This window comes from Nocardia sp. NPDC059691, from assembly GCF_042733915.1.
Lineage (GTDB): Bacteria > Actinomycetota > Actinomycetes > Mycobacteriales > Mycobacteriaceae > Nocardia > Nocardia sichangensis.
The window spans coordinates 57672-115342 of record NZ_JBHWFB010000021.1 but is presented as its reverse complement, the minus strand read 5'-3'; the positions used below and the strand labels follow the sequence as shown (position 1 = coordinate 115342).

Below are 57671 nucleotides of genomic sequence, written 5' to 3'. Positions count from 1 at the left end.
ATCGACTGTGCGCCCGGCCACCAGCTGGTGGGTGCTCGCGATGGACAGCCGCAGGTCGAACGTGCAGGGAGTGTCCGCCGCCGCGTCGACGGGCCCGATCGTGCCCACCAGGGTCTCCGCGAACCACAGATACGGTGGGTCCTCCGGCTGTGGCAGCCGTGCCAGGCCGGTGCCCGCGAGCATCTCCAGCGTCTTGTGTTGCGACCGGGCGCCGTAACGGACCGGTTGGGGCAGGTTGTGCGCGCGCAGGAAGGCGCGGGTGCGTTCGTCGGTCGCGGCCGGAACGGACGCCATCGTCTCCAGCGGATGACGCGCGGTAGGGCTGCCCAGCACCTGCGCCAGCGATTCCAGCTCCGGGACCGGCTCGGTGCGGATCCGCTCGACCACCTCGTCACACCAGGCGGCCCAGTGCCGCACCCGCATGTCCATGCCGATCGCCGCCGATTCACCCAGCATCTGCTCCAGCGTGGTCGGCGTGCCGGTGAGATGGTAGTTGTGGCCCCACGCCGTCGGTGCGCACACGATCGCCGCCGCGACCTTGCTCACCCAATCGACCGGGGCCACATGGAGATTGCGCAGCGCGGGGACGGTGCCGAACCGCGACAGCGCCGCGATGATGCCGCTGTTGAGGTCGCGCGGATTGTGCGCGCCGGTCTCGCGGTGCCCGCCGATTCCACCAGGGCGCAGCACCGTGACGACCAGTCCGTGTTCGCGGGCGCGCCGCAGGACGGCCTCGGCCGCCCATTTCGTCCGGTCGTAGCCGATCACGAGTTTGCCGATGTTCGCCACCGGATCGTCCTCGCCCATCGAGGCGATGCCGAGCTCGTTGAACACCGCGATGGAGGAGACGTGGTGCAACGGTTTCGGTCGTCCGGTTGCCGCCAGCCGGGCCAGGGTCAGCGGGCCGAGCACGTTGCCGCGGCGCAGCGACCGGTAGCCACGCAGGAAGTCGACCGCCGCGCCGACGTTGACGATCGCGTCGATCTCCTCCGCCAGCGCGGCCCACGCTTTCTCGGAGAGGCCGAGATTCGGTTCACGCAGGTCGCCCGGCAGCACTGTCACCCGCCTGCGCACCTCCGGCGACCACGGCAGCAGGAAACGCGTCAACGCGGCGGCCAGCCGGTCCACGGCTTCGGCGTCGTCGCGCGCGCGAACGAGGCAGACGACGTGGGCGTCGCTGCCGCGCAACAGGTCCAGCAGCAGGTGGCTGCCGAGGAAGCCGGTGGCGCCGGTGAGCAGAACACGGCGCGGCGCGACCCGCTCCGGCGGGTCGGTGAAGGGCAGCCGGTCGGCTCCGGCGACGTCGGCCATGAGCTGCGCGAGTTCGTCGTCCACGGTATCGGCCACCGGCGACGGCGTTTCGCGTTCGGTGGCTTCCGCTCGCGCGCCCAGCCAGCGCCGCGCCAGCCTGCGCGGCCGCGCGTCGGCGAACACGTCGTCCAACTCGAGGTGGACGTCGAGTTCCCTGGCGAGCGCCGCCACGAATTGCACCGCGGCGACGGATGTTCCGCCGCCGTCGAAGAAATCGGTGTCCGGCCCGAGAGGCTCGACGGTGAAGCGGTCGGCCACCTGGATGACCGCCGCCGTGAGCGACTCGGTGTCCCACGCGCCGGGACGCGCGATCGCCGCCGTCGCGGTGGCCACGTCGCCGCCCGCGCGGGCCAGCAACGCGGACACGTCCAGACCGCCGCCGCGTTCGATCGCCTCGGCGAGGTCGCGCCGATCGGCTCGCTCGGCGGGCGGCGGGTACGCGCCGTTCGGACTGCGCACAGGAAACTCCTTGTCGGCCATGGTCATCGCGCCCAGGATCGGAACGTGCGCAGACGCTCCAGCGGCACGTCGACCTCGATTCGTTCGCTGTCGATGTCGCCGCCGCCGAGCGCGGCGGCCAACCGGCGGGCGGGCACGTTGCGCGCGGTGCGGTGCACGGTCATACGCACCGTCGCGCGATCCAGCGACGCCGCGCGGTCGGCCAGCCAGCCGAGCAGGCGTTCCTCGACGCCGCGGCCGAGGGCGCGGCAGCTGAGATGCCATCCGCGCACACACAGCGCGGTCGCGTCGGTGTGCACCGCCAGCACGGCGATCGTCCCGTAGTCGCCGAACCGGTCGCGCGCCGCGGCGGTCCACACCTCGCCGTCCTCCCGCCAGCGGTCGACATCCTGGTCGGTGCTCGAGCCCAGCGCGAATTGGCTGGTGCGCCGGACCAGTTGGACCGCACGCGTCAAGCCGTGGTCCGACAGCGGCTCGACGGTCACCTCCAGATCCAGTTGGTCCAGGAACTGCGCGAAATCGACGTGCTCCCTGGCCAGGTCGCGTTCGCGCTCGTGCCGGTAGAACTCCGCACGGTCGGCGTCCTCCGCGGTCACCGCCACCGGTGTCACCGGCCACAACCGGGTCAGGAACGCGGTCAGCTCCTCGATCGGGGGACAGGTCACCGCGAGCACTTCCGGCAGGCGGGAACGCATCTTCGCGATCTCGACCGGGTTGTCGTCCAGATAGACCACCTCCTCCAGCGCGAGGCCCAACGTTCGCGCCGCCGCCTCGAGCCGGTCGGTCTTGCTGTCCCACCCGGTGCAGACGAGGGTGAAATCGGTGGCGCGCAGCGGACTGTCCGGGCGGTCCAGCACCGCTTGGACCGAGTCCTCGTCGTTGTTGCTGATCAGCACCAGCAGCGTGCCCGCGGCGCGCCATTGCCGCAACCGCCGCGCCAGCGTGCGCCGCGGCGGATCGAAAGTGACCGCCGCGGGGCCGATCTCACCCACCACGCCACTCCACAGTGTGTCGTCGCCGTCCACGGCGATGACCTTCGGCGCGGGCAACAGGGCCGTGCGGGCGACGGCGGCGAGCGTCAGCGCCACCGCCGCCTGGAACTCCTCGGTGAACGGCAGGTGTGCCAGCGCGTCGGTCTGCGCGTCGAAGCGATGCGCCACCCGGTGGTCGCGAGTCCAGTCGGTTTCGGTGAGAACCGCGACGCCAGGGATCTCCCGTAGCCGCTCGGCGGTCAGCCGGTCCCACCGCGTCAGTCGCCCATCGGGTTCGGGCGACGGGAGGACGCCGACGATGATCGGAACGCGCGCGCGTTCGGCGGCTTCCCGGACGGCGGCGGGATACCGCGCGGCAAGTTCGTCGAGATCGTCGTCGGTGAGCGGTCCGAATCGCTCCAGGTCCGCCGCGCGCAACAGCACGATGCCCAGGGCGGTCGACGGTTGGGCGAAGACCCCGGACGGGTCGCGCAGCCCGGCCAGCACGTGGTGGTACGGCGCCTCGAACACGGTCGGACCGTGGATGCCGTGAGCGTGTGCCGCCGCGCGATACAGATCCGGCAGCTTGCCCAGCGCGAACGTGGCCGCGAACGCGACGCCGCGCGGCGCCTCCGGACGCGCGGGGCGCACCGGCAGCCCGGGACGCTCCACCACCTCCTCGAGCAGCGCGAGGTAGTCGCGCCCGAGCCGGGTGCAGCTCGCGTCATCGATGATGTCGGCGTTGTAGGTGAACCAGATGCGGTCCGCTCCGGCGAGCACCGCCACCATGAGGTCGAGATCGGAGTATCCGGTGCCCACCGGAATCAGGTCGGCGCGGTGCACCGGCGCATCGGCCCGCAGATAGTTGAAGTACACCTCGACCAGCGGCGCGTTGTCCCGATACAGGCCCTCCGCGGCGAGCGTGGCGAGCACGTCGGAGAAACCCGCACCCGGCACCAGCAGGCGCCGCAGCCGGTCGCCGGACCTGCGCAGTAGGTCGTCGATCGACTCGCCGGGCTCGACGGTCGCCGGATACGGCACGGGCACACCGAAGTAGCCGACCGCGGTCGGCGCGTCGGCGTGGATGCGGGTGTCCACCGGCACGGCGAGCGCGAAACGATCGGTGTCCTGCCGCCGGGCGAGCAGCACTGTCAGCGTGCCGAGGAACAGCGCCGCGGGCGTGATGCCCAGCTCCCGAGCGCGTCGCGCCGCCCGCTCGCGCAGCCCCGCGGGCAGCTCCAGCAGCACCTCGCCGGCACGGTGGGTGCGCTGAGCAGGCCTGGGCCGGGCGAGGGTGAGTTCGAGGCGGCGGCATCCGGCGAATTCCGCGCGCCACTCGGCGTCGGGCTCGGCCTGCGGCGCCTGGGCGGCGAGCAGATCGTGCATGTCCTTGTTGGACAGCGTGTCCGGGAACTGGGCGCCGGACAACTCGGCGCCGATCTCTCCGGCGATCAGCACCATCGACTGGACATCGCACATACCGTGGTGGGCTCCGAAGACGAGCTCCTGCTCGCCGGAATCGGAACTCAGCAGTTCGAACCGCCACAGCGGCCCCTCCGCCAAGTCGAACGGCTCGCGCATCAGCTCGCGGAACCGGACGCGCGTGACGGCGTGATCGAGCCGGTCGACGGCCGACGAGCGCAACAGCGGCCCGCCCGGTCGGGACCGCACCTGCAACCGGGTGCCGTGCTCGTCGCTGGGCACGATCACCGTGCGCAACGCCGCGTGCCGCGCGGCGAGGCGGTCGAGAATCGCGTCCAGTTCGGCGTGTTCCACCGTCCTGGGCAAGCGCATGGCCAGCCCGCCGGTCTGGGCGACGCTCGGAATGCCTTGCTGGGCCGTGCGCAGCAGCCGCATCAGATCGCGGGTGACGGGCAGCGTGACGACCTCGGGGACGTCCTGGTCGTCCGGGCGCGCGGCGGGCTCGCCCGTCTGCGTGCGCGCCGCCTCGCCGACGAGATATTCCGCCAGCGCGGCGGGACTGCGCCCGGCGAAGATCTCGCTCAGCGGCACCAGGATGCCGGTGTCGTCGCGCAACCGGTTGCGCAGTTCCACCGCCATCAGCGAGTCCATGCCCAGCCCCTGGAACGACCGGTCCGCCGCGATGGCCTCCGCACCGGAGTGCCCGAGCACGTCGGCGGCCCGGCGCGCCACCACGTCGATCGCGATCGCGGTCGCCTCGGCGGGCGGCAATCCACGCAGCCGCTCGGCGAACCGGGACCGCACCGACGGGTCGGCGGCGTCGCGGTGCACGACCGTTCGGCGTGAAGGCGGACGGATCGTCCCGCGCAGCAGCAGCGGAGCATATGGTGCGCGCCGCATCGCGTCGGCATCGATCCGCAGCGGCGCCAGCACCGGCTCGTTCCGGCGCAACGCCGCGTCGAAGGCGGCCAAGCCGTCGCGCGCGCCGAGCGGGCGCACGCCGGAGCGTTCCATGCGCCGGATGTCGGCCGCCGCCATCACCTCGTGCATGTCCAGGCTCCACGGACCCCACGCCAGCGACTGCGCGGGCAGGCCTCGGGCGACGCGATGGGTGGCGAGGGCATCGAGGTAGGCGTTGGCGGCGGCGTAGTTCGCCTGCCCGGGATTGCCGAGAAGGCCCGCGACCGAGGAGAACAGCACGAAGCACGACAGGTCCATGCCCGAGGTCAGCTCGTGCAGGTGATACGCCGCGTCGACCTTCGGCCGCAGCACCGCTTCGAGCCGTTCGGGCGTCAGCGAGCCCAGCGTGCCGTCGTCGAGCACCATCGCGGCGTGCACGACGCCGCTGAGTGCACGTCCGCGCAGCATTTCGGCCAGCGCGGCACGGTCGGCCACATCGCAGCGGGCGAAGACCACGTCCGCGCCGAGACCGGTGAGCTCGGCGCGCAGGTCCTCCGCGCCGGGGCCGTCGGCGCCGCGGCGGCTGGCGAGCAACAGCTTCGTGACCCCGTGCGCCCGCACCAGATGCCGCGCCAGCAGCGAGCCGAGCCGCCCCGGCGCTCCGGTGACGAGTACGAAACCGTCGCCGAAATCGGGGGCGGCACCACCGGACACCGGAGGACGCACCAGACGCGGCGCGAACAGGACGCCGTCACGCACCAGCGCCTGTGCCGCACCGGAGGCGAGCACCGTCGCGACGTCGACCTCGGCGTCAGCACTGTCGACCAGCACGATGCGGTCGGGGTTCTCCGACTGCGCTGTGCGGGCCAAGCCCCAGACCGCCGCTCCCGCGGTGTTTTCGATGTCCTCGCCGGGCAGCGCCATCGCCCCGCGGGTGCGTACCACGATGGTCGCCGCCGCGAGTCGCGGATCGTCCAGTGCCGCCTGCAGGCCTGCGAGCGCGTGCCGCACCGCCGTGTGCACCGTATCGATCGAATCGCCTCGAGCGGCTTCGATGATCACCGCGTCCGGCGCGGGCTCGTGCGGACCGAGCCGCGACCAGGCGACGGCGGTGACCGGCCGCGGCGTCATCGGTGTCGGAAGCGCCGACCACTCCGGCCGGAACAAAGTGCGGTGCGCGGCGGACAACGCGCTGTCGAGCAGCTTCGCCTCGGGTGCGGGCCGAAGGAGCAGCGACCGTATCGACACGACCGGTTGTCCGGTGTGATCCTCGGCCATGACCCGCACCCCGCCGGAGTCGTCGAGCGAGATCCGGACCCGCAACGCCGTCGCGCCGGAGGCATGCAAGCGCACGCCGGTCCAGGCGAACGGCAGCAGCGCCGAACCACTCTCGTCCGCGCCCAGCAGCAGCGCCGCGTGCAGCGCGGAGTCGAGCAACGCGGGATGGAGTTCGAAGCGTGCGGCATCGCCGTGGGCGTGCTCCGGGAGCGCCACGTCGGCGAAGACGTCCCCGCCGCGCCGCCACGCCGCGCGCACCGACCGGAACAGCGGCCCGTAGCGATGCCCGCGATCGGACAGTCGCGTGTACATGTCCTCGACGTCGACGGCCGTCGCTCCCGCCGGAGGCCACCGGTCGGCATCGAGGCCGCCGGAATCGGTCTCGTCCGTCGCCGCCAGGATCCCGCGGGCGTGCAATGTCCACGAGGTGTCGAGATCGCGTTCGAGTCGCGAGTGGATCGAGACGGGTCGGCAACCGTCGGCGTCGGCGTCGGCGACCACCACCTGGATCTGCACCGCGGCCTCCTCGGTGAGCACCACCGGGGCGTGCAGCACGAGTTCGCGCACGTTTCCGGTGTCCACTTCGTCACCGGCGCGGATGGCGAGTTCGACCAGAGCGGTGCCGGGCAGGACGACCGCCGCGGGCGCGGCATGCTCGGCCAGCCACGGATGGGTCCGCAGGGAGATCCGGCCGGTCAGCGTCACGCCACCGGAATCCGGTTGCGGCACAACGGCGCCCACGAAAGGATGGCTCGCGGACCGCAATCCCAGCGCCGCGGCGTCCTCGGACACCGATTCGGTCCAGAACCGCCGCCGGTCGAAAGCGTAGGTCGGCAGGTCGACGCGGCCGTGCGCGGGCGTGAGGCGGGTCCAGTCGAGGTCGTGGCCGGCCACCCACAGCGCGGCCTGGGCGCGGGCCAGGCTGCGCGGACCGTCCTGGTCACGCACCAGCGAGCCGACCGCGACGACCTCGTGACCGGTGTCCTCCGCGACGGCTCGCACCGCCGTGGTCAGCAGTGGATGCACGCCGAGTTCGACGAAATACCGGTATCCGTCGCCGATCATCCGCTCGATCGTGCTCGCGAACCGGACCGGTTCCCGCGCATTGCGGTACCAGTAGTCGGTGTCGGCGGGGTCGGTCATCCGCCCGCCCAGCACCGTCGAGTACCAGGGAACGACCGGCGCGGCGGCGGCCGCCCCGGCGAGTTCGTCGAGCAGTTGCCGCCGGATGGGCTCCAGCAGAGCGGAATGCCCGGCCAGCGCGGGTCCCGCGGCCAGCATCCGCACGTCGACCTGTTCGTCCTCCAGTTCGCGCACGAGCGCCTCGACCGCCTCGCGCGCTCCCGCCACGACCGTGGAGCGGGGGATGTTGATCGCCGCGATCGATACCGCTGTGTCCGATGCCAAGCGTTCTTCGAGTCGCTGTGCGGGCAGGCCGATCATCGCCATCGCGCCCTGCTCGGTGATGCCGGCCATCAGGCGGCTGCGTGTCACGACGACGTGGGCGGCTTCGTCGAGGCTCAGCGCACCGGAGACGTAGGCCGCGGCGATCTCGCCCTGGCTGTGGCCGATCACGGCATCCGGTATGACGCCCGCGTCCCGCCAGGTGGCCGCCAGCGCCGCCATCGTGGCGAACAGCAGCGGTTGCACGAGGGTGAAGTCGCCCAGTTGCGCCGCGGTGAGACCGAACAGCGCGGTCGCCAGCGACCATCCGGTGCGGTGCCGGAACGCTTCGTCGCAGCGCGCGAACTCGGCGCGGAACACTTCGGAGCGAGCCAGCATGTCACGTGCCATCCCGGCCCACTGCACGCCCTGCCCGGGGAAGACGAATGCCGTCTTGCCCGCGGTGAGCGCCGCGTCCGCGCCCACGACCACATCGGGCGCCGCTCGGTGCTCGACCAGATCGCCGAGTGCGGAGAGCATTTCGCCCCGCTCGCCCGCCACGACGACGGCCCGCCATTCGAACGGCGTGCGGTGCAGAGCCAGCGAGCGGGACACGGGTGCGGGATCGAGTGTGGGATCTTCGGTGAGGTGATCGAGCAGGCGTCGGGCTTGACCGTGCAGCGAGACCCGATTGCGTGCCGAGATCGGCAGCAGCGCGATCCCGCGACCGCCCGGTTCGTCGTCGAACGGGCCGGACTCGTCGTCTACGGCGGGCGCTTCTTCGAGAACGAGGTGGGCGTTGGTGCCGCTGAGCCCGAACGCGCTCACTCCGGCGCGGCGGGGCCGATCGCCTCTCGGCCACGGCGCCGAATCGGTCCGCACGGCCAAACCGCTGCCGTCCCAATCGATCTGCGGCGTCGGCGGCCCGTCATGGGCCATCCCCGGTATCCGCTCGTGTTGCAGCCCGAGTACCAGCTTGACGACGCCGCCGATGCCGGCCGCCGCTTGGGTATGGCCCACATTGGATTTCAGCGAACCCACGCCGAGCGGGCGTTCGGGCTCCCGGTCGGGACCGAAGACGCGCGCCAAGGCGCGTGCTTCGATCGGATCGCCGAGGGCGGTGCCGGTGCCGTGCGCCTCCACGTAGTCCAGGTCCGCGGGCCTCAGCCCGGCGGCGCGCAACGCCGCCTTGATGACCTGCTCCTGCGCGAATCCGTTGGGCGCGCTGATACCTTGGCTGCGCCCGTCCTGGTTGACCGCGGAGCCGCGGACCACGGCCAGCACCCGGTCGCCGTCGCGCCGGGCGTCGTCGAGCCGCTTCAGCAGCACCAGACCGGCGCCCTCGGCCCACACCGTGCCGTCCGCGCCCGCCGAGAACGGCGCGCACCGTCCCGACGGCGACAGCACACCGAGTTTGCACAGCTCCACGTGCGCGGTCGGTCCCATCAGCAGCGTCGCGCCGCCGGCCAGGGCCAGATCGCATTCGCCCGCGCGCAGCGCCTGCGCGGCCAGATGCATGGCGACGATCGATGAGGAACAGGCCGTGTCGAGGGTGACGGCGGGTCCGTGGAAACCCAGCGTGTACGCGACCCGCCCGGAGGCCACACTCGGGGAGAGCCCGGTGCCGACCTGCCCGTTCAACTGGCTCGGAGCGGGGTCGGCGAGATAACCGGTGCTGTACACCCCGAAGTACACCCCGGTCGTGCTGCCCTGCAGCTGTCTGGGGTCGCGGCCGGACCGTTCGATCGCCTCCCAGCTCAGCTCCAGCATGAGCCGCTGCTGCGGGTCCATCACCGCCGCCTCGCGCGGGCCGATGCCGAAGAACGCGGCGTCGAACTGGTCGACCTGGGTGAGGTAGCCGCCGCGGAAGGTGTAGGCCTTGCCTTCCGCCGCCGGATCCGGGTCGTAGAGCCCGTCGACGCTCCAGCGTCCTGGCGGCACCTCCGACAGGCCGTCGCGTCCGTCGTCCAGCAGGCGCCACAACGCTTCCGGATCGTCGGCGCCGCCGGGAAACCGGCAGGCCATCGCGATGATCGCGATGGCGTCGTCGCTGCGCTCCTGCTGCAGACCGGGCGCGTCCTCGGTTGCGGTATGGTGCAGCGCCGCCACGACTTGCGCGATGGTCGGGTGCTCGAAGAACAGGTTGGTGTCCAGACTCCGCCCGACCCGGTCGGAGAGCTCCACGACCAGTTCCACCAGATCCGCCGAGCCGAGACCGAATTCGACCAGCGGCCGGTGCACGTCGATGCGCGCCGGATCGAGGTAGGCCAGCCGGGCAATGATCTCCACCAGCCAGCTCCGCATTTCCTCGGCGCCGAGCGCCTCGCCTCGCGGTGCGCCCGACGGTGCACCGACCTCGTCGAGTTCTCCGCGGACAGGCGACACCGGCGCGAACTCGTCGTCGAGATACGCCGCGCGGCAGGCTTGTCGCTGAACTTTGCCGCTGCTGGTCTTGAGGAGGGCGCCGGGCCGGATCAGGACCACCGATCGCAGCGTCAGCGCGTGTTCCGCGCCGATCGCCGCACGGATCGCTGCTTCGGCGTCGGCGAGCTCGGCGGGATCCTCGGTGCGCACTTCGGCGACCACCACGGGCAGCTCTCCGTCGATGCCCCCGTCCACCGAGAACGCCGCGACGCACCCCGGGCGGACGGCCTCGTGCGCGGACTCGACCGTCGACTCCAAGTCCTGCGGGTAGTGGTTCTTGCCGTCGATGATCAGCACATCTTTGCGCCGGCCCGTGACGAACAGCTCACCGCCGGAGAAGAATCCGAGATCGCCGGTGCGCAGGAAAGCGCGATCGTCATCGTCCAACCCGGCATGGAAGGTCTCGGCGGTAGCCGTCTCGTTGCCCAGATACCCTGCGGCGACGCTGGTTCCGGTCACCCAGATCTCGCCCTCGACGCCGTCGGCGCACGCGGTGTGCCGGTCGGGATCCACGATGACGATCGACAGCCCTTCGGCCGGGCTCCCCACACCGACCAGCTCGGACCGGCCGGGCGGCAGGATCACCGTCGGCGGCGCGCCGAGCTGCGCGGCGCTGACGATGAGCGTGGCCTCGGCCAAGCCGTAGACCGGCTGGAACGACTCCGCCCGGAATCCCGTACTCGCGAAGGTGTCGGCGAACCGGCGCACCGTGGCCGGACGCACCGTCTCCGCACCGTTGAACGCCACTCTCCAGCAGCTCAAGTCGAGGCGGTCGATCTGTTCGGAAGTCATGCGGCGCAGGCACAGCTCGTAGCCGAAATTGGGGCCGCCGCTGGTGTGCGCGCCGAACGCGGAGACCGCTTGCGGCCAGCGCTCGGGGCGCTGCAGAAAATCCTTGGGCGACAACAGCACCGCGTTCGCGCCGACGAACATCGTCTGCAACACGGGGGCGATGAGCCCCATATCGTGATACATCGGCAGCCAACTGACGAACAGCGCGTCGGTGAGCGAAGCCAGCAGATCCGGCGTATGGCCCAGTGCCGTGGCGATGGCGCGTTCATTGTGCAGCAGGTTCGCGTGGGTGACCACGACGCCGCGCGGCGCGCTCGTCGAACCCGAGGTGTACTGCAGGAAGGCGACCGAGTCCGGCCCGACGGCGGGCCTGCGCCACGAGTCCGCCGCGTCGTCGGGGATCTCGTCGGTCGCCAGCCAGGCCGGCTCGCCCAGTTCGGGCAGGTGCTCGATCGGCGCGGTGGCGTCGGCGCGGACCTGGGCGGTGGTGAGCACCGCGTCCACGCCGGCATCGGCGACCAGGTGCCGCAACCGCCGCAGGGACCGGGAGTCCAGCTGCGGTAGCGGGGCGGGCACGGCGACGACGTCCGCGGCCAGACAGCCGAAAAAGCTTGTGATGAAATCCAATCCGGACGGGTACAGCAGCAGAGCCCGGCGGATGCCGCGATCCTGCAACGCGGCGGCGATCGCCCGCGCCCGGGCAGACACCCCGGCATAGGTGATGTCGTCGATGGGGCCGTCGGCGTCGCCGGTCCGCAAGAAGCGGTACGCGGTCGCGGCGGGCACGGTCTCGCCGCGGGTGAGCAGGATATCGAGGAACGAACGGTAATCGGTCATGCGGTACAACCTTCGGAACTCGACGGTCACGGTTGTCGTGCGCTCGCCGGTCGCCGCCGCGATCGGTCCGCGACGGCCGACCGGCAGCTCATGGTCGGGGGGTCGCGGCGGCGAGTTTCTCGACGGCGTCGACCGCTGCGGGCACGCCGTTCTCCTTCGCGGCCGTGTGGCCGACCTCTGCCGCTCGCTGCCGCACCTGGGGCGTCAAGACCTGCGCCAACGCGCGATGCAGACGATCGGTGGTGATCGTGCGATACGGGAAGGTCGCTCCGATGCCGAGCGCGGCGATGCGCCAGCCGTAGAAGAATTGATCGCTGTGCACCGGGATCACCACGGCCGGGATCCCCGCTCGCACCACGTCATGGGTGTTGCCGCTGCCGCCGTGGTGCACCACCGCGGAGCACCGCGGCAGGACGCGGTCGTAGTCGAACGAATCGATGATCAGCAGGCTGCGGTCGGCGCTGAACCCTTTCGGGAATCCCTCGCCTTTCACCGTAACGAGTGCCCGCGCGCCCAAGCGCGCGCAGACCGTCGCGATCATCTCGCGGCATTCCACCGGATCCAGCACGGGCATTCCGGTCATGCAGAAATAGATGGGCGGCGACTCTTCGTCCAGCCACGCGTCGAGCCCCGGATCGATGACCGCTTCGCCCCAGGCGTCACGCAGCGGCTGCGGCAGAACGGAAGCGCCCACGATCGTCGCGCGGTCCGGCCAATCGTGCGGCTTGGGCAACAGCACCGGGCTCACCATGTGGACCAGCGGTATCCGCTCCGCACGCAGGCGCCGGAAAGGATTGCGCGGCCTGCCTGGCAGGCCCATGTGACGGCGCAATTGCCGGTCGACCTTGCGATACAGGAACGTATAGGACCATTCGAACAGGCTGTAGCTCGCCCGTGACAGCGTGCGCGACGAGGTCATGTTCTTCGCCATGAACGACGACGGGAACTCATCGGTGCGTTCGAGCGGATAGGGCAGGCAGCCAAGTACCGGCGTCCCGGTCTTCTCACGGAACTCCATCGCCCACGGCAGCGTCGACGCGCAGGCGACGACGACGTCCGCGGACGTGCAGGCGCGCAGGAGTACCTCGTGCATCGCGACACCGCGCTCACCTTCGATGATCCGCACCGTGTCGAGCATGATGCGCACGAACGGCAGCGTCTTGCCGGAGGCCAGCGCCCGCTTGGCCGCGGTCGTCTCGAGCAGTTCGGCGGCGTCGAAGGGAATCACATGGGGTTCGAAGCCCGCGTTGCGCACGATCTGCGCTTGATTGCGGGTGGCGGTGATGTCCACCTCGTGACCGCGGGCGCGAAATTCCTGCGCCAACGCGAGATATGGTTGATGATCGCCCCGGGTACCTGCGGGCAACAAGGCCACACGCATACTATCGACTTCCGCTCGTGCACTGGGCTCGTCCGGCCGAATCCCACGAATCGGCCGACATCTGGTTCGTTGTCGGGGTCCGCCTCCCGCGGACGTCCCGCTCGCTCGACAGAGTTCGGAACGGTACTCGGCCCCCCGCCGTTCTCAACGGGCCGATTGCCTGTCTGCAGAATCGAGAGTTGGTCCTTTCGTTCGAACGATGAGCCGACGGACCGCGCCGAACCCGGCGTGGTCGGTTCCGCGAAACCGGCGCAGGCCAGTATCCCGGCTCGACCGGGCGTCGTCCAGACTAGGCGCGGACCGGGGTGCTTTCTTCTCAGTGCTGGGAGGTAGCGGCCCTGGAACCCACGGCCGAGCCGACCGGAAAACAAGGGGCGTCAAGCGGATCCGGCGCGCTACGGTGCCCGGATGCGCGATACCGACGATTACTTCGGCGAGCAGGTCGCGGCCACCTATGACGAGTCCTCGGCCGCGATGTTCGAGCCGGGCGTCGTCGACCCGGCGGTGACCTTTTTGGCAGAGTCGGCCGAAGATGGCCCGGCCTTGGAATTCGGCATCGGAACGGGGCGGATCGCCTTGCCGCTCGCCGCGCGCGGAGTTCCCGTGCACGGCATCGATACGTCACCCGCGATGCTCGCCCGGTTGCGTGCCAAGGCCGGCGGCGACGAGATCGCCGTGACCATCGGAGATTTCGCGTCCACGAAGCTGACGTCACGATTCTCGCTGGTCTACCTGGTGTTCAACACGATCATGAACGTGACCACCCAGGCGGGTCAGGTCGCCTGCTTCCGCAATGCGGCGGCCCACCTCCGACCCAGCGGCCGCTTCGTCGTCGAAGTCATGATGCCCGGACTGCGCGGGCTGGCGCCCGGCCGCAACACGGTGCTGTCTCGGACCGGATCGTCGAAATGGGCCTACGACGAGTACGACATCGCCACGCAGACGATGAGTTCGAACTACCTCGAGGTCGTCGAGGGACGCGGCAGCTACCGATCGATTCCGTTCCGCTACGTGTGGCCCGCGGAATTGGACCTGATGGCCGAGATCGCCGGCCTGCGGCTGGATGCGCGGTGGGACGGGTGGACACGCGAACCGTTCACCAGCGAGAGCCGCGGACACGTCTCCGTCTGGCAGAAGCCCGGCGGCTGAGCCCGGCGCTGCGGGTTGGGTCGTCGTCCGGGGCGACGTGTCCTCGCCGTTGGTGGGTCGAACGCGCGGAACGCGCTGGGGCGTACCGATCCCGTCACCACACACGATAAGGCACGGTGGCGGTGTAGCCGGTGGTGCGGTCCAGGAGGACGGTCAACCGCAACTGCCAATAGCCGGGGAGGGCAACGCGCACCGGTTGGGAAACGAAATAGTGCGGGCCCAGTTCGACGGGCTCGATCCGTCGGAAGGGAACGTCGATGGGGACCGAGGCATCGCCGGCACGGGTCAGTCGGCCGGTGACGGCGGAGGCGTCGATCGGGGTACCGCTCGCGTCGCGCAGGTGGACGGTCAGCTCTTGTTCGCCCGCACCGGCGCCGTCGACGGTGACCTCGGCTCGTGCCCGGCCGAGGTCGGCGGTCACCGTGATCCGCGGGTCGTAGGCGTCCCTGGCCGGTGTCGTGCCCGCGAGGACGCCGGTCACCACCAGAACGGCTGCCAGAAGGACGAATTCGAGGCGCAGCGCCGAGTGCGGAACGCGGCCGCGAACGATTCGTCGCGCGGCGAGCACCACACCGGCCGCGGCGAGCGCCAGCGCCGATTTGAGCAGCAGGAGCCGACCCCACGACGTCGTCCACAGTGCCGCGAGCGGGTCGACCGAGCGGAGGCTCTGATAGACGCCGGTCAGCACGAGCGCGGTGACGGCGGCGATCGCGACGCGGCCGAAGCGCGGGAGCAGGGCGGAGCGGTCGGGCCGCCGCCGGACCGCGACCGCCAGCACGACGGCACCCACCCACAACGCCATCGCGAGCACATGGACCGCGGTGGAGAACAATGCGGCGGGTCGGTCTCCCCCTGCCAGGGCGTGGCCCGACCCCGCCGTCGCCACGACGATCACCGCTCCCGCGACGGCGATCACTTTCGGTCGCGACCGACCGGCCGCGAGCGCGGCACCGGCGACAGCGCGCACCACGGCCGCCGCACCCGGCGAGGATGTGAGAGCCTGCGCCCACACCTGTGGATGGGCCCAGCCGTCGGGGCCGGTGAGGCGAGCCGGTGTCATGGCGAGCCCGAGCAGCGAGACGGCGACGACGGTGACCGCCCCTATTCCGGTCAGTTGCGCGACCAGCGCCGTCCTGGTCCCCGCACGCCACACCAGCAGCGTCACCCCGGGGACGCCGACCGCGAGCACCACACCGAGATATCCGACGGCGGTGAGCATCCTGGCTACGCCGTCGGCGGTGACCGCGATCGGATCACGAGGTGGATCGCCGAGGGTCAGGTCGGGCGGCACCCGGATACCGAACACACTGGAACCGCTGACCGTGTGACCGTCCGCGGACAGCACCACCCAGCTCAGCAGATACGTCCCAGTGGGCAGCTCGGGCCGCACTCCGACCGCGACGGCACGGCCGCCGTCGGCGGCCGACACCGCCTCGGTGTCGACCCGGCGGCCGTCCTTGTCGGAGACGGTGACACCGGCGCCCGCCGCCGTCACCGGTTCGTCGAAACGCACCGTCACCCGCGTCGGAGCGTCCGGGACGGTCGCACCGTACGCGGGGTCGGTGGCGACGAGCACGGCATGCGCCGACGCGACCGCCGACGGAGCCAGTAATACGGCCGCGACCGCGAACAGCCCGGCCAGCAGTGCGCGTGCCAGGACCGTCACCGGCTGCGCGCGCCGCGCACGAACGGCGCCGCCGCCAGAGCCAGCGCGCCGAGCGCCACCACCAGCGCGATCCAATCGACCCATCCACCGGAATCCGAATTCCGCGGATCTACAGGCGATTGCGCGGACGCCGCCGCGGTGGCGCCGGGCGCCTCGTGCCCGCTGTGGCCGGATTCGGCGCTCAGACGCACCACCGGAGCCGGTTTGTCGGGCGGTGTCCCGTCGGTGCTGCGTTCGATCCAGGAGACCACGGTGCCGTCGCTGTAGGTCTGGATCGCGGGCAGCGCGAGTTCCCGGACATCCGGCAGCGGACCGAGCAGCAGCCGGAATTCCCCGAATTCCCCAGGCCGCACGGCGGACCCGGGTTGCGCGGTGAACGTCACCGACGACACGGCCGAGGTCACCGTGGCGCCGTGCCCGTTGTCGATCGGCGCGGGTAGCGTGGTGCGGCGCGTCGACACATCCCATCCGGGTGTCGTGGCGGTGCGTACGACGGCGAGCGGATGGTCCAGGGGCAGGCCGACTTCCAGCCGCACGGTGCCCGCCGTCTCGGATTCCGTGGGAACCCGCAGCGTGACCACGCTGTACCCGCCGGGGGCCGCGTCCGGTGCGCCGGCCGTGACGTGCGCGGCCGCGATTCCCGGTCCGGCGCACAGCCCGGCCAGCACCATCGCGGCCGTGGCGGCCAGACGTCTCACTGCGAACCTCCCTGTCGTTCTCCGAGTTCCCGCGCCGCGGCCGTGATGCGCGCGGCGTCGACGAGCGTGATGGCCCGCCCTTCGTGCGCCACCACGACCGGCCCGGAATGGCCGGAGATCCGGGCGGCGGCGCGGGTCAGCGGTTCCGTGGTGCCCGCCACCGGCAGCGGCGGTGCCAGATGAGCGATGACGGGGTCGTCGTCCGGCGCACCGGCCAGCGTCGTCGCGACCGCCGCGCCGAGGATTTCCGGTACCACGACCGGTCCGGTCTCGTCGCGCAGCAACAGCACCGGAAGCGCGGGTGCCGCGCCGAGCAGCGTTCGAGCGTGGGCGACGGTCGCATCCGACGGGATGGTGCGCGGACTTCCGGCGACCTCGCCCACCACATCGGCCACCGTCGGTCCGGTCACTCGGTCGCGCAGCGCGAAGCCGAAACGGCCGAGCCACTGGTCGTCGAAATATTTGGTGAGATAGGAGCGACCGGAGTCCGGGGCGATGACGACCACCACGTCGTCCGACCGCAGTGTCCGCGCGACCCGCAGGGCGGCGGCGATCGCGGTTCCCGACGATCCGCCCAGCAACAGCCCCTCCTCGCGGGCGAGGCGATGCAGCACCTCCAGCGCCTCCGGGTCACCGATCCGCTCGATGTGATCCACGACGGCGGGGTGATACGAGGTGGGCCACTGGTCGTCCTCGGTGTCGGGATGCCGGTAGTGTCCGACGGATTCGACGTACCAGGCACGACCGTCGCCGCCGCCGTAGACGGAGGTCTCCGGGTCGGCGCCGATCACGCGGACGGCGCCCCCGGACACCTCTTTGAGGTACTCGCCCGCGCCGGTGACGGTGCCGCCGGTACCAACGCCCGCGACGTAGTGGGTGATTCGCCCGCCGGTCTGGGCCCAGATCTCCGGACCCGTCGTCCGGTGATGCGCCGCCGGATTCGCGGGATTGTCGTACTGCCCGGCGAACCACGCGCCCGGGATCTCGGCGGCCAGCCGGGTCGCGACCGTGCGCACGTGCTCCGGATGATCGGCCGGCCGCCCGCCCGGGGTCACCCGCACCTGTGCGCCGTAGGCGCGCAACAGCGCGAGCTTCTCCTCGCTGGTCTTGTCCGGCACCACCACGATCGTGCGGTAGCCGCGGGTCGCGGCGATGGCGGTCAACGCGATGCCGGTGTTGCCGGAGGTCGCCTCTACGACCGTGCCGCCGGGCCGCAGCTCACCGGAGGCCTCGGCGGCGTCGATCATCGACCGTGCGGCCCGATCTTTCACGCTGCCCAGCGGATTGAGGTACTCGAGTTTGACGTAAACCGTCGCGGTGATCCCCTCGGTGACCCGGTTCAGCCGGACCAGCGGGGTATTGCCGATCGCGTCGGTGACGGAGTCGAAGACCCCGCTCGTGCGCGGGTGGGTTGCGGTCATGCGACGGCCCTGCCTGTCTCGCCGAGCAGCCGCAGGATCTCGCCTCGCAGCCGCAGATATTCCGGATCGTCGTGCGTGCGGGGCCGGGCCAGTGCGATCGGCACGTCCCGCACCACCTTCCCGGGCCGGGCGGAGAAGACCACGACCCGGTCCGCCAGCCGCAACGCCTCGTCGACGTCGTGGGTGACCAGCACGGCGGTGAACCCGTCCTCCTGCCACAGCCGGACGATCTCGGTCTGCAGCGTGGCGCGGGTGAGCGCGTCGAGCTTGCCGAGCGGCTCGTCGAGCAGAAACAGCCGCGGCCGGTTCACCAGCGCCCGCGCCAACGCCACCCGCTGCGCCATCCCGCCGGACAGCTGCGCCGGATACGTGTCCCGGAAACCGTCGAGACCGACCAGTGCGAGGGCTTCGGCCACCCGGGGCCGGTCCTCGGCCAGGGTGCCGCGAGCCTGCGGTCCGAGCGCGACATTCTGCTCCACGGTCCGCCACGGGAACAATGTCGGATCCTGGAACATCAACGCCCGGTGCGGATCCGGGCCCTCGATCGGCGCACCGTCGGCGCGCAGCACGCCCCGCGACGGCCGCTCGAGTCCCGCGAGCAATCGCAACAAAGTCGACTTGCCGCACCCCGACGGCCCGAGCAACGCGACGAACTGCCCCGCTTCGATCCGCAGGGACACGTCGGTGAGCACCCGCAGCCGGCCCAGTTGCTGGGCGCGGGTCGGTTCGGGTGCGGGCCGCCCGAGCAGGCGCTCGACGACGTTGCGCGGGCGTGCGCCCGCCACCGCGAATTGATGTGAGACCGCATCGATCTCGACCGCGCTGCCGCGTGCCGCGCCGCTCACCATCGCACCAGATCCTTCTCCCAGGCCAGCACGCGGTTGCGGACACGGAACAGCAGCAGCATGAGCGTGCGGCACACCACCACCATGATCACGATCGCCGCGTACATCCGCGGATAGGCCGCCCACCCCTTGGTCCACTGGATGTACCAGCCCAGACCGTTCTTCACGCCGAGCAACTCCGCGACGGCCAGCGCGGCCAGCGAAGCGCCCAGACCCATGAACAGTCCGGTGAAGATGCTCGGCAGAGCGCCGGGCACCGCGACCCGCCAGACGAGGAAATGCTTGGACGCCCCGAGAGTCTGCGCGACATCGAAGTAGCCGCGCGCGACGCCCGCGATGCCCGCGCGGGTGAGCACCGCCACCGGGAACCACACACCGAACGCGACCATGAAGATGCTGCCGCTGTAAGTGGTGGGGAACAGCACCAGCACCACCGGCAGCAGCGTGCCCGCCGGCACCGGGCCGACGGTCTGCAGCACCGGATTACCCCAGTAGGCGGCGAGTTTCGACCAGCCGAGAGCGATGCCGGTGCTCAGGCCCGCGACCGCGCCGATGACGAACCCGACCGCCAGCAGCAGCATCGAATGCCACGTGCTCGACGCGAGCAGGCCCGCGTCGCTGTAGAACACCAGCAGCATCTGCTGCGGCGACGCGAAATGCGGGGGTTGCAGCCACCCGGTCTTGGCGGTGGCGAATTCCCAGAACAGCACCCAGACGCCGAGCACCGCGATCCACGGTGTCCAGTACCGCAGCCGCAGGGTGGCCGCGCGGTCGCGGTAGGCGTAGGCCGCCCACAGCGTGAGCGCCGCCGTCCAGGCGGTGAACAGCCCTCCGGCCGCCAGCGGCGCCGCGACGTCCAGTCCGTCCGGGACCGCGAGCGTGACCACCGCGGTCAGAGCCCACACCGCCCAGGCGAGCGCGAAGCCGAGCGTCGGCGGATAACGTGTCATTCCCGGCGGCCGCGTCGCAGGAGAGGTCGAATCGGCCCGGACGGCGGCGGTGTCGGCCGTTGTCGTCATCGCGGTGTCACCAGTTCAGCCCGAGATCCGCGTAGACCTTGCCGGCCAGCGCGTTCGGATCGGTCTTGCGGTCCAGGTAGCCGGTCTTGGCGAATTTGACGATGCCGGAAGTGATCTCGCTCTCGAGTCGCGCCGCCGACGGGTTGTACCCGTAGGTCTTCAGGATCGCTTCGATGGTCGGTTGGTCCGCCGCGACGTACTTGTTGTCGACTTCGATGGCCGCGGCCTGCGGGATGTTCGCGCCCGCCCATCGGCTGCCCTCGGCCCACGCGGTCACCAGCGCCCGCGCCACGTCCGGGTCCTCGCGCAGCAGCCGCCCGTTGATGGCGGTCGCGCAGCAGTAGAGCTGCCGGTTGGTGCCCTGGGAGTTGTTGGTCAGTTCGCGAGCCTTGCCCTTCAGTGTGGGCAGCAGGCCGTTGGGGTCGCTGGCCGCGATCGCGGCGATGTCACCGCGCACCAGCGCGTCGGTCAGCTGGTCGGCGGCGAAGACCCGCCAGTCGATGTCCTCGCTCGGGTTGATGCCCGCGTCGAGCAGGTCCAAGGAGAAGAACGACATCGCCGAATCGCCGATCGCGCCGACGCCGATCGGCTTGCCCCGCAGCTCGGCGACGGACTTGATCGGGCTGTCGGGGGGCACCACGATGCGCAGGCAGCCCTCGTGCAGCCCGGCGGCGAGTTTGGCGTCGATGCCCTGTTCGATCGGTTTGAGCCAGGAGAAGAAGATGCCCGGCGCCGCGTCGAGTTTGCCCGCGCCCACCGCGTCCTTGATCTCGTCGCCGCCGGTTTTGACGATCTGCACGTCCAATCCGTGCTTCTCGAAGATCTTCTCGTGATGCGCCACGTACAGCGGCGCCTCGCAGACGCCGCCGCCGTAGCCGATCTTCAGGGCGCGGTTCACCCCTCCGGCGCCGGGAGTGCGGCGTGTGGTGAGCCACGCGGCCAGGCCGCCGCCCGCGACCACCGCCGCGGCGATGCCCGCGCCCGCGAACAGCTTGCGCCGCGACAGTGCGGGAGTGTCCGGTTCCGCCGGTGCTGCCAGATCCTCGTCCTCCGGATCCACCGGGGCGGGTGGGTCCGCGGGCGCGGTGAGCGCGTCGTCCGGCTCGCCGCCCTGCTCCGGGGCGTGCTGATCGTCGTTGTCTGCCATGTGCTCGATGCCTTTCCCTGCTGGCCGACGGTTCACCGCGCCCGAGATTCCGGCGGGCCGGGCGCACCGATCAGCCGAAGCGCCGGAGGCTCTCAGGTTCGCAGCAACACCTTCGCGGAGACATATTTCGCGTCAGCGCGATCGAATCCGGCTGCCTTGTCGTCGCAGCGGCGGCGTGGGGGAAGCACAGGCGGTGGTGTTCGCAATTCGGGTGGGATGCCGTCGATCTCGCGCGTTGTCCCGCTTCGGAGGTCCGGTTCACCGACGCGACCGACCAGTGTCGTCTTGCCCGGCCCCGTCGCCGACGGCGGGATCGCGTGGATTGTTCGGCTGGCCGGAGCCGCTTCGGCCGATGGCGTTGCCGCTCGAAAAAGGAAATGCAGCGTACGAATGTCGATTGCGCACATCGGTCACCGATAGCCCGCCACCGCTTCTTTCTCCGGTCGCGCTCGTCCTGGCAGGGCGGTTTGCCACTGCGCCGGGTGCGCGGGCAATATGTGGAGGCTCGACGGTTGCCGCAATAGCTGTTCGCCGCGAACCGTCCTGCGCCGCGAGGGGGACCCCGGTGTTCCGGGGGCGGAACCGATCTGTTATTTACTGGCTACGATTGTTTTTTCGACTGCACGCGCTCGGTAACCGTGAAGGGATTATCTGTATGGCACGCAAGGTCGTCGTGACACTGGTCGATGACTACGACGGCAAGTCTCAGGCCGAGGAAACCGTGTCTTTCGCCGTGGACGGCGTGGCCTACGAGATGGACTTGTCGACGGAGAATGCCGGTCAGTTGCGCGGATTCTTCGAACAATGGGTTCCGTATGCCCGCAAGGTCGGCCGTGCGCGGCGCGGCCGCGGCGGTGTCATGCGGTCGGCGAACGACCGGGAACAAGCCACGGTGATCCGGGAGTGGGCGCGCAAGAACGGCATCGACGTCTCGGCGCGTGGACGTATCTCCGCCGAGGTGGTCGAGGCGTACAAGAAGGCGAACGGGTAGCTCCGGGACAGTTCGTCTCGGTTCGTGACCGTCCTCGCGTCTGCGGGGACGGCCACGGCATTCTTACCGCGCCGCGCCGCGATAACAGCGCTCGACGGGGGTAAACGATCGGTATGACGGTCACGATAGGCGCTCCGAAGCAGGACCTGCCCCGCCCGCGCGGCGAGCTGTCGGAGGCGGTGGTGAAACTGCTGGGCAGCCGACCAGGTGGTTCGGTGCCGGTGCCGGGCTCGGTGGACCCGTACGGCGAAGACCTGCATCTGGCGCTGCACACCTGCTACGAACTGCACTATCACGGTTTCGCGGCCGTCGACGCGGGATGGGAATGGGACCCGGGTCTGCTGGGGCTGCGCGCCGCGCTGGAACAGAGATTCCTGCGCGCGCTGCGCGAGGACGTGCCCGGTGGCGATGATCTCGACGCGGAGCTGGAACGGTTGCTGGTGACGCCCGCCGACCCGGAGGGGTTGAGCCGTTTCCTGCGCGACGAGAGCGAATGGTGGCAGATGCGCGAATATTTCGTGCACCGTTCGATCTATCACCACAAAGAGGCCGACCCCTACGCCTGGGTGATTCCCCGGCTGCGCGGCCAAGCCAAGGCGTCGCTGGTGGCGGTGGAGTTCGACGAGTTCGGAGGCGGGCGCGGCGAGCGCGTGCACGCGCAGCTGTATGCCGATCTGCTGGCGGGCGCCGGGCTCAACCCGGACTATCTGCACTATCTGGATGTGGTGCCCGCGCCGATGCTCGCGCTGATGAACATGATGTCGCTGTTCGGGCTGCACCGGTCGTGGCGGGGCGCGCTGGTGGGGCATTTCGCCACGGTGGAGATCACCTCGCCGCCGGGCGCGCAGCGGCTGGTGGAGGCGCTGGAACGTTTGGCCGCCGACCCCGCGTGTCTGCTGTTCTACCGCGAGCACGTCGAAGCCGACGCGGTGCACGAGCAGGTCATGCGCACCGGCGTGATCGGCGATCTGCTCCGGCGGGAGCCCGAGCTGACCGAGTCGGTGGTATTCGGTATCCAGGTGACGAACCTGCTCGAGGACCGATTCGCCGATCATGTGCTCGAGGCCTGGCGCGCGGGCCGCAGCTCGTTGCGGGAAACCGGCAGCGAGACGGTCAGCGGGGGTGATTGAGTACCGCTGGGCGGGCTATCCGGCGAATGTGATGTTGATTCGACCCCCCGGTGTCTATCCGCCGCAGCTGGACACCTGGCTGCTCGTCCGCGCTCTGTCCGAGGCGGGTGTTCCGAGCGGCGGGCACGCGGTGGACGTGTGTACCGGCACCGGCGCCTTGGCCGTCGCCGCCGCGTACGCGGGAGCCTCGAAGGTGACGGCGGTGGACGTGTCCAGGGCCGCGGTGGTGTCCGCGTGGCTGAACTGCCGGATGCGCGGTATCGAGGCCGAGGTGCTGCGCGGTGATTTCGCCGCGGTCCTCGGCGGGCGCAGTTTCGATCTGGTGCTGGCCAACCCGCCGTATGTCCCGGCCCCCGTGGGGGTCCACACGCGCGGCATCGCTCGTGCGTGGAATGCGGGTTCCGGGGGGAGGGCGGTCCTCGACCAGTTGTGCGTGGCGCTGCCCGCCCTGTTGAAACCGCGTGGTGTCGCGTTGATCGTGCATTCGGCGCTGTCGGATCCGGATACGACGCTGGCCCAGCTGCGCGAGCGAGAATTGAAGGCAGCTGTCGTGGCCAGGGCGACCGTGCCGTTCGGGCCGGTGCTGCGCCGCCGCGCGGACTGGCTGGAATCGGCCGGGCTGATCGGACCCGGCCAGCGTATGGAAGATCTGGTGGTGATCCGTGCCGACCGAATCCGGCAATGAGCAGTGGCGGCGAGTGACGCTCACCGCCGACGGCCCCGCGTTGATCGAGGGCCCGGTCGAGTTCGTCACCGCGGACGGCCGGACGGTGCGCTCCGACCGGTTCCTGGTGGCCTTGTGCCTGTGTAAGCGCTCGAAGAACTACCCGTTCTGCGACACCAGCCACCGTAAGCATCGCCGTTCGTCGTGACCGCGGGTCACTTCGGCGAACGGTCCGAGCGCAGGTCGCGCACGGTGTCGAGCAGCGCCTCGGCCGCGCAGGCGGTGGTCTGCTCGAGCACGTCCTCCGGTTCCCCGTCGAACTGATGGTGCCATGCGCGCACGTCGTGCTCGGTGGCGATCGCGAACCACACCGAGCCCGGCGGCTGTCCGTCCTGCGGGTCGGGACCGCCCGCGCCCGTGACGGCAACGGCGACAACGGCATTCAGCAGGCTCCGGACACCGGTGGCCATCGCTTCGGCCGCGGGACGTGACACGACCGGCACGTCGGGCACCCCGAGAACCGTTCGCTTGACCTCCGAGCTGTAGGCGACGAGCCCGCCGCGAAACCAGGTGGAAGAGTCGGGCGCGGCGCCGAACGTGGCGCACAGCCTGCCCGCGGTGAGCGATTCGGCGACCGCGACGGTGGTTTCCGAGCGCTGCGCCAATTCGGCCAGCTCGTGTGCGTAGTCGTCGGCGTGGGGCATCTTGGTCCTTCCTGTGCTGTCCGCGGCTCACCATACGACCCGCAGAGGGTCCGGCCGCGCGGCGGACGTCGCGGTTTCGGGGGCGCGGCGCCGGGAATGTCGGCAGAGAACCGGCCCCGACGCAAGGAGAAAGCGATGACCACCGACGCGATCGTGCTGCTTCGTGACGACCACAAGGCGATCCGAAAACTCTTCCGGGAGTTCGAGAAAGCAGGCGACGACGCCATCCGGACCAAGGCGAACGTGGTGAACAAGATCATTGAGGCGCTCACCGTGCACACCTATCTCGAGAACGAGTGCATGTACCCCGAGGTGCGCAAGCTCGTCCCCGAGCTCGAGGACGACATCCTGGAGTCCTACGAGGAGCACCACGTCGCCGACGTGCTGGTCAGCGAGCTGGCGACGATGAAGCCCGACGACGAGCACTTCACCGCCAAGACCACCGTGCTGATCGAGAACGTCGACCACCATATCGATGAGGAGGAGAACGAGTGGTTCCCGAAGGTGCGGGAACGCCTGGGACGTAAGCAGCTCCAGGAGATCGGGGCGCGGCTGCAAGAGCTGAGGAAGAAGGCGCCGACCTCGCCCGCGCAGCCGTCGGCTTTGAAGAAGGCCGTCGACGCCGTGCTGGCCTGATCCGGTCGGGGGGGGGGGGGCCCCCCCGGGGGGGCGCCCCCACCCCTCAGTCCTGCACGGTCACCACTGCAAGCCCGGAACCACGCGCGCGACGCGCGCCGCGGGGGAGGGCAGCGCCATGAGCGGCATGATCACCGGCGCCAGCGCGGACAGCGCGCCGCCGGGCGCTTCGGCAGCGGGCGACGGATCGGCCGGACGGCGGTCCGAGCCGCCCCGCGCCGCGCGGGACTCCCCGAACAGCCGGAAGCCCTGGTGCATGATCTGACGCTTCACCGACGGCATCAGCAACTCGACCGCCTGGGCGAAGGTGCCGACGGGCGTGTCGATGCGATGCGGCCGGTCCTCCAGCGCGCGCACCACGATCGCCGCGGCCTGATCCGGATCCGGCACCGGAAGCGAGCGGTACAGGTCGGTCGGGGCGATCATCGGGGTCCGCACCAGCGGCATCCGCACCGAGGTGAACGTGATACCGGCATCCCGGTTCTCCACCGCCGCGATGTCGCTGAAGTTGTCCAGCGCCGACTTGCTCGCCACGTAGGCGGCGAACCGGGGCACCTTGGTCTGCACCGCGATCGAGGAGATGTTGACCACGTGCCCGAAGCGGCGCGCTCGCATCGACGGCAGCAGTCCCAGGATGAGCCGCACGGCGCCGAAGTAGTTCACCGCCATGGTGCGCTCGAAATCGTGCATCCGGTCGGTGGAGTTGAGCACGGAGCGGCGGATCGAACGGCCCGCGTTGTTCACCAGGTAGTCGACGTGGCCGTGGTCGTCGAGGACGCACTGCACGAGCTTCTCGACCGCTTCGGAGTCGGTGATGTCGCACGGGTAGGTATGCGCGACACCGCCCTCCGCGCGCACCGCCTCGGCGGCGGCCGCCAGGTCGTCGTGACCGCGGGCGACCATGAGGACCGTGGCGCCGCGCCGGGCGACGGCGTGCGCGGTGGCCAGTCCGATACCGGAGGACGCTCCGGTGATGAGCACGACCCGCCCGGCGAGCGGGTCACCGGTGACCGACACGCGGCCGCGCTGCGGGTCGAGGTGGTCGCGCCAGTACTGCCACAACCGCTCGGCGTAGCTGTCGAACGACGGGACGGTCAGACCGGAGCCGCGCAGCTGGGCGCGGGTCGAATCGCTGATGAACTCCGCGGAGAACGAGGTGTGCGGAGCGACTTCGGCCGGGATGCCCACCTGCTCGAGCAGGAAATCGCGCACGGTGGTGACGCCGGGGATGTGCGCGAGGCCGCTGAGCGCCAAACCGCTGCCCGGCACCGTTCCCACGCCGGTCGGGGCGCCCGCCGCGGCGGCGAGCGCGCGATACACCTCCCCGAAGGGCTGCGGCTCGGGGTTGACCAGGTGGAAGGTGCGTCCGTCCAGGCCGGGGCGACGGATCAGTTCGCTCATGGCGGCCGAGACGTAGTCGACCGGAACGATATTCGTGGCGCCGAGATCGGGCAGCGGCAACGGCAGATCGGACGGCAGCGTGGCCAGCCGCGCGATCGCGCCGAAGAAGTAGTAGGGGCCGTCGATCTTGTCCATCTCGCCGGTGCGGGAATCGCCCACGACGATCGCGGGCCGATAGACCCGCCAGCGCACGCCGCGCGCCTGGCGGACGAGTTTCTCGGCGGCGAACTTGGTGCGGTGATACGGCGAGGTCAGCTGCTGTCCGAGGTCGAAGTCCTCCTCGAAGAACTTGCCTTTGTGGTCGCCCGCCACCGCCACGGAAGACACGTGGTGCAGCACCGCGCCCAGCTCGCGAGCCAGCGCCAGCACCGAGCGCGTGCCGGTGACGTTCGCCGCGTGCGCGGTGTCCTCGTCGGCCGTCATGTCGTAGACCGCGCCCAGATGAACGATGTGGTCGGCCCGTGGCGCTTCGCACGCCAAACCGAGCCCTTCGGCGGTGAGATCGCCGATCAGCGCGTAGACCCGCTCGGCGCCGCGCCAGCCCGCCGCGATGTCGGTGAATTTGCCCAGTGACGTCTCACGCACCAGCACGTGGACGATCGCCTCGGCGTCGTTGTCCAGCAGGTCTTGCACAACCCGCCTGCCCAGGAAACCGGTCCCGCCCGTCACGATGTAAGTGGCCATCGCACTCTCCTGCTGTTCAGTCGAACCTTGTTGTCGCACAATTCATCCGGCATGCGGCAATGGATGCGGACAGCGTCGATTCGGCCCCCAGCGACAGACGTCGGGCCGAAAGTAGGAACACCTTCGTCCTGACTTATTACTCAACAGTAATCGACCGCGTGCGGCCCCGGCAAGCGATCATGACCCGTTCACCCTGTGGGACTGGTCACCGTCGGCGCAGGTCAAACGGTATGTGTTACAAAGATTTCCAGTTACCCGAGTTCTGGTCGAGTGTCCAGCAACTGGGCAGCGTCCGGTCTCGCTACTTCTTCTCGACGCGGGCGGGTGGCGTCTGCAGCGGAGGCTTGTCGCGCAGAAACGTCTCGAAGGCGTCCAAGTCGGTCGGGCCCACCGCGGTATCGGCTCCCTCGGTGAAGACGGTGAATCCGTCGCCTCCCGAAGCCAGGAAGTTGTTGGTCGTGATGCGATACGTCGCGACGGGATTCAGTGGCTGACCTGCGATGCGGACGCTGTCGGCGATCACCTTCGCGCCTGTGGGGGCGGTGTCGGAATAGGTATAGCTGATCCCCGCCGGAGACAGAATGGTCGATTTGCCGGAGTTGTTCCACTGCTGTTCCAGCAGGCGCAGGATCTGGCTGCCGGTCAGCGTGAGCGTGACGACCTGGTTGCCGAACGGTTGGACGGTGTAGAGGTCGCCATAAGTGACCGGCCCCTGCTTCAGATCGGCGCGCACGCCACCGGGGTTCATGAAGGCGGCGACGGCGGCGGCCGGACCCGCCGTGACCGACAGCATGGAATCGGCGATCACGTCGCCCAGGGGCGAGGTGCCCGCCGGTCCCGGGTCGTGCGGGAGGGCGTTCGCGGCCGCGCCGACGACGCGGCCCGCGCGCGGCCGGGACTGCTCGGTGTAGAAATCGATCAGCGCGGTCGTCTGAGCGTCGGGTGTCACCTCGCGGGTCACCACGCGGTTGACCGCCGAGGCCTGCACGCCGTCGCCGCCGAAACGCAGCGTGACGTCGGTGACGAGCCGCCCGTACGAGGCGGCCTGGGTGATCACCTTGCCGCCGATGGTGCACACATAGGGCTGGTGGCTGTGGGCGGTGAACACCGCCCGGACCGCGGGGTCGATCCGCTCGGCCAGTCCCGTCACGTTCGGGGTGACGTTCGCACAGCCGTTGTAGTCCAGGGCCGCGTTCCGCTCCGGCCGCTGGGAACCGCCGTCGTGCACCAGCGCCACGATCGCTTCGGCGCCCGCCGCCTTCAACTCCGGCACGTAGCGATTGATCGCGGCGGCTTCGTCGCCGAAGTGGAAGCCCCGGATGCCTTCGGGCAGAACGATGCTCGCGGTTTCGGGCGTGACCGTGCCGACTACGCCGATCCGATGGCCGCCCACCTCGAGCATGGTCCACGGGCGCAGCGCGGGCGGTGGGTTGCCCTGCGCGTCGATGACGTTCGCCGCGAGATACGGAAATTTCGCGCCGGTGAACGGAGCGCCGGGAGAACATCCGTCGAAGGCGCACCCGCCTTGTTGCAAGCGCGCCAATTCCAGCACGCCGTCGTCGAATTCGTGGTTGCCGACTGCGGACGCGGCCACTCCCACGTTGTCGAGGAAGTCGATCGTCGGCTCGTCGTGGAACAGGCTGGAGATCAGCGGGCTGGCCCCGATGTTGTCGCCGGCCGCCACCACCGCGCTGGACGGATAGGCGGCCTTCAGCCGGGCGAGATGAGTGGCGAGATACGCGGCTCCGCCCGCGTCGTATTGCGCGATCCTGCCGTTGGACCCGCTCGGCGGCTGCAGATTGCCGTGCAGATCGTTGAAGCCGAACAGGTGCACCTCGTCCGGTTGCGCCGCACGCAGGTCGTTCGTCGAGATCAACGGCACGATCCCGGCCGCCGTCGAGGAGCCGGGACCGGCGCCGGGGTCGGACGTCGTGCCGCAACCCCCCACCAGACCGACACCGACAAGACCGGCAAGAACCACGGCGATGCGGCGACGCGCTCTCATATCACGACTGTCCCACGTCGGCGACGGTCGCGCACAACAGCCGAAATGCCGCCTGCCGCACGGCGATGCGCCGCGCCCGATCCCGCTACTGCGCGGCCGGGAATTCCTCGGCGAGTTCCTCGAAGACCGCGGTGTTCATCGCGAAGGCGCGCCTGCCCTCGTCGAGCACGCGGCGGCGCTCCAGGTCGTCGAGCGGCAGCCGGTCGAGCAGGGCACGGTATTCCCGCTTGAACGCGGCGGGATTGCCGACTCCGTCGAAGACGTAGAAGCGGACGCCGTCGCCGCGATGCGGTAGGTCCCACAGCTTCTCCGCGGTGCCGCGGATGACCTGTCCGCCGGACAGGTCGCCGAGGTAGCGGGTGTAGTGGTGGGCGATGTACCCGGCGGGCCAGTCGCGCGCGCACTCGTCGATGCGTTCGGCGTAGGCGGCGGTGGCGGGCAGCGGCTCCAAGCCGGTTCGCCAGCCGGAGCCGAGCAGATGCGTGAGGTCGCGCTCGAGTTCCGCCGTCCGGGCCAGCTCGGGCCGGATGAACGGCCCGGCCACCGGGTCGTCGGCCAGCGCCGCCCACCGCTGTTCGAGCGCGCGGTAGATGAACCAGAGCTGGCCGGTGTAGCGGTGATACGAGTCGACGCCGAGCGATCCGCCGAGCATGTCGCTCATGAAGCGGGAGTTCTCCGCCTCCGCATGCTGTTGCGCGGTGGCGGTGCGGATCTGCGCCGAGAACGGTACTGCCTCCGACATGTCCGGACCACCTCACCTCACAGCGGGGCCGCCACCGAATCGCGGGCCCTGACCAGTTCGATAAGAGATTACCGGTCGGAAGTTGCGCGCGCATGCACCTCGCGGGTCAGTGCGCGGGCGTCGATCGGCGGCGGCGCCGGACGATCGGGCGGCGCAGCGAGCCGAACCGGCGCAGAATCCGCGGCCTGCGCACGGTGCGGTCGCACCACTCGCCGAGAGTCACGCCCGCCGCCAGCGCGCAGCCGACGCCGACGGCCGCGAGCAGCTGGTTGCCTCCGATCAGCAGTTCGTCGTTGAGCAGGGCATAGAGCCCGCGGTAGACCTTGAGGCCGGGAAGCAGCGGAGTGATGCCGGCGACGGCGACGACCAGCGGCGGAGTCAGCGCGCGGCGGGCCATCAGGCCACCGGCCAGGCCGACCAGCGTCGCGGCGACGCCGGAGGAGATCACCGGGCCGAAACCCGCCTCCTGGATGAGCAGGAAGCAGATGATGCCCGCGGCGCCGCTACCGGCGGCCGCGGCCAGCGCCCGGCGTTCGGCGTAACAGGCGAGCGCGAACGCCAGGGCCGCCACCGCGCCGGCCACGATCTTCACCGGCAGGTCGGTGATGTCGCGGGCGGAGGTCAGGTACACCGGGGGCACGGTGGCGTCGACGAGATCGGCGATGCGCAGGGTGAGCGCGATACCCGCGATGATGCCGCCGGTCATCATCATCACCTCGAGCATGCGGGCCGTGGCCGTGATGGGCGCGCCGGTGATCGCGTCCTGTACCGAGCCGACCAGCTGCAATCCGCTCAGCAACACGGTGATTCCGGCCGCGATGATCAGGGTCGGGTCGACGTCGATCCGCAAGCGCGCGGCGAGGCTCGCCAGCACGATGGCCGGGATCGCCGCGATGGCGCCGCCCACCATGTGCTGGAAGAAGAACGGCAGCCCGTAGCGATTGAGGACGCGATTGGTGCGGTCGATCGCCGCGGTGGTCGCGAAACTGACCGCGGCCACGAGGGCGCCGCCGCCGAGCAGCGCGGCGATCGCCGCCGCCATCAGCGACCACGCCGCGGTGGCGGTCCAGCGGTGGTACGGGTGCGGCGCCGAGGTGATCGCGTCGAGTGCGGCGCGGGCCTGAACCGGTGGGACCACTTCGTGGCGGATCCGGCGGGTCAGCCGGTCGACGGCGGCGAGCCGGGTGAAATCCAGGGCGCGGTAGTGCACGATCCGCATCGTGCTGGCCGGTGGCAGCGCGGGGCCGCGGTCGGCCCAGATGCGGATGGCGTCGTAGGTGACGTCGATGCTGCACCGGGACAGCCCGTAGGTGGCGGCGATGAACCGCACCGTCGTGGTGGTGTCCACCACTCCGGTGCCGGAGGCCAGCACCACTTCGCCGACCCGGACCGCGAGGTCGAGGACTTCGGCGACCCTGGCGTCGTCGGTGAGGTCGATCGGCTGTAACGGCGTCGGCGCGGTGACGATGGTGTCCGCGGTCGCCTGCCGGTCCGCGACCAGCATGCCGACGGCCTGGGTGACGACCGGAATCGGCCGGGCACGCCGCAGGCGAAGCCCGCGACGCCAGCCGAGGTGATCCACCCGTCCGGTGGTGACATCGCCTACGGAAGTTGCCTCAGGACTCATGGAGGCGAACCTAGTCATCCGATGTCTTCTCGGCATCCGCGCGGGTCGCGGGGGGCGCGCCGGTCGCGACCACCCCTTGGTCGGACCGCGGATTCATGGTAGAACTTGTTCTAATTTCGGCGATGGGAGCGCGTACGGTGCGGTACGGAATCGTGTTGTTCACCAGCGATCGGGGCATCACCCCCGCGGATGCGGCGGTGGCCGCCGAGCGTGCCGGATTCGACACGTTCTATGTGCCCGAGCACACGCACATTCCGGTGGTCCGGGCCGCGGCGCACCCGCGCACCGGCGATGCGAGCCTGCCCGACGACCGTTATCTGCGGACTCTGGACCCGTGGGTCGCGCTCGGCACCGCCGCGTCCGTGACCGAGCGCATCGGCTTGTCCACCGCGGTGGCGCTGCCCGCCGAACACCATCCGATCACGCTGGCCAAGACCATCGCCTCGCTGGATCACCTATCCGGCGGCCGGGTCAGCCTCGGCGTCGGATTCGGCTGGAACACCGACGAACTGGCCCACCACGGCGTGCCCGCGGGCAAACGCAGAACGGTGCTGCGGGAGCATCTGGAGGCCATGCGCGTGCTCTGGACCGAAGAGGAAGCCGGCTTCGACGGCGAGTTCGTCACCTTCGGCGCCAGCTGGTCCTGGCCGAAGCCGGTGCAGAAGCGCATTCCGGTCCTGCTCGGCGCGGCGGGTACCGAGAAGAACTTCACCTGGCTGGCGAAGTACGCCGACGGATGGATCACCACGCCCACCGAGGACGACCTGGACCCCAAGATCGCTCTGCTGCGCCGGATCTGGCGCGAGCAGGGGCGTGCCGACAATCCTGAGGTCATCGCGCTCGCCGGGCGGCACGACGCGGAGCAGCTGGCGCGCTGGGCCGAATCCGGTGTCACCGAAGCCGTTTTCGGACTGCCCGACCGTTCCGCGGAGGACGTCCGGGCCTACCTCACGCGCCTGGCGGGAAAACTGGGTATCGAGCACGCTGGGTGACACGCGCGGCGTGACCAACCGCGTCCGCGGATCACGACAAGGGCTCACCAGGGCACCGGCCACGACGATAGCGCCCGCCGCGACCAGCAGCCATCGTCGTCCCGGCTCCGCGCCCGCGTCGGCGACGGCCGCCGGTGCGGGGTGGTGCGCGCCGAAGACACCGTCCGCAAACGCCATCCGCGTAGACCGGTCCCCCCTGGTCGCTGACGACCGTCAGGCTCAGCCGGATCGGCACCGGCGGCGCGCGTCTTTCGTCGGCAGCACGGCGTCGGCGCCGGTGTAGCGGCCACCGCCAGGGAGCGGCGCGGCCACGTTCGGCGACCCACCGCCGGTCACGGCAAATATCGTGTCGGCCGTCGGTGCGGCCGGGCTGTGGCCACACGCCGGGCGCAGCGAGCGCCGCCTCAGGCAGGCGGCGAGCCGAACCGCCCCCTGACGAGAAGTGGCCCGCGCGAAGCGGGTTCGCGCGGGCCACGGAGGACGCTGTCAGCGCAGGTCGCGGCTGCGGAATGCGGTGATGCCGACGGCGAGCAGCGCCGCGGCGGTCGCGAGCAGCCACAGCAGCGGCTGGGCCTGGAATTCGGCGCCGGGCACCTTCGGCGGGTGGACGAACGGCACGAGATCGAGCATCCAGTGCGGCAGGCCGTCGAGCGAGCCGACGAAGAAGATCACCACCATGGCGCTGAGCACGCCCCACGCGACCGGGGCGAACCGCGGTGCGAGACCGTAGAGCGCGACCGCGATGCCTGTGACGACCCACACCGCGGGCACCTGCACGGCGGCGGCGGCCGACGACTGGGAAAGTTTCGTCCCGAGGTCGCCGTCCGCCGCGCCGTAGACGATCCCGATCGCCACGCCCGAGACCAGCAATGCGGCGGCGGGGCCGAGCAGCGCGAAGCCGATGTGGCTCAACGCGTAGCGGACGCGGCCGACGGCGCCGGACAGGGTGGCCTCGACCCGGGCGCTGGTCTCCTCGTCGTGCAACCGCAAGGCGGCGGAGATCGAGTAGGCGGACGCGGCCGCGGCGAGCATCGTGAGCGCGTAGGTGATGAAGGACTGCTGCAGCTGCTGTGAGCCGCCCATCCGGGTGACCATGTCCCGGATGGACGCGCTGCCGTCGAGCATGTCGCCGACGCTGTTCACCGCGCCGCCGATCAGCAGGCCGTAGAGCGCGAAGCCCACCGTCCACGCCAGCAGGGTGCCGCGCTGCAACCGCCAGGCCAGACCGAACGGACCGGACAGGATCGCCGCCGCCGCGGACGGCCCCGGACGCTCGGCGATGAGCCCGGAACCGACGTCGCGGTGGCCGAGCAACGCGTACGCGACGCCGGTGCCCAGCACCGCGAGGGCGGCGAAGAGCAGCAGCACCCACCAGCGTTCCCCGGCGTACGGGCGGATCTGCAGCGACCAGCCGATCGGCGACAACCACGAAAGCACACCGTTTCCGGCGTCACCGACCGCACGTAGCGCGAAGGCCGCGCCGAGCGCGCCGAAGGCCACGCCGCGCGCCACCCGCGCACCGGCGCTGACCTGGGCGGCGACCGCCGCGACGGCCGCCCAGACGATGCCGGACGCGGCCAGGGCGGCGCCGAAGGCCACCGATCCCGCTCCGGGCAGGTCGATGCCGTAGAGCGACAGGGCGCACACGATCCCGGCGAGCAACGCGCCCGAATAGGTCATTATCAAGGTCGCGGTGAGACCGGCGAAACGCCCGATGCTGGTGGCGCTCACCAGTTCCGCACGTCCGGTCTCCTCCTCGACCCGGGTGTGCCGGATCACCGTGAGCACCGTGGCGATGGCGATCATGGTGTACATGGCGCCTGCTTTCCAGGTGCCGATCGACCCGAGCGCGGAGCTGAACACCGGGCCGTACATGGCGATCAGCGCGGGACTGTCGGCCGTGGTCCGCGCGAAGCTGTCCAGCGACGCTTGGTTGTCGTACAGACCCTTGATGCTGGCGACCTGGAACGCGGGCATCAGGCCGATGAGCAGCGTCCACAGCGGCAGCACGATCCGGTCGCGCCGCAGGTACAGCCGCAGCAATCGCCCGGTGCCCGCGAAGTCGCCGGATACGCCGAATACCTGCGCCGCCGTGGCGCGGCCGGCGATGGCGGTGGTCATGCTCGCACCTTCTCCCCGGTGGCCGCGCCGGACTCGGCGCCGTGGCCGTCGACGTGGTAGTGCCGCAGGAACAGCTCCTCGAGCGTGGGCGGCGTGCTGGTCAGGCTGCGCACGCCCGCGTCGCCGAGCACCCGGATGAGCTCGCCGAGGTGCTCGTTGTCGACCTGGCAGCGCAGCGTGTGGTTATCGAGTTCGATGTCCTCCACGCCCGGGATGCGGCTCAGATCGCCCGCGTCGCCGGTCAATTCGGCGGTGATCGACGTACGCGACAGGTGACGCAGGTCCGACAGCGACCCGCTCTCCACCGTGCGCCCGGCGCGAATGATGGTGACCCGATCGCAGAGCGCTTCGACCTCGGACAGGATGTGGCTGGACAACAGGACGGTCGCGCCGCGCTCTCGCGCCTCGTGCACGCACTCCCGGAAGACCTGCTCCATCAGCGGATCCAGCCCCGAGGTCGGCTCGTCGAGCAGCAGCAGCGGCGCGTCGGAGGCCAGCGCGGCGACCAGCGAGACCTTTTGGCGGTTGCCCTTGGAATAGGTGCGCGCCTTCTTGCGAGGGTCGAGATCGAAGCGCTCGATCAGCTCATCGCGCCGCTTCTCGTCGAGACCGCCCCGCATCCGGGAGAGCAGATCGATGGTCTCCCCGCCAGACAGCGACGGCCACAACGTGACATCGCCTGGCACATAAGCCAATTCGCGGTGCAATGCGACCGCGTCGGCCCACGGGTCGCGGCCGAACAGTCGAGCCTGCCCGCCGGTGGCGCGCAGGATGCCGAGCAGTACCCGGATGGTGGTGGACTTGCCCGCGCCGTTGGGGCCGAGAAAGCCGTGGATCTCGCCCTCGGTGACGGTGAGGTCGAGGCCGTCGAGCGCGGTGACGTGACCGAAAGTCTTGCGCAGATCGCGGACTTCGATGATGTCGGACATCACTTCTCCTTGGTGAATGTGTCCAAGATCGTGGGATCGGTGAGCAGCCCTTGGGTGTAGAACTCCAGGGCCGGTGGGGTGAGTTCTTCGCTGAGTTCGCGAATCGCCTTGCGGTAGTCGATCGTCTCGTCGCGGTGCTGGCGCATCTGCATGTACAGCATGGTTGCGCCGACGTTCAGCATCATCAGGTATCGGGCGCGCGCCGCCGGGTCGCGGCTGGGTTTGATCCTGCCCGCCTCGACCGCCTTCTCGAGGTATCCCTCGGCATCTGCGGCCATGTGCTCGAACAGTGATTCCGCCATCGGTCCGCCTGCCTGCAGGCTACGCACCATGTAGGCGACCAGCGGCGCGTACGACTCGATCTCGGCCAGGGCGTCGAGCATGCCCGCCTTCACCGACGACGCGGTGATCGCCTTGACCTTCTCGTCGCGGATCAACTGCAGCACCCGGTCGTCGCAGGCGGCGCGCAGGCCGTCCTTGGACCCGAAGTGATGGTTGACCAGGCCGGGGGAGACGCCGGCGGCGGCGGCGATCTTGCGGACTCCGACCTGGAATCCGTGTTCGCCGAACACCTCGATCGCGGTATCGCGAATGCGCGCCGCGGTGCTCAGATCGTCGGCGGATCCTTGCGGAACGGGCTGTTGGTTAAACACATGTTCAGTATATTAAACAGCCGTTCAACGGTCTAGCAAGACCTGTCGCCGACTTGTCGCGCATCACGGTTTGCCGCCCGTGTACGGGGCTATCGTCGAGACATGACTAGCGGCACGGCAACGACGGCGGACCACCTACGCGCGGCACTCGACGGCCCTTGGGCGGCCGTCCGGGACGAAGCCAGGACCTTGCTGGCCGGGGAGGAGTTCACCGCCGATCCCTACCAGGACTACAAGGCCGCCCGGGCGCGCGTGCTCGAGCAGATGAAGGCGATCTCCACGATGGGGTTCGCCGAGCGCGGCTTCCGCCGGGAGAACGGCGGTACCAGTGAGCCGGGCGCGGCGGTGGTCGGCCTGGAGATGCTCGCGTACGCGGATCTGTCGTTGTGGGTGAAGTCGGGCGTGCAGTGGGGTCTTTTCGGCGGCGCCGTGGAGAATCTCGGCACCGAACGGCACCGGGAGTTCATCGAGCGCTTGATCTCGCTGGATCTGCTCGGCTGCTTCGCGATGACCGAGTCCGGGCACGGCAGCGACGTCGCGAACCTGGAGACCACGGCGACCTACGACCCGCAGACCCAAGAGTTCGTGGTGCACTCGCCGACGCCGTCGGCGCGCAAGGACTACATCGGGGGCGCGGCCGAACACGCCAGGATGGCCGCGGTGTTCGCGCAGCTGATCACGCAGGGCGAGAACAAGGGCGTGCATTGCCTGCTGGTGCCCATCCGCGACGAGAACGGCGCCGACCTGCCCGGCGTGACCACCTATGACGACGGCCTCAAGGGCGGCCTGCCCGGCGTGGACAACGGGCGCATCGTCTTCGATCACGTGCGCGTGCCCCGGGAGAACCTGCTCAACCGCTACGCCGACGTCGCCCCCGACGGCACCTACAGCTCCGAAATCGACAACCCCAGCCGCCGGTTCTTCACCACGCTCGGCACCCTGGTGCGCGGCCGGGTGAGCGTCGGCGGCGCCGCGGCGGCGGGCGCGCGCGTCGCCTTGAGCATCGCGGTGCGCTACGCGCTGCTGCGCCGCCAGTTCTCCGACCCGGACACCGGGGTGGAAACCGTGCTGCTGGACTACCGCAGCCACCAGCGCCGTCTGCTGCCGCTGGTCGCGAAGTCGTATGCGCTCGCGTTCGCGCAGAACGACCTGGTGCGGCGGATGCACCTGGTGCAGACCGGCCAGAATCTCGAGCCGGGCGCACAGCGCGCGCTGGAGAAGCGCGCGGCAGGCCTCAAGGTCGCGCAGACCAACCACGCCACCCGCGCCATCCAGGAGTGCCGCGAAGCGTGCGGCGGCGCGGGTTATCTCACGGAGAACCGGCTGGTGACCTTGAAGGCCGACACCGACGTGTTCACCACCTTCGAAGGTGACAACGTGGTGCTCACCCAGTTGGTGGCCAAGGAACTGCTCACCGCCTACGCCGACGAGGTGCGCGACCTGGACGCCCTGGGCTGGGTGCGCTTCGCCGCGACCATGGCCGGTGACGTGGTGCGCAAGCGTTCGGGCGTGCGCCAGCTGATCCAGACCCTCCGTGACCGCGGCGACGATTCCATCGATGAGGGCGATCTGTCCCGCCGGGCGGTGCAACTGCAATTGTTCGCCGACCGTGAGGACTACCTGGTCCGCACCGCGGCGCACCGGCTGCGCGCCAGGGCCGAGGAGACCGGCCCGTTCGAGGCGTTCAACAATGCCCAAGACCACATCCTGGCAGCGGGCTCGGCGCACATCGACCGGCTGGTGCTCGAAGCGTTCATCGAGGGGATCTCCGACATCGAGGACCCGGCCGCGCGTGAACTCGCCGACTGGATGTGCGACCTGTTCGTCTACTCCACCATCGAGGAGAACCAGGCCTGGTACATCATGCACCGGTTCATGTCGGTGGACCGGGCGAAGGCGGTGCGCCGCGGCGTCAACGAACTGGTCGACCGGCTGCGTCCGCACGCTTCGACCCTGGTCGAGGCCATGGGCGTGCCGGAGCGGATGCTGCGCGCGGCCATGCTCGACGACGCGAGCGTCTTCCAGCGGGACCAGCCGATCTCGGCGTCGTCCTAGCGGCAGGGCGGTCGCCCCCGTCGGCGGCCGCTCAGCCCGGTCCGTACGCCGTGAGCGCGGTGACCACGAACCACACGACCCAGACGAAGGCGACGATCATGCCGATGGCCAGGACGGTGCGCATCACCGCGCGCCCGAAGTCGAGGTCGCCGGACTCGCGTGGATACAGCTTCCACGGGCTGTACCAGGGCGCCCGGATGACGAAGGCGGACGCCTGCGCTTCCCGCTCGGCCTGCGCGAGTTCCTCCGCGTAGGCCTCGGCCTGCGCCTGGTTGGGCCCACCATGCCAGAGCGTGATGTCGATCGGGCCGAGGAAGCCCTCGTTGAGCAGTTCCTGCGGCGCGGGCAGGTAGGGCAGGATGCCGAGACCGCGGAACGCGACGGCGACGTCGTTGGCCGTCCAGAGGAACTTCTCCTCCGTGGCGAGCGAGTCGAAGTAGTGCCGCAGCCGGCCCGGGTCGTCGCCGATGATCACGTCGAAACTCGGATCGGCCCACCGCTGTTCGAGTCGCAACTGGGCGCCCGACAGCGGGACGACCAGCGCGACGCCGTGCACGACCCGCTGCCCGAGTCCGCGGGCGGCCAGCCATTCCTGCAACGCGAAAGTGTGCTCGCGGGATTTGTCCAGCGGCGTGCTGCGGTCGCGGCTCTCCGTCGCCACCGGCTCGCCGTTGATCGTCCACTCGCCGTTGAGCGGGACCTCCAGCACGCCATCCTGGCGGGCGACCAGTGCATCGGCCTCGATCACCACGCAGCTGGTCGGGGTCCAGACCACGGCGTCGAATTGGTGCAGCCGATCCTTGTGGAACAAGCTGCAGGTGATCGTCGCGACACCATGCGGACTCCCGGGGTCCTTCCAGGTGCGCAGCCAATCGATCAGCACCCGCTCTGCATTGGTACCTGCGGCGTTCTGGACTCGCACGAGCATTGGCGGCCACCCTTCACGTCGACACTCGACAGTGGACAGGATACGAGGTGCCGCAACGGATTCGCCGCGCCCGTGCCGACGGACGGCGTGTCGGGCGCGAGGCACGGCGGCCGGGCTACTCCGGTTCCTCGGCGGCGATCCGGCCCGCCCGCACGGCCCCGGCCAGTTCGGCGTGGTCGGCTTCGGTGCGGTCGGCGTAACGCACCGCGAACGCGGCGACCGCGTCGTCGAAGCGTTCGTCGCCGTCCAGATATCCCGACAGCAAGCGCGGATCCAGCGATCGGGAATGGGCCCTGGCCAGCAGCGCGCCCGCCAGCCGCCCGTAGTCGTCGAGGTCGTCCGCGGGCAGCTCGGCGGGATCGATGCCGCCCTTCATATTGCGGAATTGCCGGACGATGAACGGCATTTCGACGCCGTCGCCGACCGGGTCGAGGGACGTCCACCCGAGCAGGAGATCCGACTCGGACTGAACAAGCCTGGCGCCTCGCACGATTCGCTCACCCTCGTGCCGTACGGCGGCCGTCGGCAGGAACGGGGCGAGCGCCGCTGCCGCGGCCTGCTTCACTTGCAGGACCAGCGCCTCGCCGTCGTTGCCGTGCAGCAGCGCGAGATAGCTGCGCAGCCCGACGCTGCCGGTCCCGACGATCCGGAACGCGATGTCGGACACGGCGAACCGGGCCAGGAGATTGCGCCGCGACTCGGGCAAGGTGTCGGCATAGCGCTCCAGCCCGCCGATCACCGCCTCCGCGACGCGCTCGTCCACGGCGGTCAGAATCGGCGGATCGCTGACGAAGCGGTGCTTGCGGATACCGGTCTGGTGATCCTCGAGGTGCTCGGTCCACTTGGCCACCACCTTGGCGCTGGTGTTCTTGCGCGCCTTCTTGGCCGCCTTCTTGAAGTCGTCGAGCAGGTCGTCGGCCTCGGCCCTGGCGAGCACCGACTCGTCGGGCAGTGCGGACCAGGACGCCATGAACGGCATCGCGGCCAGATCCGCCACGGCCAGGCGGTAAGAACGGGCGGCGTCGCGCGCGGCGGTGCGGCACTCGTCCTCGTCGGCGCCCGCCTCCCGCCCGGCCAGTACCAGGCTGGCCGCGAGGCGCTCCAGATCCCACTCCCACGGACCGGGCACAGTCTCGTCGAAATCATTGATGTCCATGATGATCTCGCCGCGCGCGGTGCCGTACAGGCCGAAGTTCGCCGCGTGCGCGTCACCGCACAGCTGGGCGGTGAGCCCACTGTCCGGGCCACCTGCCAGATCGGCCGCCATCAACCCCGCCGCGCCCCGATAGAAGGTGAACGGTGAGGCGATCATCCGCCCGATCCGCAGCGGTATCAGGTGCTCCAGCCTGCCCGCATTGCTCATCTCGACGAAATCGAGCACGCTCGGACGCCGTACTCCGGTGGCCGCCCGATCCCTTGCGCTGACCGGAACCCGCTCACGCAACGCGCGTCCGCGGGCGCGCACCTCCTCCGCGGGCACGTAGGAGCGCAGATCGATACCACTGTCTGACACAACGGATCACGCTAGCCGCCAGCGACCGTTCATGCCGCGTGGTGTCGGCCTCACTTCACCTGGGTACGGGGCGACGCGGGCTCGATCGGCAACCGCAGCGCGCCCGGCGCCTCGGCGGGCACCGCCGGTCGCGCCGGCGGCACCGGAGCGATGCGCCGGTAGGCCGACCCCAGTTCCGGCCGCGGGTCGGGTTCGTCGCGGTTGGGCCAGAACGCCATCGCGCGCTCGGCTTGCGCGGTGATCGTCAGCGACGGGTTCACGCCGAGATTGGCGGTCACCGCCGAGCCGTCCGCCACGTGCAGGCCGGGATGACCGTAGACCCGCTGGTACGGGTCGACCACGCCGCTGCGCGGGCTCTCGCCGATCACGCATCCGCCGATGTAGTGGGCCGTGGCCGGGATGTCGAACACGTCCATGATCAGCCCGTGGGTGTCGCCGTCGACCTTGGCGCCGAACCGTCTGCCGATGTCGTGGGCCAGGGGGATCCAGGTCGGGTTCGGCTCGCCGGTGCCCTGCCTGGTGCGCAGCCGCCCGCGCCGGCGGAACGAGGTCAGCGAGTTGTCCAGCGACTGCATGATCAGCAGGATCACCGACTTCTCCGAGGCGTGCCGTGCGTTCAGGCTGCGCAGGAACACCAGCGGGTGCAGCAGGATCGCCAGCAGGAAGCGCAGGAAGCGGAACGCGCCGCCGTCCACGATCGGCACCGACATCGGGAACAGCGCGTTCTGACCCTTGCCGTAGTGACACACCTCGACGTGGGTGTCGGGCTCCGGGTGGATCGATGAGGTGATCGCGATGCCCTCGGCGAAGTCGCGGCGGGCGCGGCTGACCACGTTGAGGATGGCCTCGGAGTTGCTCCGGGTCAGTTCGCCGAGCCGGGGCGACAGGTGCGGCAGCACGCCGTCGTCCCGCATCTCGAGCAGCAGCTTCTGGGTGCCGAGCGCGGCGCCGGCGAACACCACCTGCTCGGCGGTGAAGGTTCTGCGCTGCTTGCGGATCCAGCGGCCGGACCGCTCGGTGTCGACGGCGTATCCGCCGCCGGGCAGCGGCCGCACGGCGGTGGCCGTGGTCAGCGGGTGAACCTGCGCACCGGCCTGTTCGGCCAGATAGAGATAGTTCGTGGTGGTGGTGTTCTTGGCGTTGTGCGGGCACCCGGTGAAGCAGCGCGCGCAGTGCACGCAGCCGTTGCGGCGGGGACCCGCGCCGCCGAAGTAGGGATCGTCGACCTCCGTGCCCGGATCGCTCTCGTTGAAGAACACGCCGACATCGGTCGGATGGTAGGTGTCGGCCACACCGAGGTCCTCGGCGATCTCCCGGATCACCTCGTCGGCCGGGGTCGTGCGCGGGTTGGGCGCGACGCCGAGCATGCGCTTGGCCTGGTCGTAGTACGGCGCCAGTTCCGCGCGCCAGTCGGTGATGTGCGCCCACTGCCGGTCGGTGTAGAAGTTCGGCAGGGGCTCGTACAGCGTGTTCCCGTAGATCAGCGAGCCGCCGCCGACACCGGCGCCGGAGAACACGGCGCACTTGCCGAGCAGGCTGATCCGCTGCGGACCGGTGAGACCCAGGCGCGGCGCCCAGATCGATTTGCGCACATTCCAATTCGTGCGGGGGATGTCCTCGGCGTTCCATCGGCGGCCTGCCTCGAGCACCCCGACGCGGTAACCCTTCTCGGTGAGCCGCAGGGCGCTGACGCTGCCGCCGAAGCCGGAGCCGATCACCACCACGTCGTAGTCGAATGCGGACATGACTTCCTCTCGCTCACCGGCCACATGGTGAGAAATATTCCAAATCATTCTGTCACCGTCGCGCTGTGGCGGAAACCATCCTCGCACGGGCATGCCGCGTCGATCTCCGGAAATTCGGCCCGCGGAGATGGCGAGGAACGGGGTCGGTGGGGTATGCACGGGGCGTGACAACCGAATCGGGCGCAGCCCAACCGGAGGAACGCGCCGCCGACGGCGGAGTGCGGGGAGTCTTCGCCGACCGCATCCTGACCGTGCCGAACGTGCTGAGCGTGCTGCGCCTGCTGGGCGTCCCGCTGTTCCTGTGGTTGCTGCTGATCGAGCGGGCCGATGGCTGGGCGTTCGCCCTGCTGGTCCTCAGCGGCGTCACCGACTTCCTGGACGGCAAACTCGCCCGGCTGCTCGGGCAGTCCTCACGGCTGGGAGCACTGCTGGATCCGTTCGTCGACCGGCTCTATCTGGTCACCACGCTGGCGGCTTTCGTGATCCGCGGCCTGATCCCGTGGTGGGTCGCGGCGATCCTGGTCGGCCGCGACCTCGTGCTGACCGCGACGTTGTCGGTGTACAAGCGCCGCGACCTGCCCCCGCCGGAGGTGATCTACCTGGGCAAGGCGGCCACCTTCGCGCTGATGTCCGCGCTGCCCTGGCTGCTGGCGGGGCAGATGGACTGGGCTGCCGCCGGTTTCGGGCGCGCCTTCGGCGGGGCCCTACTGATCTGGGGCACCGCGGTCTACGTCTGGACCGGCGTGCTGTACACCGGCAAAGCCATCGCGGTCGCAAGAGCGATACCGGCTGTGGGGCATCGGACGGCGTAGCCGATAGAGTTTGCGTGCAACGTTCAAACGAAAGGACGGCCTGTGACCCAGACCCCCGAGGATCTGCGCTACACCGAGGAGCACGAGTGGGTACGCCGGATCGCCCCGACCCGGGTGCGGGTGGGCATCACCGACTACGCCCAGTCTCAACTCGGTGACGTTGTGTTCGTGCAGCTGCCCGAGGCGGACGCGGAGGTGGTCGCCGCGGACAGCATCGCGGAGGTGGAGTCGACCAAGAGCGTGTCCGACATCTACGCGCCGCTGAGCGCGAAAGTCGTTGCGGTGAACGACTTGCTGAACTCGGAGCCGGAGACGTTGAACGCCGATCCCTACGGTGACGGATGGCTGTTCGAGTTGGAGGTGGGCGATGCGGCGAGTCTCGACGCGACGCTCGGTGAACTGCTGGATGCCGCAGGTTATCAAGGAGTTATCGGGGGCTGAAGCAGCCTTCCCAGTTCTACCTGCACGGGTGCGGCCCGGCAGGGTACGGTCAATGCCAACAGATGCACCCGGCGGCTGTGCCGGGAATCTAGTGACTCGACGGCAGGTCGTGGTACCAGAGGTATCACCTGCTTGCAGGGATAATCAGGTTCGAGGAGGAGAGAAACGGTGAGCGAGAACAAAGACCCGGGTTACGGGGAGACCGCGGCCGAGACGACGTCGGTCTTCCGCGCGGATTTCCTGAACGAGGTCGACGCGTCGCGCTCCGGAGAGCCGACCGGCGAACAGCCGGTCCAAGGGGTCGAGGGTCTGCCCGTGGGCGCGGCCCTTCTGGTCGTCAAGCGCGGCCCGAACGCGGGCTCGCGGTTCCTGCTGGATCAGCCGACCACGTCGGCGGGGCGCCACCCCGACAGTGACATCTTTCTCGACGACGTCACCGTCAGCCGTCGGCACGCCGAGTTCCGTCAGGACGACGACTCCTTCCAGGTCGTCGACGTGGGCAGCCTGAACGGCACATATGTGAACCGGGAGCCGGTGGACTCCTCCGAACTGCAGAACGGTGACGAGGTCCAGATCGGCAAGTTCCGGCTGGTGTTCCTCACCGGACCGCGCGCCCAGGTGACCGACTCGTCGGCGGGCGCGGGGAGTCTATGACGGCGTCGGTGCCGGGTCGCGCACTCATGAAAGGCTCGGAGTCATGAAGGACCTGGCGCTGTGACCGGTGCGGCGCAGTGGGCACGCGGAGGGATGTCGATCGGCTCCGTGCTCGACCTGCTGCGCCCCGACTTTCCCGACGTCACCATCTCCAAGATCCGCTTCCTGGAAGCGGAGGGCCTGATCCGGCCGGAGCGGACGCCTTCGGGCTACCGCAGGTTCTCCGTGGCGGATGTGGAACGGCTCCGGTTCGTATTGACCGCGCAGCGCGATCAATATCTCCCGCTGAAGGTGATCAAGGAGCAGCTCGAGGCAATAGATAGCGGTGCGGCGACGCTCGGCGTGCGGGAAGCCCGCGCCCGAGCGCACTCCGTCCGCCCTGGTGCGCCGGAGTCCGGGCGCGGCACGCCCGATGCGGAACCGGCCGTGCCGGCTTCCGAACGTGGCGTGCGCCCGGTGGCCGCGCCTCGTAGGCTCGGCGTCGTGCCGAGCGAGATCTCCCCGGATGATCTGCGGTTCGATCACGAAATCCGGGTCACCCGGGCCGATCTGCTCGACCAGGCCGGGATCGAGGAGAAGTTCCTTGGCGACCTCATCCGGGCCAATCTGATCACACCCGGCCCGGCGGGGTACTTCGACGCGGACGCGGTCACGCTGGCCAAGACCGCGCGGGCGATGGCCGAATTCGGTTTGGAGGCACGGCATCTGCGTGCGTTCAAGCTTGCCGCCGACCGGGAGGCCGCGCTCGTGGCGCAGATCGTCGCCCCGATCGCGAAGAGCCGGGACGCGGGTGCGCGCGCCCGCGCGGAAGAGACGGTGCGTGAACTGGCCGCGCTGTCGCTGACCCTGCACACCTGTCTGGTCAAGTCCTCGGTCCGGGGCTCGCTCGGGGGCTGACCCCCGAGAGGCCACGGTCCGTAGGTCCCGGCAAACCGACACCCCTGATTTCTGCTGTGCAGACGGATCGCTGGACCGGTGCGGGTTCGCCTAGACTCGTGGTACGGCGAGCTCTGCGGCGGTCATGCCGGGCCGGCGGCGAGTATGGGAGGCAGTGCGATGAGCGAAATGCGCGTGATCGGCATCCGTGTCGAGCAGCCACAGAACCAGCCCGTGCTGTTGCTCCGCGAAGTGGCGGGCGACCGGTATCTGCCGATCTGGATCGGGCAAGCCGAGGCGACGGCGATCGTCCTCGAGCAGGAGGGGGTCACCCCGATCCGCCCGCTGACCCACGACCTGATCAAGATCTTGATCACCGAGCTGGGGCACACATTGAAGGAAGTGCGGATCGTCGATCTGCAGGAGGGCACCTTCTACGCGGATCTCGTCTTCGAGAACGATCTGCGGATTTCGGCGCGGCCATCGGATTCGATTGCGATCGCCTTGCGGGTGGGTTGCCCGATCCATGCCGAGGAGTCGGTTCTCGAGGAAGCCGGTCTCGTCATGCCGGACGAGCGCGAGGACGAGGTGGAGAAGTTCAAGGAATTCCTGGAGTCGGTGTCTCCCGACGACTTCAAGGCGACCGATAGCTGAAGTAGAGGTCGAGACTTTCCCCGCGCGTCGCGTTTGGCTCGATGACGCCGCGGGCTGGACAATCGTGGGGAGTAATCTCGACAGTTGGGCCACGACCGTTTCGGCCGAATCCGCACCGATTCGGTCGGTGACGGCGCCGGGTCATCGATGAGGCTGGGAATGCGTCGGCGAAGCAAGGGAGTGGTCAGTGGCAGAGCAATCGCAGGATGTGGTACAGCCAGGACTGTTCCCCGACGACTCGGTACCTGACGACATGGTCGGCTATCGCGTTCCCAGTGCGTGCCAGGTGGCCGGAATCACCTACCGGCAGCTCGACTACTGGGCGCGCACCGGTTTGGTGGTGCCTTCCATCCGGAGCGCCGCGGGTTCGGGCAGTCAGCGGCTGTACTCGTTCAAGGACATCCTGGTCCTGAAGATCGTCAAGCGGCTGCTCGACGCGGGCATCTCGCTGCAGAACATCCGGATCGCCGTCGATCATCTGCGCAGCCGCGGCGTGCAGGACCTGGCGGGAATCACCCTTTTCTCCGACGGCACCTCGGTGTACGAGTGCACGTCGGCCGAGGAGGTCGTCGATTTACTGCAGGGCGGGCAGGGTGTGTTCGGGATCGCCGTGAGCGGCGCCATGCGCGAGCTGACCGGCGCCATCGCGAACTTCCCCGCGGAGCGCGCGTCGGCGATCACCGAGCGTCCGGAGGACGAGCTGTCGTTCCGTCGTAAGGCGCGGATGAACCGCAAGACGGGCTAGGATTCGCACAACGCTTTCACGGCCGGGCAAGGCGTGCAGCCTCCCCGGCCGTGGTGTGTGACAGCGCCGTCGGCGGCGGGCAAGGGCCGGGGCGGCAGCGAGAGGGGGCGCGGTGCAGGCACGCGATATCACCGGGCTCGTCGGGCCGATCGAGCGGATCGACGCGTTTCCGACCGTCGACGAACTGAATGCCTTCGCCGACGCTCTCGCGGCCGGTTACCCGGACCGGATCTCGATCACCGAGCTAGGACGTTCGCGCGGCGGTGACCCGATTCGGGAGGTGACGGTCGGATCCGGCGACCGGCATATCTTGGTCTTCGGCAATCCGCATCCGAACGAGCCCATCGGCATGGCCACGATTCGCCATCTGCTCGGCCGGATGGCCGCGGACGAGACGGTGACCGTGGGCGCCACGTGGCATTTCCTGCTGTGCGTAGATCCGGACGGAACGCGGTTGAACGAGGGGTGGTTCGCCGGACCGCACACCAGAACCGGCGTCGCCCGCGGCTTCTACCGGCCGCCCGCGGCCGAACAACCGGAATGGTGTTTCCCCACCGAATGGCGCGGCCGGCGCGTCGGGGTGCCGCTGCCGGAGACGAAGGCGATGATGGCGCTGATCGACCGCACGCGGCCCGCGCTGATCGCCTCCCTGCACAACGCGGAGTTCGGCGGCGGTTTCTTCTACACCTCCGGCGGTGATCCCGGGTACTGGTCGGCGTTGACCGCAGGCCTCTCCGCCGCCGGCGTGCCGATCTACCAGGGCGAACCCGACGCGCCGGGCGCCCGCACGCTCGCTCCGGGAGTCTTCGAGCTGCCGCTGTTCGAGGCGATGGCGGATCTGCTGGCGGCCCAGGGCCTCGACTCGGTCACCGCGCTGGGCGGGGGCGGCTGCCGGGACTACGCGGCGCGCTACGGCACGGCGATCCTGGTCTGCGAATTGCCGCTCTGGGTGGACTCGCGGATCGGCGACGGTTCGGCGGGCGACCGAGTGCTGGGCGACCTGCTCGACGCCACCGCCGCCGACTACCGGGCCATGGCCGAGGTCGCCTCCGAGGTGCTCGCTCGCGTCGACGGCACATTGAGCGGTCGCAGCCCGTTCGAACGGTCGGTGCGTGCGCTGGTCGCCGGGCTGCCGGGTCTCGCCGTGAGCAGACAGTCGGTGCCGCAACGAAATCGGATCGCGACCCGGGGCGAGATCTTCGTCGAGCAGTACGACTGGACCGCGATGCTGCGCCTGCGGCTGGGCGGCATGCTGCTGCGCCTGCTGGAGGACGAATACGCGCTCGGCGGCGGTACGGCGCTGGCCGCCGAGCGCGACCGGTTCGCCGCGGTATTCGATCAATGGTGCACCGATGTAGAGCTGAACGCACCCGGTGTCGCGGTGCCGCTGGCCCGTCTGGTGGGCGTCCAAGCGGAGTCGATCGTGCTGGCGGCTGCGCGGCTGCGCGCCGGACTCGCCATCTGACGGGTGATGCCCGCTCGGTCCCCCGAGTGACCAGAACGACACGGTGCGCGCGGGGTCCGGTGGCGCGCTCCGGCGTGTCGTCGGCTTAGACTGACGGTGCGTCGCCGCCGTGCGGGAGAGCCTCGGTCCGGAAACGAGTCCGAGCGCCGAAGGAGCAGCACCTCCCCGTCAATCTCTCAGGCAAAAAGGACCGTGCGGGCTTCGACGCCTCTGGAAAGCGGCGGCTTCGAGCCGCCCGCCCATGGGGAAAGGGTCTCGGCCACTGGTCGCGGGACCCGAATCTCTCAGGCGCCACGACAGAGGGGGAGGGCCGGTACCCGTCGACCGCCTGGTCGACCCCGCCCGACCTTGGGAGCTGTTGTGACTCGCTCGTTCGCCGATCGCCATATCGGACCCGACCGGGAGGAGCTGGCCCGGATCCTGGACGTTGTCGGCGTGTCGTCGCTGGACGAGCTGGCTGCCGTCGCGCTGCCCGCGAGCATCCTGGACGGCGACGGCCTGGCCGGGCTGCCCGCGGCGGGCTCCGAGCACGAGGTGCTCGCCGAGCTCGCCGAACTCGCCGGGACCAACACCGTGGCCACCTCGATGATCGGGCTGGGTTACTACGACACGCTGACCCCCCCGGTGCTGGTGCGCAACCTGCTGGAGAATCCGGCCTGGTACACCGCCTACACGCCCTATCAACCCGAGATCAGCCAGGGCAGGCTCGAGGCGCTGCTCAACTTCCAGACCATGGTGTCGGAGCTGACCGGCATGGACGTCGCCAACGCGTCGATGCTGGACGAGGCCACCGCGGCCGCCGAGGCCATGACACTGCTGCGCCGGGCGGGCCGATCGAAGTCTGCACGCCTGGTCATCGACCGCGACCTGTTCCCGCAGACCAGAACGGTGCTCTACACCCGGGCCGAGCCGCTGGGCCTGGAGATCGTGGAGGCGGATCTGTCCGCCGGAGAGCTGCCCGACGGAGAGTTCTTCGGTGTGCTGGCGCAGACTCCCGGGGCTTCCGGTCGCGTCGTGGACCTGACCGAGTTGATCGCCGCGGCACACGATCGGGGCGCGTTGGTCGCGGTCGGGGCCGATCTGCTGGCGATGACGCTGATCACGCCGCCCGGTGAGCAGGGCGCCGACGTATGCTTCGGCACCACCCAGCGCTTCGGTGTCCCGCTCGGTTTCGGCGGCCCGCACGCCGGATACCTCGCGGTGCGGCAAGCACAGGCCCGCCAGTTGCCCGGCCGCCTGGTCGGCGTCTCGGTGGACGCGGACGGCTCCGTCGCCTATCGGCTCGCCTTGCAGACCCGCGAGCAGCACATCCGCCGGGAGAAGGCGACCTCCAACATCTGCACAGCGCAGGTGCTACTGGCCGTCGTGGCCGCGATGTACGCCTCCTACCACGGTGCCGAAGGGCTGCGGGCGATCGCCCGCCGGGTGCACGCGCACGCCGCGGCGATCGCGGCCGGTCTGGACGGCGCGGTGGTGCACGACAGCTTCTTCGACACGGTGCTCGCGCACGTGCCCGGCGGCGCGGAAGCCGTTGTGGCGAAAGCGAAGTCGCGCGGCATCAATCTGCGCCTGGTGGACGCCGACCACGTCGGCATCGCCTGCGACGAGGCGACCACCGACGCGCATGTCGCGGCCGTGCTCGAATCCTTCGGCACCGCGGTGTCGTCCGAGCCGGGGGCGCCCGCGCCGGTCGCGGCGATCGAGAGCCGGACCTCGGAATTCCTGGCGCACGCCGCGTTCACGAAGTACCGGACCGAGACCGCGATGCTGCGGTATCTGCGCGCACTGTCCGACAAGGACATCGCGTTGGACCGCAGCATGATTCCGCTCGGCTCCTGCACCATGAAGCTCAACGCCGCCGCGGAGATGGAGGCCATCACCTGGCCCGGTTTCGCGCGCGTGCATCCCTACGCGCCGGTCGAGGACGCGCCCGGCTTGCTGCGGGTGGTCGCGGACCTGGAACGGTGGCTGTCGGACATCACCGGCTACGACTCGGTGAGCTTGCAGCCGAACGCGGGCAGCCAGGGCGAGTACGCGGGGCTGCTGGCGATCCGGCGCTACCACCTCGATCGCGGCGACACCCATCGCGACACCTGTCTCATCCCGTCCAGCGCGCACGGCACCAACGCGGCGTCGGCGGCCATGGCCGGGCTGCGCGTGGAGGTGGTGAAGTGTCGCGCCAACGGCGACGTCGACCTCGACGACCTGCGCGCCAAGATCGCCGATCACGCCGATCGCCTGGCCTGCATCATGATCACCTATCCGTCCACGCACGGCGTCTACGAGCACGAGGTCGCCGAATTGTGCGCGCTGGTGCACGACGCGGGCGGCCAGGTCTACGTGGACGGCGCGAACCTGAACGCCCTGGTCGGCCTCGCCCGGCCGGGCCGGTTCGGCGGCGACGTGAGCCACCTGAATCTGCACAAGACGTTCTGCATCCCGCACGGCGGCGGCGGTCCTGGCGTCGGTCCGGTCGCGGTGCGCGCGCACCTGGCGCGATATCTGCCCGGCGACCCGCTGGAAGCGGGGTCGCACGCGGTGTCGGCCGCGAAGTACGGCTCGGCCTCCATTCTGCCGATCACCTGGGCCTACATCCGCATGATGGGCGCCGATGGGCTGCGCCGCGCCACGCTGTCGGCGATCGCTTCGGCGAACTACATCGCACGGCGGCTGGACGAGTACTTCCCGGTGCTCTACACCGGCGAGCGCGGCATGGTGGCGCACGAGTGCATCCTGGACCTGCGCGAGATCACCAAGCGAACCGGCGTCACCGTCGACGATGTGGCAAAACGCTTGGCGGACTATGGGTTCCACGCGCCGACCATGAGTTTTCCGGTGGCCGGTACGTTGATGGTGGAACCCACCGAGAGCGAGAACCTCGCCGAGCTGGACGATTTCATCGAGGCGATGATCGCGATCCGGGCGGAGATCGACCAGGTCGCCGCGGGCGTGTGGCCGGTGACCGACAACCCGCTGCGCGGGGCGCCGCACACCGCGGCGGCGCTGGTGGGGGAGTGGGAACACCCCTACAGCCGGGAAGTCGCCGTGTATCCCCGAGGTCTCGGGCATGCCAGGGCGAAGGTGTGGCCGCCGGTGCGCCGGATCGACGGCGCCTATGGCGACCGGAACCTGGTTTGCGCCTGTCCACCGCTGGAGGCGTACGCGGACTGACCGCCGGTCCGGTCGCGTATCGACCTCACCGCGTGGCGGCCGCTTTTGCGTAGGTGTTCGCCAGGTCCGGCCAACCACCCGGACTGCCCACGGCTTCGTGCATGGACTCCCAGCCCGGTCCGTGCTTATCGAAACCGGAGTGCACCAGCGTGACGGCGGTGCGGTCGGGAGCGACGGCCGAGAAGGTGACATCCACGCGGCTGGCCCGCTCCGGATCGGGTTCGTGCTTCCAGTCCAGGCCGATCGCCCAGGAGAACGCGAAGTGGGTCGGCGGCTGCCACACCAGCACGGTGCCCCATGGACATTCGGTGCCGTCGTCCTCGCGACCGAGGCAACGGCCGCCCACGCGCGGCTCGATCACCTCCTCGGCGAGCCGGCCCGCGCCGATATGGTGCTCGCGCGGCCACCAGCTGTCGATGCCGGTGGTGAACACGTCGTAGGCGGTCTCGATGGGTGCGTCGACGACGAGTTCGACGCGTACGTCCTTGTCGCTGGCCTGCTGTGTCATGACTGCTCCTGGTCGGTAGCTCGTTCTTCGGCGGCCCTCCGGCCTGCTTCGTCCTGGAAAGCCGACATCGCGGTGGTCCAGAACCGCGTGAAGTACACGCGTAGCGCGTCGATACCGGTGGGATTCAAGCGGTACACCCGGCGGGTGCCGACCGCCTCGTGGGTCACCAATCCGGCCTGTTCCAGCACCCTGAGGTGCTGCGATACCGCGGGCCTGCTCACCGGCAGATCCGCGGCCAGCTGCCCTACCGCGCACGGCCCCTTGCCGAGGCGCTCGAAGATCGCCCGCCTCGTCGGGTCACCCAGCGCCGCCAGCGCCGCATCTCGGTAAGTCCCCACGAACCGTAAGTTTAGACTTACCAATAGCGGCTGTCTATAGTGCGAGACGGGAGTTCTGTCTTCGCACGGGCGGCGCGCTACGGCGTGGTGAGCGCCTGGACGACCGCGGAGCCGAAGCCGATGTCGTCGGAGGTGGCCAGGCGGGTGTAGTTCCCGCCGGTCTGCTGCGCCAGGGCCTGGAGGGTCTGGGTGCCGCTGCCGCCGACCACGATGACGTCGACGCGCACCGGCCGGGTGCGGTCGGTCGCCGCGGCGATGTCCGCGGCCAGTTGGGTGCCGGTGACCGTGGAATCGTCGTCGGGTCCGTCGGTGATCAGCAGCACCGAATTGGTGCGGCCCGGCGTGTACCCGGCGACGGCGCTCTTGTACGCCGCGATCAGGGATGGGTAGGCCTGATCCGACCGGCTCTCGCTCGGGCGCACCGCGGTCAGCGCGGTGCCGATCTTCGTGCGCTGGTCGGTGGTCAGCGGGGCGGTGGCGGCGGCCACCCGGTACGGAGTGGTGCCGTCGAGGTTCTTGCCGAAGGTCCACACGCCGAGTCCGAAGTCCGGCGGCATGACCGTCATCGTGGAATTCAGCGCCGCCAGAACGTTCGCCAGACGCGTCGTGGCGCCCTCAGCCGTCCCCATCGACGCCGACACGTCGACCAGGACGGTGGAGCGCACGCCGAGTACCGGATTCGCCAGCGTGGCGCGGACCTTGTCGAGCGCGCCACGGGGCGGGACGGCGGCCGCGGTCTGCGGCGCGGCGGCGAATCCCGCCGTGACGAAGGTCTGCGCCTGCTCGGGCTTGCGTAGATAGTCGGTGAACCGTCCGGCGATGAGGTTCTGCGTCTTGTCCACCCACGCGCCGGACATCAACGCGGCCGGGTAATCGGCCACGAGCGCGGACCCGGCGGGGCGGAACGCCACGACGCCGGGCAGACCCTTCAGTTGCTGCTCGGTAGCGGCTATCGCGTGCATGGGCGCGCCCTGCGCCGTGAGCTCGGTCAGCGCGGCCGTGGTGTCGGACGCCTCGGGAGCGTCGGCGGCGAGCCCGGAGATCGCGGCGACCACCTGACCGGACTGCGCCGCCTGCTCGCTGAGCGGTTCCGCGCCCGAGACCGCGGAGCCGACCGCCGTGGCCGCGGCGAGCGTGGCGTCACCCGCGGGCAGGGCCATCCGTAGCCCGCCCCATCCGTTCAGGCCTACATCGGCGAGCGAGCCCTGCTGCAACCGCGGCAGGTCGGCCCAGGACACGTCGGCCTGCTCCAGCGCGCGACGCAGCTCCTCGGGCACCGCGAGCACGATCGGGCTGGTGGCGATGGGTACCGGCGTGCCCTCGATCAGGCCGGGCACCCGCATGGACTCGATGGAACGGGTCGAATCGGCGATCCACAGCGCCGGCTGCGGGCCGAGCGCCTTGTCCCATGGCTTGCCGCTGGTGAACGCGGCGACGACGGCCGCGGACGGCTGTGCGGTCACCTCGACCCGCGCGCAGTGGTCGCGTACTTTCGGCCGGGTGGCGTTGTAGCTGTCCGCGGCGGCCCGCACCTGCGCGGCGATGCCGGGATCGGCCGTCACGGAGAGTGTCGCGGGCCCCTCGACGCATTCGGCCGCCGCCGCACTGTCCTGGTTCGCCGCGCGATCGCGCAACTGGAACCAGACGACGACGATCGCGGCCAGTAACGCAACGACGACCACTGCGATAACCGGACCTTTGCTGACGCCCCGGGATCTGGTTGCGCTGCGATGAGTGCCCACGCGGTCAGTGTATGGTCAGCGGCGCCGAACGAAGTCGGCGAGGCTCCCCGATACCGGCGCGGGTGCGCGCGGTCGTGTTGGCCCGCCGCCGTGCCGCACGGCACGACGGCGGGACCGCTCAGTGGCGGATCACCCGTCCGCGGTCGAACTCGTGCCCGCCCCAGACGCCGGATTGCCCGGTGCGTGCGGCGAAGTCACCGCAGGCATCCCGGATCGGGCAGCGCGCGCAGACTTCCCGGGCGTAGTCGAAGTCCTGTGACGGGTACGGGAACCAGGCTTCGTGGTTCGGGTCGCCGCGGCAGGCCGCCCGGTGCCACCCTCGGGAATCCGAGAGCGGGAGCAGGTCGGCCAGGGTCGGCTCCGCGACGGCGGTGGTCTCGGCGCTCGTCATCGCGATCTTCTCCTTTCTCGGCTCGTGGTCAGGTCGCGGCGAGTTGCTTCCAGATCCGGCGCTGCTGCCGGATCCGATGGGTAGGGGCCTTCGGCTCCCAGAGCAGGCGCATGCCCGCCTCCTCCGGGGTGCGGTCCGCCTTGGCCGTGTTGCACGGCGCGCAGCAGGCCACCAGGTTGCCCCAGGTGTTCGGGCCGCCCCTCGACCGCGGCCGGATGTGGTCCACGGTGTGCGCCGACCCGGCGCAGTAGCCGCACCGGTTCCGGTCGCGACGCAGCACGCCCGCCAGGGTGGCCCTGCTCTCGTCGTGCACCAGCACGGCGTGCTCGAGGTAGACGTAGCGCAGCAACCGAATAGTCTGTGGCAGAGCGATTTCCACGTGCCGTGACCGAATCGGGAAATGCGGCTCACGGTCGGCCACGGTCTCCGCGGCGCCGGCGACCAGCAGCACAACGGCCCGGTCGGCCTTGATCTCGTCGAGCGCCTCGTAGGAGGCGTTCAGGACGAGTACCCCGCTGTGTATCCAGTTGTCGGCGGTTGTCGCCGCCTGGTCGGCGGCACGGCGGAACGTCATGGGAATCACCATGTTTCGTGCGAATTCGAGCGAAGGGGGAGAGTGAGCGGCGATCAGCCGAGGATCTGGAGGCGGCTGTCGACCGGTTCGCCGCGCCGTGCGCGCAACGGCCTGCCGATCGCGCCGCCCGCGGCCGACGATCGCGCCGCGAGGGTATTCATTCGCTTCGTCGTCTCCGGAATCACTGCCGCCCCTCCTCTCCACTGCTCGGCGGCCACCTCGAGGCGGTGGCCGGTGTCGAAACACATGGTGGCACAGCGGACCCGCCGTTGTCGGGTCATTTTTCGGCGGTGCTGTGGAGGGAGATCCCCGGACGTCAGGCCGGTCGCAGTTCGGCGGCGCCGAAGGAGACGTTGAACCGGTCGCACCAGATCGCGACGCTGGTCAACCGGGCCAGGTCGGCGTCGGCGGGGATGGGGTAGTTCTGGTTGCCCTGGTTGCCTTTGAGCTTGCCCAGGTCGGTGTGGCTGCCGTCGTCGAAGACGAACCACCCGGCGCGGCCTTCGCGCACCGGCGCGTCGGTGAGCCAGACGTGCAGGTCGGGGCCGTCGGAGGTGTCGAGGTCTTCCAGTCTCAGCACTCTGCTGCCGTCGGCCAGTCGCAGGACTGCGACGGTGCCCGCGGTGGCGTGCTCGTGCGAGATGAACCTGCCCCGAGCGATGGTGCGCGGCTGGGCTTCGGTCCCGCCCGGACCCGGCGCCGGGGATGCCGACGGCGCGGCCTCCTGCACGGTGGTGTCGGTGAACAGCCGCCATGGCTGGAAAACGGCCAGTCCCGCGCCCAGGCCCACGACCAGCAACGCAACGACGGCCCAGGTGATCGGCGATCGAGCGATGCCCCGTGCGGACGCCATGGATTCTCCTCGGAGTGTTCAGGGAAACTCGCCCCCATCCGATTATGGGGGCGAGCGGGCGTGGCGTCGACGGAAGAACGTCATCCGATCGGGGAGTGTCCGAGCAGGACGTGGCCCGTGAAGTGGGTCTGCTTGGCCCGCGGCAGCGGGTGGAACAGGCAGCCGTGCACGTCGCGGTAGCGCATCTCGAGCTCGCAGTCGCGCGAATAGCCGATTCCGCCGACGGTTTCGATGGCCAGGCGCACGGTGTGCAGAAGTGCGTCCGCCGCGGCGGTCTTACGGCTGAGCGTGCGGCTCGCGTACTGATCGGTGTCGGCGAAGTGCAGGTTCTCCGATCCGGTGAACATGGCGTCGACGAGATCGCCCGCGGTGGTGTGCGCGGTGGCCATCTCGCCGGCCAATTGGACGGTCGGCGCGTCGGCCCGCCCGGCGGCGAGCGTGGTCGCGATATCGACCGCGCCGTCGGCGATGCCGAGATAGGCCGCCATGACCAGCGGCATCGCCGCGCCGATCACGACGTTCAGCAACGGCGGCCACACCGATGCCGGGCGGGTCAGCGATACCGCCGCGTCGGGCACGAATACATCCTCGAGCACCACGGTGTGCGAACCGCTCGCCCGTAAACCCAAAGTGTCCCAAGTCTTCTCGATCCGTACGCCGTCGGCGGTGAACGGGATGGCGCAATGCAGCACCTGCGGGCCGCTGGGTGCGTCGTCCCAGCGCACGCTGGTCACCAGGACGGTGCCCGCCTCGCATCCGCTGGCCGGCGCTTTGCGCGCCTGCACCCGGTAGCCGCCGTCGACCCGCTCGGCGCGGCCGTTGGAGCCGACCCAGTCCGAGGCGCCGGTGCTGACCAGGATCGCACCAGCGACCACCTTGGCGAACAGTGGTGCGGCATCGATGCCGTGGTTGTGCCGCCACACCTGGGCGGCGACCAGGTGGGTGTGCATCGCGAAGGCGACCGCGGTGGAGGGGTCGTGGCGGCCCAGCTCGCGCAGGATCGCGCCCATCTCGCGGTGAGTGACCCCGCCGCCGCCGAACTCGGCGGGGACGAGCGCCGCGGACAGTCCGCTCTCGCGCAGGAGATCGAACGCGGCGAGAGAGATCTCGCCAGAGTGGTCGCGCGCGGCGACCTCGGGATGAAGAGCCTCGCCGACGCGGCGTGCGCGGGCGATCCAGTCGGTGGTGGTGTCGGTGGGGGCAGGAGCTGTAGTGGTCATGTTTCGAAGGTAGGAACGGCCGCGATAACCGGATAGTGCAGAAAGTGGACCGCCCCGGTCCAGAACCCAGATCGCGTTCGCGAGGTGCCATGACGACTTCGACGCCGAGTTACGGCCAGTACTGCCCGATCTCCCGGGCACTCGACGTGGTGGGCGAGCGCTGGTCACTGCTGATCCTGCGCGACCTGCTGCTGGGCACCACCCGGTTCAACGACCTCGCGCGCGGCCTGCCCGGCCTGTCGCGCAGCCTGCTGGCCAAACGCCTGCGGCAGTTCGAGCGAGCCGGGCTCGTGGAGAAACTGGTCGGCGAGTACCTGCTCACCGACGCCGGGCGGGAACTGGAGCCCATCCTGTTCGGCCTCGGCGAATGGGGTGCGCGCTGGACCTTCGGCACGCCGCGCGAGGACGAGCGTGACCCCGCTCTGCTGGTGTGGTGGATGCACACCAGGGTCGACACCTCGTCGTTCCCGGGCCGTCGCCACGTGCTGCACGTGCGTTTCACCGACGACCTGCGCCGATTCTGGATCGTGATCGAGGCGGGAGTGCCCTCGGTGTGCGAATCCGATCCCGGCTATCCCGTGGACGTCGCGATCAGCTCCGATGT

General features: G+C 70.0%; 45 protein-coding genes and 1 riboswitch (2 of these 46 cut by a window edge). Of the genes, 17 read left to right on the top strand and 28 right to left on the bottom strand.

What is annotated here, in order from left to right:
• The 3 genes from ACFV2O_RS34315 to ACFV2O_RS34305 form a co-directional block, all read right to left on the bottom strand.
• Positions 1-1797 carry the 5' portion of a thioester reductase domain-containing protein gene (locus ACFV2O_RS34315; protein WP_379255805.1) on the bottom strand. Its footprint begins 480 nt before the window's first position, so the window shows 1797 of its 2277 coding nt (coding positions 1-1797); it begins with the start codon at positions 1795-1797; its stop codon lies beyond the left edge, outside the window.
• A complete protein-coding gene (locus tag ACFV2O_RS34310) occupies positions 1794-11777 on the bottom strand; it encodes an HAD-IIIC family phosphatase (RefSeq protein ID WP_379255804.1) in 9984 nt (3327 codons plus the stop codon). Before ACFV2O_RS34310 ends, ACFV2O_RS34315 begins: the two co-directional genes overlap by 4 nt.
• Positions 11778-11865: 88 nt before the next feature.
• Entirely contained in the window at positions 11866-13158 is a 1293-nt protein-coding gene (locus ACFV2O_RS34305; RefSeq protein WP_379255802.1) for a glycosyltransferase, read from the bottom strand.
• Between the two features lie 408 nt (positions 13159-13566).
• On the opposite strand from ACFV2O_RS34305, the gene ACFV2O_RS34300 reads away from it, so the two are divergent.
• Positions 13567-14307 carry a class I SAM-dependent DNA methyltransferase gene (locus ACFV2O_RS34300; protein ID WP_379255800.1) on the top strand — a complete coding sequence of 247 codons (741 nt, stop codon included), beginning with the start codon at positions 13567-13569 and terminating at the stop codon, positions 14305-14307.
• Between the two features lie 94 nt (positions 14308-14401).
• On the opposite strand, the gene ACFV2O_RS34295 is transcribed toward ACFV2O_RS34300, so the two are convergent.
• The 6 genes from ACFV2O_RS34295 to ACFV2O_RS34270 are packed head-to-tail and all read right to left on the bottom strand — an operon-like array spanning position 14402 to position 21103.
• Positions 14402-15973 carry a copper resistance protein CopC gene (locus tag ACFV2O_RS34295; protein ID WP_379255799.1) on the bottom strand — a complete coding sequence of 524 codons (1572 nt, stop codon included), beginning with the start codon at positions 15971-15973 and terminating at the stop codon, positions 14402-14404.
• The gene (locus ACFV2O_RS34290) at positions 15970-16671 is read right to left on the bottom strand and encodes a YcnI family protein (protein ID WP_379255797.1); all 702 of its coding nucleotides are present in this window, start codon (positions 16669-16671) and stop codon (positions 15970-15972) included. The genes ACFV2O_RS34295 and ACFV2O_RS34290 overlap by 4 nt, the downstream gene beginning before the upstream one ends.
• Positions 16668-18092: a PLP-dependent cysteine synthase family protein gene (locus ACFV2O_RS34285; protein WP_379255796.1), complete on the bottom strand. Its 1425-nt coding sequence runs from the start codon at positions 18090-18092 to the stop codon at positions 16668-16670. The genes ACFV2O_RS34290 and ACFV2O_RS34285 overlap by 4 nt, the downstream gene beginning before the upstream one ends.
• A complete protein-coding gene (locus ACFV2O_RS34280; RefSeq protein ID WP_379255795.1) occupies positions 18089-18940 on the bottom strand; it encodes an ABC transporter ATP-binding protein in 852 nt (283 codons plus the stop codon). Before ACFV2O_RS34280 ends, ACFV2O_RS34285 begins: the two co-directional genes overlap by 4 nt.
• Positions 18934-19956: an ABC transporter permease gene (locus tag ACFV2O_RS34275; RefSeq protein ID WP_379255793.1), complete on the bottom strand. Its 1023-nt coding sequence runs from the start codon at positions 19954-19956 to the stop codon at positions 18934-18936. The genes ACFV2O_RS34280 and ACFV2O_RS34275 overlap by 7 nt, the downstream gene beginning before the upstream one ends.
• A gap of 7 nt (positions 19957-19963) precedes the next feature.
• Complete coding sequence (locus ACFV2O_RS34270) at positions 19964-21103, bottom strand: ABC transporter substrate-binding protein (RefSeq protein WP_379255792.1); 1140 nt, start codon at positions 21101-21103, stop codon at positions 19964-19966.
• Positions 21104-21758: 655 nt separating this feature from the next.
• Here ACFV2O_RS34270 and ACFV2O_RS34265 point away from each other — a divergent pair.
• From ACFV2O_RS34265 to ACFV2O_RS34250, 4 genes are all read left to right on the top strand, one after another.
• Complete coding sequence (locus tag ACFV2O_RS34265; RefSeq protein ID WP_355080564.1) at positions 21759-22094, top strand: Lsr2 family protein; 336 nt, start codon at positions 21759-21761, stop codon at positions 22092-22094.
• A gap of 113 nt (positions 22095-22207) precedes the next feature.
• Positions 22208-23224 (top strand): iron-containing redox enzyme family protein, encoded by a 1017-nt coding sequence (locus ACFV2O_RS34260; protein ID WP_379255789.1) that lies wholly within the window; start codon positions 22208-22210, stop codon positions 23222-23224.
• Between the two features lie 31 nt (positions 23225-23255).
• Positions 23256-23909 (top strand): HemK2/MTQ2 family protein methyltransferase, encoded by a 654-nt coding sequence (locus tag ACFV2O_RS34255; RefSeq protein WP_379255787.1) that lies wholly within the window; start codon positions 23256-23258, stop codon positions 23907-23909.
• Positions 23887-24096 (top strand): CDGSH iron-sulfur domain-containing protein, encoded by a 210-nt coding sequence (locus tag ACFV2O_RS34250; RefSeq protein WP_355080570.1) that lies wholly within the window; start codon positions 23887-23889, stop codon positions 24094-24096. The genes ACFV2O_RS34255 and ACFV2O_RS34250 overlap by 23 nt, the downstream gene beginning before the upstream one ends.
• Positions 24097-24103: 7 nt before the next feature.
• On the opposite strand, the gene ACFV2O_RS34245 is transcribed toward ACFV2O_RS34250, so the two are convergent.
• Entirely contained in the window at positions 24104-24592 is a 489-nt protein-coding gene (locus tag ACFV2O_RS34245; protein ID WP_355080571.1) for a CinA family protein, read from the bottom strand.
• A 135-nt stretch (positions 24593-24727) separates the two neighbouring features.
• Between ACFV2O_RS34245 and ACFV2O_RS34240 the strand changes: the two genes are divergently transcribed.
• Positions 24728-25228, top strand: a complete 501-nt coding sequence (locus ACFV2O_RS34240; RefSeq protein ID WP_379255785.1) for a hemerythrin domain-containing protein — start codon at positions 24728-24730, stop codon at positions 25226-25228.
• A gap of 60 nt (positions 25229-25288) precedes the next feature.
• Here ACFV2O_RS34240 and ACFV2O_RS34235 read toward each other — a convergent pair whose 3' ends face one another.
• From ACFV2O_RS34235 to ACFV2O_RS34220, 4 genes are all read right to left on the bottom strand, one after another.
• Positions 25289-27313 (bottom strand): SDR family oxidoreductase, encoded by a 2025-nt coding sequence (locus tag ACFV2O_RS34235; protein WP_355078512.1) that lies wholly within the window; start codon positions 27311-27313, stop codon positions 25289-25291.
• Positions 27314-27614: 301 nt separating this feature from the next.
• Complete coding sequence (locus tag ACFV2O_RS34230; RefSeq protein ID WP_379255783.1) at positions 27615-29318, bottom strand: bifunctional metallophosphatase/5'-nucleotidase; 1704 nt, start codon at positions 29316-29318, stop codon at positions 27615-27617.
• Between the two features lie 85 nt (positions 29319-29403).
• Positions 29404-30060 carry a biliverdin-producing heme oxygenase gene (locus tag ACFV2O_RS34225; RefSeq protein ID WP_355078510.1) on the bottom strand — a complete coding sequence of 219 codons (657 nt, stop codon included), beginning with the start codon at positions 30058-30060 and terminating at the stop codon, positions 29404-29406.
• A gap of 106 nt (positions 30061-30166) precedes the next feature.
• A complete protein-coding gene (locus tag ACFV2O_RS34220) occupies positions 30167-31564 on the bottom strand; it encodes a threonine/serine exporter ThrE family protein (protein ID WP_379255830.1) in 1398 nt (465 codons plus the stop codon).
• 260 nt (positions 31565-31824) lie between these two features.
• Here ACFV2O_RS34220 and ACFV2O_RS34215 point away from each other — a divergent pair, with 260 nt between their 5' ends.
• Complete coding sequence (locus ACFV2O_RS34215; RefSeq protein ID WP_379255829.1) at positions 31825-32679, top strand: LLM class F420-dependent oxidoreductase; 855 nt, start codon at positions 31825-31827, stop codon at positions 32677-32679.
• A 486-nt stretch (positions 32680-33165) separates the two neighbouring features.
• On the opposite strand, the gene ACFV2O_RS34210 is transcribed toward ACFV2O_RS34215, so the two are convergent.
• Genes ACFV2O_RS34210 through ACFV2O_RS34200 form a run of 3 tightly spaced genes read right to left on the bottom strand, consistent with a single transcriptional unit; the run spans position 33166 to position 36382 of the window.
• Complete coding sequence (locus ACFV2O_RS34210) at positions 33166-34800, bottom strand: ABC transporter permease (RefSeq protein ID WP_379255782.1); 1635 nt, start codon at positions 34798-34800, stop codon at positions 33166-33168.
• Complete coding sequence (locus tag ACFV2O_RS34205) at positions 34797-35729, bottom strand: ATP-binding cassette domain-containing protein (RefSeq protein WP_379255780.1); 933 nt, start codon at positions 35727-35729, stop codon at positions 34797-34799. The genes ACFV2O_RS34210 and ACFV2O_RS34205 overlap by 4 nt, the downstream gene beginning before the upstream one ends.
• Positions 35729-36382, bottom strand: a complete 654-nt coding sequence (locus ACFV2O_RS34200) for a TetR family transcriptional regulator (RefSeq protein WP_356968613.1) — start codon at positions 36380-36382, stop codon at positions 35729-35731. Before ACFV2O_RS34200 ends, ACFV2O_RS34205 begins: the two co-directional genes overlap by 1 nt.
• Before the next feature lie 102 nt (positions 36383-36484).
• Here ACFV2O_RS34200 and ACFV2O_RS34195 point away from each other — a divergent pair, with 102 nt between their 5' ends.
• Positions 36485-38437, top strand: coding sequence for an acyl-CoA dehydrogenase (locus ACFV2O_RS34195; RefSeq protein ID WP_356968611.1), 1953 nt, complete (start codon positions 36485-36487; stop codon positions 38435-38437).
• A 31-nt stretch (positions 38438-38468) separates the two neighbouring features.
• Here the strand turns inward: ACFV2O_RS34195 and ACFV2O_RS34190 are convergent, their stop codons facing one another.
• The 3 genes from ACFV2O_RS34190 to ACFV2O_RS34180 all read right to left on the bottom strand — a co-directional run bounded on the left by ACFV2O_RS34190 (position 38469) and on the right by ACFV2O_RS34180 (position 42623).
• Entirely contained in the window at positions 38469-39365 is an 897-nt protein-coding gene (locus ACFV2O_RS34190; protein WP_379255778.1) for a nuclease-related domain-containing protein, read from the bottom strand.
• Positions 39366-39480: 115 nt separating this feature from the next.
• A complete protein-coding gene (locus ACFV2O_RS34185; protein WP_356968607.1) occupies positions 39481-40878 on the bottom strand; it encodes a DUF2252 domain-containing protein in 1398 nt (465 codons plus the stop codon).
• Positions 40879-40928: 50 nt separating this feature from the next.
• The gene (locus ACFV2O_RS34180; RefSeq protein ID WP_355078502.1) at positions 40929-42623 is read right to left on the bottom strand and encodes a GMC family oxidoreductase; all 1695 of its coding nucleotides are present in this window, start codon (positions 42621-42623) and stop codon (positions 40929-40931) included.
• A gap of 218 nt (positions 42624-42841) precedes the next feature.
• Here ACFV2O_RS34180 and ACFV2O_RS34175 point away from each other — a divergent pair, with 218 nt between their 5' ends.
• The 8 genes from ACFV2O_RS34175 to gcvP all read left to right on the top strand — a co-directional run bounded on the left by ACFV2O_RS34175 (position 42842) and on the right by gcvP (position 51441).
• Entirely contained in the window at positions 42842-43435 is a 594-nt protein-coding gene (locus ACFV2O_RS34175; protein WP_379255828.1) for a CDP-alcohol phosphatidyltransferase family protein, read from the top strand.
• A 42-nt stretch (positions 43436-43477) separates the two neighbouring features.
• Positions 43478-43876 carry a glycine cleavage system protein GcvH gene (gene gcvH / locus ACFV2O_RS34170; protein WP_355078501.1) on the top strand — a complete coding sequence of 133 codons (399 nt, stop codon included), beginning with the start codon at positions 43478-43480 and terminating at the stop codon, positions 43874-43876.
• 168 nt (positions 43877-44044) lie between these two features.
• Positions 44045-44530 carry an FHA domain-containing protein gene (locus ACFV2O_RS34165; RefSeq protein ID WP_043690204.1) on the top strand — a complete coding sequence of 162 codons (486 nt, stop codon included), beginning with the start codon at positions 44045-44047 and terminating at the stop codon, positions 44528-44530.
• 93 nt (positions 44531-44623) lie between these two features.
• Positions 44624-45427, top strand: coding sequence for a MerR family transcriptional regulator (locus tag ACFV2O_RS34160; RefSeq protein WP_356968651.1), 804 nt, complete (start codon positions 44624-44626; stop codon positions 45425-45427).
• Between the two features lie 159 nt (positions 45428-45586).
• Positions 45587-46060, top strand: coding sequence for a bifunctional nuclease family protein (locus ACFV2O_RS34155; RefSeq protein ID WP_039797829.1), 474 nt, complete (start codon positions 45587-45589; stop codon positions 46058-46060).
• Positions 46061-46247: 187 nt separating this feature from the next.
• Positions 46248-46805 carry a MerR family transcriptional regulator gene (locus tag ACFV2O_RS34150; protein WP_067811025.1) on the top strand — a complete coding sequence of 186 codons (558 nt, stop codon included), beginning with the start codon at positions 46248-46250 and terminating at the stop codon, positions 46803-46805.
• Between the two features lie 112 nt (positions 46806-46917).
• A complete protein-coding gene (locus tag ACFV2O_RS34145) occupies positions 46918-48270 on the top strand; it encodes a M14 family zinc carboxypeptidase (RefSeq protein ID WP_379255776.1) in 1353 nt (450 codons plus the stop codon).
• Between the two features lie 102 nt (positions 48271-48372).
• Positions 48373-48473: riboswitch (glycine riboswitch) on the top strand.
• 157 nt (positions 48474-48630) lie between these two features.
• Positions 48631-51441 (top strand): aminomethyl-transferring glycine dehydrogenase, encoded by a 2811-nt coding sequence (gene gcvP, locus ACFV2O_RS34140; protein ID WP_379255775.1) that lies wholly within the window; start codon positions 48631-48633, stop codon positions 51439-51441.
• 25 nt (positions 51442-51466) lie between these two features.
• Here the strand turns inward: gcvP and ACFV2O_RS34135 are convergent, their stop codons facing one another.
• The 8 genes from ACFV2O_RS34135 to ACFV2O_RS34100 form a co-directional block, all read right to left on the bottom strand.
• Entirely contained in the window at positions 51467-51949 is a 483-nt protein-coding gene (locus tag ACFV2O_RS34135; RefSeq protein WP_379255773.1) for an SRPBCC family protein, read from the bottom strand.
• A complete protein-coding gene (locus tag ACFV2O_RS34130; protein WP_379255772.1) occupies positions 51946-52287 on the bottom strand; it encodes an ArsR/SmtB family transcription factor in 342 nt (113 codons plus the stop codon). The genes ACFV2O_RS34135 and ACFV2O_RS34130 overlap by 4 nt, the downstream gene beginning before the upstream one ends.
• A 77-nt stretch (positions 52288-52364) precedes the next feature.
• Positions 52365-53969: a VWA domain-containing protein gene (locus tag ACFV2O_RS34125; protein ID WP_379255770.1), complete on the bottom strand. Its 1605-nt coding sequence runs from the start codon at positions 53967-53969 to the stop codon at positions 52365-52367.
• A 178-nt stretch (positions 53970-54147) separates the two neighbouring features.
• Positions 54148-54420, bottom strand: coding sequence for a WhiB family transcriptional regulator (locus tag ACFV2O_RS34120; RefSeq protein WP_355078495.1), 273 nt, complete (start codon positions 54418-54420; stop codon positions 54148-54150).
• A gap of 28 nt (positions 54421-54448) precedes the next feature.
• Positions 54449-54994, bottom strand: coding sequence for an HNH endonuclease (locus ACFV2O_RS34115; protein WP_379255768.1), 546 nt, complete (start codon positions 54992-54994; stop codon positions 54449-54451).
• A 53-nt stretch (positions 54995-55047) separates the two neighbouring features.
• On the bottom strand, positions 55048-55242 hold the full coding sequence (locus ACFV2O_RS34110) for a hypothetical protein (RefSeq protein WP_379255766.1): 195 nt from the start codon (positions 55240-55242) through the stop codon (positions 55048-55050).
• Between the two features lie 68 nt (positions 55243-55310).
• Positions 55311-55847 carry a DM13 domain-containing protein gene (locus ACFV2O_RS34105; protein ID WP_379255764.1) on the bottom strand — a complete coding sequence of 179 codons (537 nt, stop codon included), beginning with the start codon at positions 55845-55847 and terminating at the stop codon, positions 55311-55313.
• An 80-nt stretch (positions 55848-55927) separates the two neighbouring features.
• On the bottom strand, positions 55928-57067 hold the full coding sequence (locus ACFV2O_RS34100; protein ID WP_379255763.1) for an acyl-CoA dehydrogenase family protein: 1140 nt from the start codon (positions 57065-57067) through the stop codon (positions 55928-55930).
• Between the two features lie 89 nt (positions 57068-57156).
• Here ACFV2O_RS34100 and ACFV2O_RS34095 point away from each other — a divergent pair, with 89 nt between their 5' ends.
• Positions 57157-57671, top strand: partial view of a winged helix-turn-helix transcriptional regulator gene (locus ACFV2O_RS34095; protein ID WP_379255761.1) — the 5' portion only. 184 nt of this gene lie beyond the right edge of the window; the window shows 515 of its 699 coding nt (coding positions 1-515); it begins with the start codon at positions 57157-57159; its stop codon lies off the right edge, out of view.

Bases quoted from the DNA above. Each gene is read 5' to 3' on its own strand.
- ACFV2O_RS34310 (WP_379255804.1), bottom strand. From the start codon at position 11,777: ATGACCGATTACCGTTCGTTCCTCGATATCCTGCTCACCCGCGGCGAG.
- ACFV2O_RS34305 (WP_379255802.1), bottom strand. From the start codon at position 13,158: ATGCGTGTGGCCTTGTTGCCCGCAGGTACCCGGGGCGATCATCAACCA.
- ACFV2O_RS34300 (WP_379255800.1), top strand. From the start codon at position 13,567: ATGCGCGATACCGACGATTACTTCGGCGAGCAGGTCGCGGCCACCTAT.
- ACFV2O_RS34285 (WP_379255796.1), bottom strand. From the start codon at position 18,092: ATGACCGCAACCCACCCGCGCACGAGCGGGGTCTTCGACTCCGTCACC.
- ACFV2O_RS34280 (WP_379255795.1), bottom strand. From the start codon at position 18,940: ATGGTGAGCGGCGCGGCACGCGGCAGCGCGGTCGAGATCGATGCGGTC.
- ACFV2O_RS34275 (WP_379255793.1), bottom strand. From the start codon at position 19,956: ATGACGACAACGGCCGACACCGCCGCCGTCCGGGCCGATTCGACCTCT.
- ACFV2O_RS34270 (WP_379255792.1), bottom strand. From the start codon at position 21,103: ATGGCAGACAACGACGATCAGCACGCCCCGGAGCAGGGCGGCGAGCCG.
- ACFV2O_RS34265 (WP_355080564.1), top strand. From the start codon at position 21,759: ATGGCACGCAAGGTCGTCGTGACACTGGTCGATGACTACGACGGCAAG.
- ACFV2O_RS34260 (WP_379255789.1), top strand. From the start codon at position 22,208: ATGACGGTCACGATAGGCGCTCCGAAGCAGGACCTGCCCCGCCCGCGC.
- ACFV2O_RS34255 (WP_379255787.1), top strand. From the start codon at position 23,256: ATGTTGATTCGACCCCCCGGTGTCTATCCGCCGCAGCTGGACACCTGG.
- ACFV2O_RS34245 (WP_355080571.1), bottom strand. From the start codon at position 24,592: ATGCCCCACGCCGACGACTACGCACACGAGCTGGCCGAATTGGCGCAG.
- ACFV2O_RS34240 (WP_379255785.1), top strand. From the start codon at position 24,728: ATGACCACCGACGCGATCGTGCTGCTTCGTGACGACCACAAGGCGATC.
- ACFV2O_RS34235 (WP_355078512.1), bottom strand. From the start codon at position 27,313: ATGGCCACTTACATCGTGACGGGCGGGACCGGTTTCCTGGGCAGGCGG.
- ACFV2O_RS34230 (WP_379255783.1), bottom strand. From the start codon at position 29,318: ATGAGAGCGCGTCGCCGCATCGCCGTGGTTCTTGCCGGTCTTGTCGGT.
- ACFV2O_RS34225 (WP_355078510.1), bottom strand. From the start codon at position 30,060: ATGTCGGAGGCAGTACCGTTCTCGGCGCAGATCCGCACCGCCACCGCG.
- ACFV2O_RS34220 (WP_379255830.1), bottom strand. From the start codon at position 31,564: ATGCTGGTCGCGGACCGGCAGGCGACCGCGGACACCATCGTCACCGCG.
- ACFV2O_RS34210 (WP_379255782.1), bottom strand. From the start codon at position 34,800: ATGACCACCGCCATCGCCGGCCGCGCCACGGCGGCGCAGGTATTCGGC.
- ACFV2O_RS34205 (WP_379255780.1), bottom strand. From the start codon at position 35,729: ATGTCCGACATCATCGAAGTCCGCGATCTGCGCAAGACTTTCGGTCAC.
- ACFV2O_RS34195 (WP_356968611.1), top strand. From the start codon at position 36,485: ATGACTAGCGGCACGGCAACGACGGCGGACCACCTACGCGCGGCACTC.
- ACFV2O_RS34190 (WP_379255778.1), bottom strand. From the start codon at position 39,365: ATGCTCGTGCGAGTCCAGAACGCCGCAGGTACCAATGCAGAGCGGGTG.
- ACFV2O_RS34180 (WP_355078502.1), bottom strand. From the start codon at position 42,623: ATGTCCGCATTCGACTACGACGTGGTGGTGATCGGCTCCGGCTTCGGC.
- ACFV2O_RS34160 (WP_356968651.1), top strand. From the start codon at position 44,624: ATGTCGATCGGCTCCGTGCTCGACCTGCTGCGCCCCGACTTTCCCGAC.
- ACFV2O_RS34155 (WP_039797829.1), top strand. From the start codon at position 45,587: ATGAGCGAAATGCGCGTGATCGGCATCCGTGTCGAGCAGCCACAGAAC.
- ACFV2O_RS34135 (WP_379255773.1), bottom strand. From the start codon at position 51,949: ATGACACAGCAGGCCAGCGACAAGGACGTACGCGTCGAACTCGTCGTC.
- ACFV2O_RS34120 (WP_355078495.1), bottom strand. From the start codon at position 54,420: ATGACGAGCGCCGAGACCACCGCCGTCGCGGAGCCGACCCTGGCCGAC.
- ACFV2O_RS34115 (WP_379255768.1), bottom strand. From the start codon at position 54,994: ATGACGTTCCGCCGTGCCGCCGACCAGGCGGCGACAACCGCCGACAAC.
- ACFV2O_RS34110 (WP_379255766.1), bottom strand. From the start codon at position 55,242: ATGTGTTTCGACACCGGCCACCGCCTCGAGGTGGCCGCCGAGCAGTGG.
- ACFV2O_RS34105 (WP_379255764.1), bottom strand. From the start codon at position 55,847: ATGGCGTCCGCACGGGGCATCGCTCGATCGCCGATCACCTGGGCCGTC.
- ACFV2O_RS34100 (WP_379255763.1), bottom strand. From the start codon at position 57,067: ATGACCACTACAGCTCCTGCCCCCACCGACACCACCACCGACTGGATC.